The sequence below is a fragment of the Aquabacterium sp. genome, from assembly GCF_014378415.1.
Classification (GTDB): Bacteria; Pseudomonadota; Gammaproteobacteria; order Burkholderiales; family Burkholderiaceae_C; genus Aquabacterium.
The window spans coordinates 1-45871 of sequence record NZ_JACMNS010000119.1; the positions used below are offsets into that span (position 1 = coordinate 1).

Annotated in this window: 32 protein-coding genes, 6 tRNA genes and 2 pseudogenes; 15 read left to right on the forward strand and 25 right to left on the reverse strand. The window is 62.3% G+C overall.

Annotation, left to right across the window (positions count from 1 at the left end; translation table 11 throughout):
- The 5 genes and pseudogenes from H7225_RS11090 to H7225_RS11110 all read left to right on the forward strand — a co-directional run.
- A pseudogene (locus H7225_RS11090) lies at positions 1 to 2110 on the forward strand (heme utilization protein); the annotation flags it as partial.
- Positions 2111 to 2285: 175 nt separating this feature from the next.
- A complete protein-coding gene (locus H7225_RS11095; protein WP_290661801.1) occupies positions 2286 to 3044 on the forward strand; it encodes a DUF5672 family protein in 759 nt (252 codons plus the stop codon).
- The gene (locus H7225_RS11100; protein WP_290661803.1) at positions 3041 to 4246 is read left to right on the forward strand and encodes a hypothetical protein; all 1206 of its coding nucleotides are present in this window, start codon (positions 3041 to 3043) and stop codon (positions 4244 to 4246) included. Before H7225_RS11095 ends, H7225_RS11100 begins: the two co-directional genes overlap by 4 nt.
- A 34-nt stretch (positions 4247 to 4280) precedes the next feature.
- On the forward strand, positions 4281 to 5030 hold the full coding sequence (locus H7225_RS11105; protein ID WP_290661804.1) for a class I SAM-dependent methyltransferase: 750 nt from the start codon (positions 4281 to 4283) through the stop codon (positions 5028 to 5030).
- A 55-nt stretch (positions 5031 to 5085) separates the two neighbouring features.
- Positions 5086 to 5781: a class I SAM-dependent methyltransferase gene (locus tag H7225_RS11110; RefSeq protein ID WP_290661806.1), complete on the forward strand. Its 696-nt coding sequence runs from the start codon at positions 5086 to 5088 to the stop codon at positions 5779 to 5781.
- A 150-nt stretch (positions 5782 to 5931) separates the two neighbouring features.
- Here the strand turns inward: H7225_RS11110 and H7225_RS11115 are convergent, their stop codons facing one another.
- From H7225_RS11115 to H7225_RS11140, 6 genes are all read right to left on the reverse strand, one after another.
- A complete protein-coding gene (locus tag H7225_RS11115; protein WP_290661808.1) occupies positions 5932 to 7986 on the reverse strand; it encodes a glycosyltransferase in 2055 nt (684 codons plus the stop codon).
- A gap of 20 nt (positions 7987 to 8006) precedes the next feature.
- Entirely contained in the window at positions 8007 to 9902 is a 1896-nt protein-coding gene (locus H7225_RS11120) for a tetratricopeptide repeat protein (RefSeq protein ID WP_290661810.1), read from the reverse strand.
- Between the two features lie 172 nt (positions 9903 to 10074).
- Positions 10075 to 11292 carry a beta-propeller fold lactonase family protein gene (locus H7225_RS11125; protein WP_290661812.1) on the reverse strand — a complete coding sequence of 406 codons (1218 nt, stop codon included), beginning with the start codon at positions 11290 to 11292 and terminating at the stop codon, positions 10075 to 10077.
- Between the two features lie 88 nt (positions 11293 to 11380).
- On the reverse strand, positions 11381 to 12787 hold the full coding sequence (locus H7225_RS11130) for a TolC family protein (RefSeq protein WP_290661814.1): 1407 nt from the start codon (positions 12785 to 12787) through the stop codon (positions 11381 to 11383).
- 2 nt (positions 12788 to 12789) lie between these two features.
- Positions 12790 to 14022 carry an HlyD family type I secretion periplasmic adaptor subunit gene (locus tag H7225_RS11135; RefSeq protein ID WP_290661816.1) on the reverse strand — a complete coding sequence of 411 codons (1233 nt, stop codon included), beginning with the start codon at positions 14020 to 14022 and terminating at the stop codon, positions 12790 to 12792.
- Positions 14023 to 14032: 10 nt separating this feature from the next.
- On the reverse strand, positions 14033 to 16336 hold the full coding sequence (locus tag H7225_RS11140) for a type I secretion system permease/ATPase (RefSeq protein ID WP_290661818.1): 2304 nt from the start codon (positions 16334 to 16336) through the stop codon (positions 14033 to 14035).
- Positions 16337 to 16770: 434 nt separating this feature from the next.
- Here H7225_RS11140 and H7225_RS11145 point away from each other — a divergent pair, with 434 nt between their 5' ends.
- The gene (locus tag H7225_RS11145) at positions 16771 to 17457 is read left to right on the forward strand and encodes an START domain-containing protein (protein ID WP_290661820.1); all 687 of its coding nucleotides are present in this window, start codon (positions 16771 to 16773) and stop codon (positions 17455 to 17457) included.
- Between the two features lie 105 nt (positions 17458 to 17562).
- A pseudogene (locus H7225_RS11150) lies at positions 17563 to 17901 on the forward strand (hypothetical protein); the annotation flags it as partial.
- A 290-nt stretch (positions 17902 to 18191) separates the two neighbouring features.
- Here the strand turns inward: H7225_RS11150 and H7225_RS11155 are convergent.
- Positions 18192 to 18265 (reverse strand) — tRNA-Cys (locus tag H7225_RS11155).
- A 90-nt stretch (positions 18266 to 18355) separates the two neighbouring features.
- Positions 18356 to 18431, reverse strand: a tRNA-Gly gene (locus H7225_RS11160).
- A 137-nt stretch (positions 18432 to 18568) separates the two neighbouring features.
- On the opposite strand from H7225_RS11160, the gene H7225_RS11165 reads away from it, so the two are divergent.
- A tRNA-Leu gene (locus H7225_RS11165) sits at positions 18569 to 18658 on the forward strand.
- A gap of 64 nt (positions 18659 to 18722) precedes the next feature.
- Here the strand turns inward: H7225_RS11165 and H7225_RS11170 are convergent.
- From H7225_RS11170 to H7225_RS11215, 10 genes are all read right to left on the reverse strand, one after another.
- Positions 18723 to 18911 carry a hypothetical protein gene (locus H7225_RS11170; RefSeq protein WP_290661822.1) on the reverse strand — a complete coding sequence of 63 codons (189 nt, stop codon included), beginning with the start codon at positions 18909 to 18911 and terminating at the stop codon, positions 18723 to 18725.
- Positions 18911 to 18984, reverse strand: a tRNA-Cys gene (locus tag H7225_RS11175). The genes H7225_RS11170 and H7225_RS11175 overlap by 1 nt, the downstream gene beginning before the upstream one ends.
- A gap of 80 nt (positions 18985 to 19064) precedes the next feature.
- Positions 19065 to 19140, reverse strand: a tRNA-Gly gene (locus tag H7225_RS11180).
- Between the two features lie 95 nt (positions 19141 to 19235).
- A complete protein-coding gene (gene lon / locus H7225_RS11185) occupies positions 19236 to 21668 on the reverse strand; it encodes an endopeptidase La (RefSeq protein ID WP_290661824.1) in 2433 nt (810 codons plus the stop codon).
- Between the two features lie 95 nt (positions 21669 to 21763).
- Positions 21764 to 23044 carry an ATP-dependent Clp protease ATP-binding subunit ClpX gene (clpX, locus tag H7225_RS11190; RefSeq protein WP_290661827.1) on the reverse strand — a complete coding sequence of 427 codons (1281 nt, stop codon included), beginning with the start codon at positions 23042 to 23044 and terminating at the stop codon, positions 21764 to 21766.
- 124 nt (positions 23045 to 23168) lie between these two features.
- Positions 23169 to 23789, reverse strand: coding sequence for an ATP-dependent Clp endopeptidase proteolytic subunit ClpP (gene clpP / locus H7225_RS11195; protein WP_290661829.1), 621 nt, complete (start codon positions 23787 to 23789; stop codon positions 23169 to 23171).
- 212 nt (positions 23790 to 24001) lie between these two features.
- Positions 24002 to 25321, reverse strand: coding sequence for a trigger factor (tig, locus tag H7225_RS11200; RefSeq protein ID WP_290661831.1), 1320 nt, complete (start codon positions 25319 to 25321; stop codon positions 24002 to 24004).
- Positions 25322 to 25359: 38 nt separating this feature from the next.
- A tRNA-Leu gene (locus tag H7225_RS11205) sits at positions 25360 to 25446 on the reverse strand.
- Positions 25447 to 25550: 104 nt separating this feature from the next.
- Entirely contained in the window at positions 25551 to 28694 is a 3144-nt protein-coding gene (locus H7225_RS11210; protein WP_290661833.1) for an efflux RND transporter permease subunit, read from the reverse strand.
- A 16-nt stretch (positions 28695 to 28710) separates the two neighbouring features.
- Positions 28711 to 29865 (reverse strand): efflux RND transporter periplasmic adaptor subunit, encoded by a 1155-nt coding sequence (locus tag H7225_RS11215; RefSeq protein WP_290661835.1) that lies wholly within the window; start codon positions 29863 to 29865, stop codon positions 28711 to 28713.
- 181 nt (positions 29866 to 30046) lie between these two features.
- Here H7225_RS11215 and H7225_RS11220 point away from each other — a divergent pair, with 181 nt between their 5' ends.
- The gene (locus H7225_RS11220) at positions 30047 to 30922 is read left to right on the forward strand and encodes a squalene/phytoene synthase family protein (protein ID WP_290661837.1); all 876 of its coding nucleotides are present in this window, start codon (positions 30047 to 30049) and stop codon (positions 30920 to 30922) included.
- On the opposite strand, the gene H7225_RS11225 is transcribed toward H7225_RS11220, so the two are convergent.
- A complete protein-coding gene (locus tag H7225_RS11225) occupies positions 30905 to 31885 on the reverse strand; it encodes a TIGR03790 family protein (protein WP_290661839.1) in 981 nt (326 codons plus the stop codon). The two genes, H7225_RS11220 and H7225_RS11225, sit on opposite strands and share 18 nt — an antisense overlap.
- 304 nt (positions 31886 to 32189) lie before the next feature.
- On the opposite strand from H7225_RS11225, the gene H7225_RS11230 reads away from it, so the two are divergent.
- Positions 32190 to 32933 carry an IclR family transcriptional regulator gene (locus H7225_RS11230; RefSeq protein ID WP_290661841.1) on the forward strand — a complete coding sequence of 248 codons (744 nt, stop codon included), beginning with the start codon at positions 32190 to 32192 and terminating at the stop codon, positions 32931 to 32933.
- Between the two features lie 81 nt (positions 32934 to 33014).
- Here the strand turns inward: H7225_RS11230 and pbpG are convergent, their stop codons facing one another.
- From pbpG to H7225_RS11255, 5 genes are all read right to left on the reverse strand, one after another.
- Positions 33015 to 34139: a D-alanyl-D-alanine endopeptidase gene (gene pbpG, locus H7225_RS11235; protein ID WP_290661857.1), complete on the reverse strand. Its 1125-nt coding sequence runs from the start codon at positions 34137 to 34139 to the stop codon at positions 33015 to 33017.
- Between the two features lie 158 nt (positions 34140 to 34297).
- Positions 34298 to 35839 (reverse strand): 2-isopropylmalate synthase, encoded by a 1542-nt coding sequence (locus H7225_RS11240; RefSeq protein ID WP_290661843.1) that lies wholly within the window; start codon positions 35837 to 35839, stop codon positions 34298 to 34300.
- Between the two features lie 285 nt (positions 35840 to 36124).
- Positions 36125 to 36985 carry a CDP-diacylglycerol--serine O-phosphatidyltransferase gene (gene pssA / locus H7225_RS11245; RefSeq protein WP_290661844.1) on the reverse strand — a complete coding sequence of 287 codons (861 nt, stop codon included), beginning with the start codon at positions 36983 to 36985 and terminating at the stop codon, positions 36125 to 36127.
- Positions 36960 to 38291 carry a mechanosensitive ion channel domain-containing protein gene (locus tag H7225_RS11250; protein ID WP_290661846.1) on the reverse strand — a complete coding sequence of 444 codons (1332 nt, stop codon included), beginning with the start codon at positions 38289 to 38291 and terminating at the stop codon, positions 36960 to 36962. The genes pssA and H7225_RS11250 overlap by 26 nt, the downstream gene beginning before the upstream one ends.
- An 11-nt stretch (positions 38292 to 38302) precedes the next feature.
- Positions 38303 to 39238, reverse strand: a complete 936-nt coding sequence (locus tag H7225_RS11255) for a histone deacetylase family protein (protein ID WP_290661848.1) — start codon at positions 39236 to 39238, stop codon at positions 38303 to 38305.
- 49 nt (positions 39239 to 39287) lie between these two features.
- On the opposite strand from H7225_RS11255, the gene H7225_RS11260 reads away from it, so the two are divergent.
- From H7225_RS11260 to H7225_RS11280, 5 genes are all read left to right on the forward strand, one after another.
- Positions 39288 to 40256: a MoxR family ATPase gene (locus tag H7225_RS11260; RefSeq protein ID WP_290661850.1), complete on the forward strand. Its 969-nt coding sequence runs from the start codon at positions 39288 to 39290 to the stop codon at positions 40254 to 40256.
- Complete coding sequence (locus H7225_RS11265; protein WP_290661851.1) at positions 40253 to 41344, forward strand: DUF58 domain-containing protein; 1092 nt, start codon at positions 40253 to 40255, stop codon at positions 41342 to 41344. Before H7225_RS11260 ends, H7225_RS11265 begins: the two co-directional genes overlap by 4 nt.
- Positions 41341 to 43467 carry a transglutaminaseTgpA domain-containing protein gene (locus tag H7225_RS11270; RefSeq protein ID WP_290661852.1) on the forward strand — a complete coding sequence of 709 codons (2127 nt, stop codon included), beginning with the start codon at positions 41341 to 41343 and terminating at the stop codon, positions 43465 to 43467. Before H7225_RS11265 ends, H7225_RS11270 begins: the two co-directional genes overlap by 4 nt.
- A gap of 47 nt (positions 43468 to 43514) precedes the next feature.
- Entirely contained in the window at positions 43515 to 44687 is a 1173-nt protein-coding gene (gene mltB / locus H7225_RS11275; RefSeq protein ID WP_290661853.1) for a lytic murein transglycosylase B, read from the forward strand.
- A gap of 149 nt (positions 44688 to 44836) precedes the next feature.
- Positions 44837 to 45175 carry an H-NS histone family protein gene (locus tag H7225_RS11280; RefSeq protein ID WP_290661854.1) on the forward strand — a complete coding sequence of 113 codons (339 nt, stop codon included), beginning with the start codon at positions 44837 to 44839 and terminating at the stop codon, positions 45173 to 45175.
- 86 nt (positions 45176 to 45261) lie between these two features.
- Here the strand turns inward: H7225_RS11280 and H7225_RS11285 are convergent.
- Positions 45262 to 45871: insulinase family protein (locus tag H7225_RS11285; RefSeq protein WP_290661856.1), on the reverse strand; the 610-nt coding region annotated here is incomplete at its 5' end.

Sequence of the window (45871 nt, forward strand, 5' to 3'; positions counted from 1 at the left end):
CGCTGACCTGATCGGCCTGAACACCGCCGACATCCGCGCCCTGGGCACCTCGCAAGTGGCCGCCCTGATCACCGAGCAGATCGTCGCGCTGAACTCCAACCAGCTCTCGGCCCTGACCACCAGCCAGATCGGTGCCTTGACGACCACCCAGATCGTCGCCATCGAGACGGCCGACGTGAAGAACCTGAGCACGGCCCAGATCGCCGCCCTGAGCACCGCCCAGGTCACGGCACTGATCACTGAACAGGTCGCCGCCCTGACGACGGCCGAAGTTCGCGCCCTGACAACGACCAACGTCGCCATCATGAGCACCGTCCAGATCGTCGCGATGGACTCGGCGCAGCTGACGGCCCTGTCCACCAGCCAGATCGCGGTCCTGACCACGGCCCAGGTCGCGGCCATCGAAACCGCCGACCTGGCCGGCCTGAACACCGCCAGCATCCGCGCCCTGACCACGGCCGGTATCGCCGCCCTGACCACCGACCAGGTCGTGGCGATGAACTCCAGCCAGTTGTCGGCCTTGTCCACCAGCCAGATCCAGGTCATGACCACGAGCCAGATCGCCGCCATGGAAACGGCGGACCTGAAGGCCCTGGGCACATCGCAGATCGCGGCCTTCACCACGGCCCAGGTCGTGGCACTGACCACGACCCAGATCGATGCCATGACCACCGCCGAAGTCAGAGCCCTGACCACAGACGGTATCCACGCCATGAGCACGGATCAGATCGCGGCCTTCACGACCAGCGTCATGATCGCCTTGTCGACCAGCCAGATCGCGGCCTTCACCACGGCGCACATCGCGGCCCTGGCGACCGACCAGTTCGTGGCCATGACCACCGCGCAGTTCGCTTCTCTGAGCACCACGCACATCGCGGCCCTGACCACGACCGAGATCAGCGTGATCGAGACCGCCGACCTGCAGGCCCTGAACACCGTGCAGATCGGTGCCCTGACCACGGACGACATCGCGGCCTTCACCACGGCGCACATGGTGGCCCTGACCACGACACAGATCCACGGCCTGACCACCGACCAGATCCACGCCTTCACCACGACCGACCTGGTGGTGATGACCACGGCGCAGTTCCATGAGTTCACCACCACGCAGATCCAGGCGCTGAGCACCGACCAGATATCATCCATCACGACCACCGACATGGCGGCCTTGACGATGACGCAGGCCCTGGCCATCACGTCCACGCAGTTCGCCGCGCTGACCACGGAACAGACCAACGCCCTGTCCTCCGTCTCGCCAATGGTGCTGGACCTGAATGGCGACGGCGTCCACACCCTGTCGGCTGCCCACGGCACCCACTTCGACCTGAACGCCACCGGCCAGCACACCGCCGCGGGCTGGGTGTCCGCCACGGACGGCCTGCTGGTGATGGACCGTAACCACGACGGCATCATCAACAACGGCACCGAGTTGTTCGGCTCCGCCACCATCCTGTCCAACGGACAACGTGCGGGCACCGGCTACAACGCGATGCTGGACCTGGACAGCAACCACGATGGCAAGCTCAGCGCCGCTGACGCCCACTTCAAGGACCTGCGTGTCTGGGTGGACGCCAACAGCGACGGCCTGACCAACGCTGGCGAGCTCAAGACCCTGGCCAGCCTGGGCATCATCGAGCTTGACCTCACGGCCAAGTCCGGTACGGAAATGGACAACGGCAACCTGTTGGGCCTGGTCTCCAGCTACAAGACATCCGATGGCGCCAACCATGCCATGGCCGACGTCTGGTTCGCCAAGGACACCTCCAGCACGACCACCGCTGCCACGACCACCGCCACGGCCGACGACGCCGCGCACCACACCACGGTGCAGCAGGCCGCAGCGGCCACGGCGGGCGACCAGCCGGCCGAGGATGGCAAGGACAAGACCGCGCAGCACACCGCTGCGGCGGGCACAGCGGCCGAGCACCCGCTCGGGGTGAGTGCCCACGATCTGCTGTCCGACCGAGGGCATGACCTGCTCGCGGGCCACGCCGACCCAGCCGCCAGCCAGACGACGCTGACGGCGGCCGATGTCCACCACGAGTACCCGCTGGTGAGTGTCGACCACACCCAGCTGGTCGACGACAAGCAGAACAACCTGCTGATTTAAGGACCTAAGGACCTAAGGACCGAAACCGGGCCGGGAAGGCCCGAAAACCGCCAAAGCGCGAAACTGCGCCAGCCAAACGGGCTTTATCCGGGGCCAAACCAGCCTCGGATAAATGCACCATACGGAAAGGCACGGGAAGCATTCTTTTCCTGGCCCATGTCCAGGAGGGACCCGTATGCGCACCGTGGCCGTCGTCGTGCCGATCTACCAGGCACAGCTCAGCGCGCTGGAGCATTTCTCGCTCACGCACTCGCTGGCGCAGCTGCAGCCTGGGCGCACGGTGGTTTTCATCGGGCCAGAAGGGCTGGATTTCAGCGCCTACGCCGCTGACTTCCCCGGCATTCCTCTCCTGACTTTCGACCCAAGCAGCTTCCAGTCAGTGCAGGGCTACAGCCGCCTGCTCATGTCCAAGGCGTTCTACCAGCGCTTTGACGAACACGAGTTCATGCTGATCCTGCAGACCGACGCCATCCTGCTCAGGGATGAGCTCGGCGCCTGGTGCGCCCGCCCTTATGACTACGTCGGCGCCCCCTGGCCGGACGGGCTGGAGATCCTGGTCAACCTGGGCAAGTTCCAGGGCACCCTGGGCAAAAAGATCCGCACCCACGTCGGCAACGGCGGCCTGAGCCTGCGCCGCATCCGCAAATGCATCGCCCTGCTGGACGAATTCCCCGAGGCTGTCGACTTCTTCGACCGCACTGGCTCCAGCGAGGACCTGTTCTTCGGATTCATGGGCCCGGTCTCCCTGGACTTCGTCATGCCCAACGAGTTCACCGCCGCGACCTTCTCGCTGGAACTCAAGCCCGAGTACTACCACGCGGTCAACCAGCAACGCCCCCCCATGGGCGGCCACGCCTGGTGGAAATACAACCCCGCCTTCTGGCTGGACCTGTTGGGCCCCGATGGCGATGCCGTCCGCCCGCTCTTGCCATGAGCCAGCGCACCGTTTTCATCGAAGAGTCGAAAACGCCGATCTACCGGCGCATCGCCAACGCCCTGGGCGCCGAGCTGGTCCGCCACGGCATGGAGGTGATGGTCGTCAAGCCGGACGGCTTCAACACCGGCACCTTCCATGAATTCGTCGCCAGGCAAGGCGCGGCGGCCTACGTCTCCAACAGCGTGGGCAACGCCATCCAGGCCCGGATCCCTGGCAAGGACGAGTACTTTTTCGAGCGCTTTCCAGGCAAGGTGATCTTCCTGCACCAGGACGCCATCCTGGGCGGCGCCCACCTGCTGCCCGCCATCTCCAAGCTGCAGGCCTGGCAGCGCGTGGCCGAGCGCTCCACCCACCTGTGCATCGAGCCCGACAACGTGGCCGACCTGATCGCCCTGGGCATCAAGGCCAAGCTCGTGCCCCATGCCACCGAGATCGAGCCGGCCGAGCCCAGCACGGATGATTTCGGCTACGGCAGCACCTTCGTCGGCCACGTGGTCCCCAGCATGTACAGCCCCGCCTGCGCCCCCCCCAATGTCCAGAACCTGATCGACGAGGCCATGCGCCTGCGCCAGGCCGACATGGCAGCGCCGCTGGAGCCCCTGGTCAAGGCCTATGCAGAACAGGCGCTGGGTGGCCTGGGCAACCCGGCAGACCAGGCCGTGCTGCGCGTGGCCAGCGCTCAATGGCTGCGCAGCCAGATTACCAACCAGTCCATGCCCATGCGCGGCTGGGTGTTCGAAAACTGCACTGTTCAGCCCGTGGACATCTTCGGCGGCGACCCGGCCTATCTGCACAACGTGGACCGCAAGCTCGAGATCGTGCGCGCCGGCGTCAGCTACCACCCCGCCGTCTACGAACCCGCTGACGTGCAGCGCATCTTCAACAAGAGCCTGGTCAACGTCAACATCTCGTCCCTGCAGTTTGACCACGCCGTGGTCAACCGCTTCCACGATGTCACCATGGCCGGCGGCCTGTGCCTGACCGACACCCGCCAGGGCCTGCCTGAATTGACCCCGCTGCACGCCGAGGTTTCCTACCGGAACCTGGACGAGCTTCGCGACCGGATCGATCATTTTTCCCGTCCAGAAAACTTCCAGCAGCGCGCCCTGTTAGTCAAGGCCCTGCAAAAAGACATTACCCGCAACTCAGGCTATCCCCTGCTGGCGCGGGCCATCATCAGCACACTCGATGAGTTGTGAAAACCGTCCACCTTCAAGAACAACGGAGCCCACCATGGAACCCAAATCGATCGACACCCTGCACCGCACCAAGACCGGCAAGATCAGCGACAAGTGGGCGTCCTATCTGCCTTACTACGACACGCTGTTCGCCCCCCTTCGCGACCAGCCCATCCAGCTGCTGGAAATCGGCGTGCAGAACGGCGGCTCCCAGGAAACCTGGGCCCAGTACTTCCAGTCGGCCGAGCTCTTCGTGGGCTGCGACATCGACCCCAAGTGCGAAGCCCTGCGCTATGACGACCCGCGCATCAAGATCGTGGTGGGCGACGCCAACGGCGCACCGGCCTTCCAGAAGATCACCGCTTTGAGCACCGCCTTTGACATCGTGATCGACGACGGCTCGCACACCTCGCACGACATCATGCGTTCCTTCGTCAACTACTTCCCCCTGCTCAAGCCGGGCGGCGTGTTCGTGGTCGAAGACACCTGCTGCCTGTACATGGACGCCTTTGGCGGCGGCATCCTGAACGAATTCAACGCCTATGCATTCTTCAAGCGCCTGGTCGATGTGGTCAATTTCCAGTTCTGGAAGAACGACCTGAGCATCAGCAACTACCTGCGCAGCTACTTCGACCTGCGCTCGACCCCCGCCTTCATCCTGGACGGCTGGATCGAATCCGTCGAGTTCCGCAACTCCATCATCACCATCAAGAAGTCGCTGACACCCACGCACGAGAAGCTGGGCGAGCGCATCACGGTGGGCAGCGAAGCCCAGGTCCAGAACTGGGGCGGCAAGCTGCCCTGAAGCCTGAAGCCCATCGAACCGAACACCAACCTCATCAAAGAAACCGGATAAGCCCATGCATCCCACCGCACTGCAAAACTGCCAGCAATTCTTCGAAAGCTACGGCGAGGCCATCGCCCAGAAGGCGCCCCACGCCAAAGTGGTCGAGATCGGCTCCCAGGACGTCAATGGCAGCCTGCGCACCTACTGCCCGCCGCAGTTCGAGTACGTCGGCGTGGACTTCGTGGCCGGCAAGGGTGTCGACCTGATTCTGGAGGACCCCTACTCCCTGCCCTTCGAGAACGAATCAGTCGACGTGATGCTCTCCAGCTCCTGCTTCGAGCACTCCGAGATGTTCTGGGTGCTCTACCTGGAGATCATGCGCACCCTCAAGCCGGGCGGCGTGTTCTACCTGAATGTGCCCTCCAATGGCGAATTCCACCGCTGGCCCGTCGACTGCTGGCGCTTCTACCCCGACAGCGGCCGCGCGCTGGTCACCTGGGCCAAGCGCAACGGCATGAAGCCTGAGCTGCTTGAGTCCTACACGAGCACGCAAATTGGCGACCAATGGAATGACTTTGTCGCCGTGTTCGTGAAGGATGAGGCCCATGCGGCCCACTACCCGAACCGCATCCTGCACAAGAAAACCGACTACGCCAACGGACTGGTCTCCGGCCAGGCCGAATTCTCCAAGCTCAGCGCCATGCCCGAGGACAAGAAGAAGATGGCGGTGATCAAGCAGATCATCGACAACACGATCAAGGCGGTCTGATCGGCTGATCGCCCAGCGATCGCCAGCGCCCCGCGGCTTCTGCCCCGGGGCATTTTTTTTGCCTGGCCCATGAAACAAGCGCCCATGAAAAAGCGCCGACCGGGTCGACGCTTATCGGTGTCCTGCCGGACCCTCTCGGGCCCGCCCTGCTTACAGCCCGATCTTCAACTGCGCCCTGACCATGTTGCGGAACAGGTTCTTGTTCTTGCGCAGCATCTGCACCAGGGCCGGCGAAGTCTTCTGCTCGGGACTCAATTTGCGGAACACATAGGGCTTGCCCGCCGGATCTCCATTGCAGTCCTCCAGTTGCAGCCCCACCTCGTTGCCCATCATGGGCAGCAGGCCGCTCATGTCCTCGATCGAGGCCAGGTGCGTGGGCCAGAAGTCCTGCACACCATCGAAGCACTCCGAGATGAACAACAAGCCATCTTCGGCCAGCAGGCTGGACAGGTGGCCCAGGAAGCCCATCGGGTCGCTGACGTGCTCGATCACCTCCAGGCACACGATCACATCGTAGGTCTGGCCGGGGCTGACCTCGTTGATGACCTTGACCTTGCCCACATTCGGGCCGGCCTTGGCGTAATAGCTCTCGAAATTCTTGCGGGCAATCGCCGCGGTCACCGACGAGTCGAAGTCCATGTAGTCGACATCGAAACCCATGCCCGCCAAGCGCAGGGTGTCCGCGCCCATGCCGTCACCGAAAGCCAACGTCCGCAGCGGCCTGCCCGAGGAAGCCGCCTCGTCCTTCATCTTCGACAGGATGAAGGCGGCCATCAGCTGGCGGCCGGTGCTGTAGCACGTCGCGGCCAGCTCGATGGCAAAACCCGTGCCCTTGCGGTACAGGTTGTCCATCTGGCTGGACGGCGCGAAGGGCACCACGTCGTATTTGATGCAGTCGGCCATGACGGCCGCGCCCATGCGCGTGTGGTCCACGGCGATCAGCCGCTTGACCTCGGCCAGGGGCATGTCGGACACAAAGGCGATGTTCTCGGCGATCGTCTCCAGGCTCAGGTCGTCCAGGTTGATGGCACGGAAGAAGCCGCGGCCGTGGAAGAACTCGGCCGGCTTATCGCGGTAGCGTTCCACTGCCGTGTCCAGGGCCGTGGCCATCACCTTGGCCTGGTGGGCCGCGCTGACGCGGGGCAGCAGCTTGCTGTAGTTGTCCAGCGCCAGCGACTTGGCGGCCTGGTAATCGGCCATCACGCCCTCGATGGTGCGCACGCAGCGGTCGATGTCATCCACATCGAACAGGCAGCTGTCGGGCAGCATGCACTGCGGGCCGCCGCTGCGGCTTGCCACGACCGGGATGCCGCGTTCCAGCGCCTCGGTGATGGTCAGCCCGAAAGGCTCGGACGTGGCGCACACCAGGTTGATCGTCTTGCCTTCGACCACGTCGAAAGGACGGGGCGTGTGCCCATGCAACTTCACATGGTTACCCAGACCTCGGTACTGGATAGCAGCCTGCAGGCGCGGCGTCTGCGGCCCTTGGGTGCCGATGCAGTGCAGTACCACATGGTGGCCGCGCAGACGCAGGGCCTGCGTCACGGCCAGCGCCATCACCGGGTTCTTGCGGTTGCTTTGTACGCCCACGAACAGCAGCTGGAAAGGGTCCGCATCGCCCTGGCTCACCGGCTGGGCCGCTGCAAGCACTGGACGGGATTCGCCCGCGGAATAGGGGTACAGCACGCCGCAAGGCGTGTCGACAACCAACTCCTTGAACTGGTCCTGAACCGCCTCGGAGCAGCACAGCAGGTAGTCCGACGAGCGCGCCACCAGGCGCAGGTACGAGTTCGAGGGCATGCCGCTGGGCTGCATCTCGGAAGAGTCGACCATCAACTCGTGCACGAACATCACGTGCGGCTTTTTCATCACCGACGCCAGGACCGATCCATGCAGCACAACCGCCGTGTTGGTGAACACCAGGTCGATTTTGTACTTTTGCAGCTGGGTGGCCAGGTGCTTGAAGTCCTGCTGCGAGATCTGATAGAAGCTGGCCGGCGTGACATTAGGGCAAGAGGTCTGCATGGGCATGACCAGGCATTCGATCCTGTTGTCGCTGCACCATGTCACGAACTCGCCATTGCGGTCGGGCAACAGGACGGTGACGCCGTGACCCAGTTGCTGGATCAAGCGGATCGAATTCTTCAGTGCGGCTTCGGCGCCGCCAAGCGCCGTGCTGTGTGCCAGAACCAGGACGTTGAGCATGTCTATCCCCTTGTATTGAATCAGTTGGCGGCCATGCCGCCGAGTTCATCCTGCGCGCCGCCCAGCTCGCTCTGGCGCCACATGGACACATAGATGGCTTCCAGGTTGCGGCAGAAGCGCTCGGTATCGAAGAGCGCGTGGGTGGCCTGGTTGGCTCTGATCTTGGCGCGCGTGGCGGCCAGCAGCGCCGGGTCGGTGGCCAGCTTGAAAGCCAGGTCTTCGTAGCCCTGGGTCGAATCGGCCACCAGCTCCGGCATGCCGATGGCATGCAGCAGGCTGGCCGCCACGCGGGCTGGGAAGGCGCCCCCCATGAAGGTCACCACCGGCAGGCCGGCCATCAGGGCGTCGGCCGCGGTCGTGTGGGCGTTATAAGGGTGGGTATCCAGGAAGATGTCGGCCTGGCGATAGCGCGCCAGGTGGTCTTCCACCAGGGGCACACGGCCAGCGAACACCAGGCGCTCAGGGTCCACGCCACGCGCCTGGGCTTCCTTGCGCAGTTTGGCCTGCGAGGCCTGGCTCCGCGACATCAGCCACAGCACGCTGCCGGGCACCTTGCTCAACAAGCGCATCCACATGTCGAACAGCGGCGGGTTGATCTTGTAGTCGTGGCTGAAGGAGCAGAACACTACGCCGGTTTCGGGCAGGCCGCATTCCTGGCGCGTGGGCGTGCGCTCCGATATCTTCAGGCCCGCGTCGGTGGGCAGGTAGGCATCGGGCAAGTAGACCACCTTCTCGTTGTAGAAAGCCTGGTGCGCGGCCGGGATCACATGCTGGTCGGCAATGATGTAGTCGATGTAATTGGTGCCCAGCGTGCCCGGGTAGCCCAGGTAGTTCACCTGCGCCGGCACGGGCCGGTTGGCGAACACATCGGTGCGCGAATCGGAGGTGTAGCCAGCCAGGTCGACGGCCACGTCAATCTCCATCTCGCGCATCAGCTCGGCGATCTGGCGCGAGGTCATGAAGCGGGCGTCCACGAACTTGTCGAAGCAGGCCAGCATGCGCGAACGCAGGCGGCTCTTGTCGTCGATGCCCAGCGAGATCGCCACGGTTTCGAAGCGCGACTTGTCGTGGTGCTCGAAGATGCCGCACATCAGGTGGCCCACGGGGTGCTCGCGCAGGTCGGGCGACACATAGGCCAGGCGGATTTTTTTATGGCGATAACGCTCGCCGGTCCACAAGGGCTTTTTGGATTCAGGAAAGCGCGTGGCGAAGATCTGCGCACTGATCTGGTGGTCGCGGCTGTCGTCCGAGATCGCCATGAAAGGCAGGGATTTGCAACTGCGCTTGTGGGCCTTGATGCCCTCGATGATCTTGGCCGCGTTGGTGTCGAAATCGGTCCAGTCGCAGGCGTGCAGGCGCTCGTAGGCCAGCAGGCCCAGGCCGTAGTCATAGTCTGGGTTGACCTTGAGCAGGCGCTGGAACATGGCGATGGCCTCGTCGCTGCGCTTGAATTCGGTCAGGATGATGCCGCAGTTGCCCAAGGCCGCTTCGTAGTCCGGCTTGATGGTCAGCAGGCGCTGAAAGCGTTCCAGCGCCTCCAGGTGGCGCTGCTGGTCACGCAGCAACACACCGCTGTTGAGCAGCACTTCGGTGTATTCAGGGTTGAGCGCCAGGGCCTTGTCGTAGCTGCCCAGGGCCTCGGCCACGCGGCCGGTCGACTGCAGGGCATTGGCATAGGCCATCCACAAAGGGGCAAAGCCAGGGCAGCCCACCACGCCGGGTGCCAGCAACTCGATCGCCTGCGCATGGTCGCCGCGTTGCAGCAGGATCACCGCCAGCGAGTACAAAGCCGCGCCGTCGAAGGGGTGGCTGAGCAGGTAACCGCGGAACAGGGTTTCCGCCTCGGCGATCTGGCCCTTGTTCTGCAGCTCGATCCCACGGATCAAGGCCGAGGGGTCGCTGGTGAGGACCGGCACGGCTGCTACGGTCGGTGGCGCGCGGTGCGATGGCACTGCGGCATGAGTCTGATTTCCCATCATGTGGCCCTTTGACACGGCGCTATCGCCGCGACATCCAGCTTAGATGAGGCAGAAGTTCACGACTCCAGACAACAAAGCGGTGAAAACCGATCAAATCCAGACTGGATCGTCATTTGGTGATCAGGATGAAATCCGATGTACTGGTACCGGAAAGAAGCGGATCTGCGGGGAACGGCGACCCTGACATCGCAGTCAAAGCCCCCGTGCCACCGATGGTATAGCCCGCCACCCCGCCACCGTTCAGCAGGCTGGCATAGACAAACTTGCCGGCAGGGTCGGCGGCCACATAGGTGGGACCGGCCGCCAGGGGCGCCGGGATGGACGCGTTGGAGATGAGTGTGAGGCGCCCGAGGCCCGCACCGCCCGACCCTATCGAGTAGGCGCCCAAGTTGTTGGTGGACCGCTGAGACACATAGGCATAGCGACCATTGGGCTCGACCGCTACCCCTGTCGGAGTGGACCCAGAGGCACTAGACGACTGGACGAAGGCCAGCATCCCAGTGGAGCTGATCGAAAAGACCCGGACGCTGTCTCCGGTTTCGTTCGACACGTAAGCATATGAGCCGGACGGCGCCACAGCAATGCTGTTCGGATGGGCATCCGACAGCACCGACCCCAACAAGGTCAAGGCGCCAGGCGTCAGGCTCGGACTGGACGCGCTGTCGATGGAAAACATGGTGACCGTGCTGGACGTGGCATTGGCCACATAGACGAATTTGCCCGACGGATCGACCGTGACCGACTGCGGCTTGATATCGCCGGGCGAAAGGGCGAACGGCGAGCCGGTCACTGCAACCAGGGCGCCCGTGGTCGTGTTGCGCACATACGCGGACACTGTGTTGCTGCCTGCATTGGCCACGTACACATAGCGTCCGCCGGGCTCGATGGCCACCGAGATCGGCTGGACACCAGCAGGTATCGGCGTGAACGCAGCTGTCAAGGCCCCTGTGGTGTTGTCGATGGTGAAAATAGAAATGCTGTTGTTTGCCAAGCCCACGCCGGTATTACCCGAATTGGTCACATAGGCAAACTTCACCAGGGGATCGACCGCGATCGAAGAAGGCGTGGACCCGGTGGCCCAGGTCCAGATCGTGTCCATGGGCGTCAAAGCGCCTGTCGTGGCATCGACTTTGTAGCCTGACACCCTGTCGGCATTGGCGTGCACCACATACGCAAACCTGGGCGGCGCAATACCCGCCACCGGGATGAAGCCTGGGTCTTGGGCGGCGGCTGGGCCGCCATAGGGTGTGTCACCGCCACTGCAGGCAGCCAACACCAGGGAAGCCAATCCGACCAACAGCAAGCTGCCCAGCGAATGTCTTTTCATATTGCCAATGCCATGGTTTGCAGACCTTTGACGCTTTGATTATGCGACGTCCTGCTCTTTATCGGGTGTTGGCACCCCAGCTTGATACTCATGGCCGTTGTAGTTGTTGTTCTGGCAACAGCCAGGCCGACAGGCCAGTGCCCATGGACCGCATCTGGGCGCTGGCGGCAAAGCCATCGTGCAGTGCGTTGACATAGGCGATGCGCAGACCGAAGTGGTCGGCCTCGGCGGACATCACGTCGAACAGCGAGCGCTTGCCCAGCTGCGACCATTGCTGAAACGTGAAATTGCGCACACGTTCGCTGTCTCGCAGCACGTCCACATAGCGCTTGGCCCGCTCCATCGAGGTGGTCGCGATGTCGTAGATCTCGGCGGTGCGGGCAAACTTCGAGGCCAGCAGCTCGGCCAGTTGCTGGCGCGCCGATTCCGCGCGCTTGGACGCGGCAGACGAGGCCGCCTTGTCCGAGAAGCCATTGAACAGGCTGTAGGACACGCTGACCCCGGCCTGCCACGACGACACCTTGTTGGACAGGCCCTGCACGCCCTCGGTCTTGCTCAGGGCCCAGTTGACCTGGGGCTTCTGCCCGGCCACGACAGCTTTGGCATAACTGTCCAAGGCATCGGCCTGGGTGCGCAGCTGCTGCGCATCATTGCCGAACTCGATCTGGCGGTTGATCTCCCCGATCTCGGGTATGGCGGCCAGGGGCACGGTGATGCCATCGCCCAGCGACAGCTTGTCGCCGATGAGCTTGCGCAGTCGGAACTCGATCTGGCGGCTTTGGGCCAGGGCCGCATCGCGCGACAACTCGGTCTGAGACTGCGTCTTGCGCGCCTGGACCAGTTCGCTGGCGCGGCCCTTGTCCTCCGACACGATGCCTTCCAGCGCCTCGACCAAGCAGCTCATCTTGCGCACATACTGTTGATAGACCTGTGCCTGCAGGCGGAAGCGGTTGCGCTCCAGTGCCGTGCTGACGGCCTCCAGCACCACCTGCTCCTGCGTCACGGCCGCGCCGTACTTGGCCGAGCCGGCCAGCTGGCTGCGCCATTCGGTCAACTTGTTCTGGCGACCAAAGTCATACAGATTCGACGACACGTTCAGCGACAGGCTGTGCTGCGTGCCCTTCGCGGCCGTCACGCCATCCACCGTGGTGTGGGTCGGGCCGGCCGAGCCGCTGACGCTGACCTGCGGATAGCGTGCGCCCTTGGTTTCGTCCAGGTCGAAAGCGGCGGCCTCGGCCAGCAGGCGCGCCGCGCCCACTTCGGCACTGCGCTTGGCCGCCTCCTTGGCAATCAGCTGCAACTGGGTCATGGGGTCCAGGGGCGCTTCCACCTCGAACTTGGGCGCAGGGGCCGCCCTGGCGCTTGCCTTGGAGTGGTCGACGCCCACATCGTCCGTGCAACGGGCCAGCGCGGCATCGCTCCACATCAGACCGGTGAGCGCGGATGCCAGCAGGGACACCTTCAAGGTTTGAAAGGCAACAACTGTCTTCTTCATGGCTAACGTTCCCGGAAGGCTTCCTGTGACTTGATCATCGGCATGAGCATGTACTCCAGCACCGAGCGCTCGCCGGTGCGCACCTCGATCGATGCCGTCATGCCGGGCATCACCATCAGGGGCTTTTTACCCTGATGCAAGGTGGATTGGTCCGACCGGATCAAGGCCCGGTAGTAGGTGGTGTCCTGGGAGACCGCCTTGGCCTCTTCGCCCAGGGCGTCCGGACTGATGTAGTCGATCGTGCCCTTTAGCCCGCCATAGACGTAGTAGTCATAGGCCGACAGCTTGACAGTGACTGGCAGGCCCACGCGCACGAAGCCGATGTCGGACGGCTTGATGCGGGCCTCGATCAGCACGCGCGGCCCGATCGGCAGGATCTCCATGATCGGACCACCGGCCGGCACCACGCCGCCCACCGTGCCGATGCGGATGTTCTTGACCAGGCCATGCACCGGCGATTTCAGCGTGGTGCGGGTCAGCACGTCCTGCTTGACCACCATCTGCTCTTCCAGCTGCGCCAGTTCGGTGCGGGACTTGACCAGCTCGGTGCTGGCTTCTTGCCGGAAGCGGTTGATGCGCTCCTGGATCTGCAGGGTCAGGTCATTGCCCTGCCGCTGCAGGCGCATGACCTCGACCTCGGACATCAGGCCCTTGGCCGACATGCGCTGGGCCATGGCCAGCTCCCTGTTCAGCAGGGCTAGGCTGCGGCGGTTCACGGTCACGCCCTCCTCCAGCGCCTGGCGGCGCGCGGCATACGATTCGGTCTCGCCCTGCACGATATTGGGCTGGGCCAGCACCTCGGGCGGAAACAGCAGGCGCCGACCTGTGGACTCGGCCACCAGGCGGGCCAAAGTGGCCTTGACCGACAGCAGCTTGGCTTCGCCTTCGTTCTGTTGCGCCTCGAAGCGCGTGGGGTCCATCTGGAGCAGGTCCTGCCCCTTCTCGACCATCATGCCTTCGCGCACCAGCATCTTGCGCAGGATGCCGCCTTCCAGGCTGGCGATCACCTGCTCGCGGCCATCGGCCACCACGCGGCCCTCGGCCTTGGTGACCTGGTCGACCCGGGCCACGGTGGCCCAGACGATGGCCGTGATGACCGCCGTCAGCATCAGGTACAAAGACCATGAAGCACGCGGTGTGGCCTCATTGAGCTGCGCTTCCTTGACGCCCGACAGGAATCGTTCGTCACCGGGAAAGTAGTTGCCCTGGACCTGTTTGTCGGCGTGTGACGACATCTGCCCTCCCCTACATCCCGCCAGCAGCGGACAGCTCACGCCGCGCTTGGGGAGCCTCCGCCGTGACAGACTGGGGTGAAGCGGCGGGCACAGGTCGACCGGCCAACAGGGCGAGCACGTGGGCCTTCGGGCCATCGGCCAGGATCTTGCCGGAATCGACCACGATCACGCGGTCGACCACGTCCAGCAAGGCTGGGCGGTGGGTCACCACCACGAGGGTCTGGCCATCCACGGCCGTGCGCAGGTGGTTGATGAAGCTGGACTCGGCTTGTGCGTCCATCGAGCTGGTGGGTTCGTCCATCAGCAAAATCTGCGAGCGGGTCACCAGGCAACGCGCCAGGGCCACGAGCTGACGCTGGCCGCCCGAGAGCAGCGCACCCATCTCGCCCACCGGCAGGTCATAGCCCATCGGGTGGCCGGCGGCCAGCTTGTCCAGGCCGGTCAGGCGCGCCACGTGGATGAAGTGGTTCATGTCCGCGTTGGCGCGGCCCAGCATCACATTGTCTTTCAAGGTGCCGTGGAACAGCCTGGGCTCTTGCGAGACAAAGCCCACGTGCGTGCGGAAGTCGGTGGGAACAATCTGGCGCAGGTCGATGCCGTCCACGTCCACGAAGCCTTCGGTGGGCTGGTACAGGCCACCCAGCAGGCGCAAGATGGTGGACTTGCCGCTGCCGATCTTGCCCAGGATGGCCACACGCTCGCCCGGCATGATCTGCAGGCTCACACCCTTGAGCACCTTGGGCGCATGCTCGTTCTTGCCCTTGGGGTAGGAAAAGCTCACATCGTGCAGGCCCACCTGGCCGGTCAGCGAAGGCCGCGACAGATAGCGCTTGCCAGGCTCGCGCTCGGTCGGCAGGGCCATCAGCTGGTTCAGCGACATCAAGGCGGCCTTGGCCCCCTGATAGCGCCCTGCCAAGGCCACCACCGAGGTCAGCGGCGCGATGGCGCGACCCGCGAACATCACCGCCCCGATCAACGCGCCACCGGAAATCTTGTTCTCCTCGATCAACAGCACACCCCAGATCAGCATGATCACCGTCACCAGTGGCTGAATGACCATGGTGAAATTGCTGACCCAGCTGGCCACGGCGCGCGACTGCAAAGAGGTTTGCGCCGCAGCGGCGTTGGCTTCCTCGTAGCGGGTCGAAAAATAGCCTTGCGCGCCAGCGGCACGCACGTCCTCCATGCCCTCGACGGCCTCCACCAGCACACCCTGCAAATTGGCATGCTGGCTCATATTGGCCGTCATCATGCGGCGCAGGTATTTCTGGATGCCCCATGACAGGCCGAACACCAGCGGCACGGCCACCAGCAGCACGGTCACCAGCGGGCCGGCGATCACATAGGTCATCGCCACGAACAGAATGATGAACGGCATGTCGGTCAGCACCGAGATGCTGGCCGAGGCCGTGAACTCCCGCACCACCTCGATCTGCCCCAGGCGGTGGGCAAACGATCCCGCCGACTCAGGCCGGTGCTCCAGCCGGATGGCCAGCGCCTGGTTGAACAGCATGTTGCCCAGCTTCAGGTCGGCTTTCTTGCCGGCCATGTCGATCAGGTAGCTGCGCAACTGGCGCGCCACCAGGTCAAAGGCGATGCCCAGCAAGGTGCCCGCGCCCAGCGACCACAGGGTGACGAGCGCTTTGTTGGGGATGACTTTGTCGTACACCACCGAGGTGAAGAACCCCGTCACCAGCATCAGCACATTGCTGAGCAAGGCGGCCAGCATGGCCGAGCGGTAGTACGGCACATAGTTCTTGAGCGTGGACCACAGCCAGTGGGAATCAGAATCCGACTCGACTTCGGGCGTGCCATGGCGCATGCCGGCACGCAGGGCAGCTACCAGCGTGTAACCGGAGTACTCGGGCAGCAGCTCCTCTTCGGTGGCGGTGCAGATTTCGTTGTCCGCGCCGGGCATGATCACTTCAAAGCGAACACCACCAGCGCGTTTGGAGCGTTCGCCCACACGACGCGTCACAATGCAGGCATCGCCGTTTTTCAGCAGCAGCACCACCGGCATCAGCAAGGTCAGGATTTTGCTGGGCGGGCGCCGCACCAAGGTGGCACTGAAGCCCGCCTGGCGCATCAACTGCACCGCCTGAACGGCCGTCATGGGCCCGTTCAGTTGCATGCCATTGAGCAGGGACGCGGTGGTGCGGTCCACGCCATGGTGGCGGCACAGCCAAAGCAGCGCCTCCAGCACGGGATCAGTGGGCGTGGGCCCGTAGGAAGAAGGCGCACCCTCGCCTTCCGTCTGAGACTGCTCTAGCAGCTCATTCGGATCGGCCAAACCAGGGTCAACTGCGTCTTCCACCTAGGAAACTCCTTCATGTCGTACCTCTGAATGCTAGAGATCGACCGTCAGGACTTAAAGCGCAATAAAACCCCGTTGACCCGTCATTTCTGAGACTGACTCAGGACAAGAGACTCATCTCGGCCTGGTTTTCGGCCACCGCTGCCGATTCGGGCCGGCGCGCCTCGCATCTTTTACGCCCCGGCGCTGGCCGACGACGGCCCTCACCGGCAGGGCAATTGCATGAAGGCACCGCGCATATTGCCCATAGACTTCGGACACGCCGGCAGTTAACACCTGTCGCAGTCACTTACAGGGAGAGCACCAATGCGAGGGTCATCTTGCTGACCAAAACTTGCGCATTTGAGCCTTGAAGCTCAAACGTAAGTCACTCAACTGGGCCACTCCTGCTCACTCAGCCAAGCGATGTTCGCCCCACGCGGAAAGGAAATTTAATGCGCATTTTCACCACCACACTGATTGCGCTCGCAGTCGCCTCGGTCTCGACATTTGGCCGCGCAGCGGATTGGCAGCCCACGAAAGAAATCGACGGTGTGCAGCTTTACGCCAAGAACGATCCGAACGAAGGGCTTAAATCCTTCAAAGGCGTGATCAGGATCAAGGCCACCATGAAGCAGGCCTTTGCGGCTGTACTCGTGCGTGAGTCCTTCCACGAATGGGTCTTCAACATGCTCGAAGACAGGACACTGCCTACAGACAACGCCGACCAGTCCTACTGCTATATCTGGATCAAAGGCGTATGGCCGACGAGCGATCGGGATACCGTTGCCCGAGTAACCGTGGAGCAAGATCCCAAGACCCTTGCGGTGGCTGTCGTGGCCAAAAGCACCGAACAAAACCGCGTTTCGCTACAGAAGGACCGCGTGCGCATGACGAACATGTATTCGGGGTTCACGGTCATTCCCATTTCCGCCACGGAAACAGAGGTTCAACTTGAAGGTGTCGCCGATCCCGCTGGCAACATCCCGAACTTCGTCACGAACATGGTCGCTGGCGATCTTCCGGCCAAAACACTGACCGCACTCAAGGCCAGGCTTGAAGCGGGGAAAGTCAATGTCAGCGTGTTAGAGACAGTGCCTTTTGCGCAGCTGTCCATGCAGAAGATCAAGCTCCCTCAGTGAGGCTGGAATGCCCCCCAGGGCGTGTTAACGCCGACCGAAAACTGAGCCTAGTATTTTACCTACCCTGCTGTTTTTTTCAGCAAGGGAATGAAGAACGTGATCACCATGGACATGATTGGCAAGGTACGGCGCATGCACCGCCGTGACAAGAAGACGAAGCGTGAAATATCGAGGGCCACAGGCCTGTCGAGGAACACGGTGGCCAAGTGGCTGAGCGAGGCTCAGCCGATCGAGCCCTAGTACCGCCGCGAGTCGGCCAATGCCACGAAGCTGTCGGCGCATGAAACCAAACTCAAGCTGGTGGTCTATCCCAGCCAAGGGCACGAGATGCTGTTTGATGCCCACGCGCGCAGCTTCGCGGCGCTGGGCGGGGTGGCACGCCGAGGCATCGACGACAACATGAAGGCGGCGGTCGACAAAGTCAAGAATGGCAAGGGGCGCGTGGAGAAGGAGTTGCCTTGGAGACCACGCTGCAACGACACGGCACGCTACGACAGCCTGCGCGCGGCCAGCCATGTGCAGGAGGCCGACCATGCGTGAACTGGACCAGCGTATCAAACCAAAACCGCGTTCTCACAGCCAGATTTGTGCGGATCCTTGCAGCCGCCAACAGTTGGGGGAATTTGAAGTGACCATCGGGGTGGAGCACCCCCTCACCCCCATGCCACCGTGAGGTCCTGAAATGGGACAGCCCACCGCGCTTTCAGCGCTGATGGGCTCGTTCAACCACTGTTTGGAGGCGCGACCCGGAGTCGAACCGGGCTAACCGGATTTGCAATCCGGGGCATAACCGCTTTGCTATCGCGCCATGAATTTGCAGGATTTTTTACAAAAAAAGGAAGCCTGTGGTGTCACGAGGCTTCCTTTTTGAGGATCCGCCTGAAGGCGAATCGAATACTGGAGCGGGAAACGAGACTCGAACTCGCGACCTCAACCTTGGCAAGGTTGCGCTCTACCAACTGAGCTATTCCCGCATCGCTGTCAACTGCACTGCAGTCATCAACCAAGACCGCTAATATACACTTTTTTTGGCCCTCTTAACAAACAGGTCGCATCAAAGTCACACAAAGGCAGCCTGCACTCACGACCGCGAGGATTACACTCACCCCGTGCCCCGGTGGTGAAATTGGTAGACACTGCAGACTTAAAATCTGCCGCTCGCGCAAGCAGCGTACCGGTTCAAGTCCGGTCCGGGGCACCACCAAGGCTGGATCGATACGAAGACACCCAGGCGCCAAACAGTTTGATCCTGCGGCTGTACACCGTCAAGCGATCACTCCCCCCACAAACACCTTGCCATTGGCCACCACAGGCCTGTTGAACTTGACGAAGCTTCCCATCGCGCCCTCGACAACCTGATCACTTGAATCGCAAAAGGGAGAGAACGATGTGCGGCGGCATGCTTTACGCGTGCGCTCTACCGGAAATCTACCGGGATGATTGATGGATTTCATGGAGGCGCGACCCGGAGTCGAACCGGGCTAACCGGATTTGCAATCCGGGGCATAACCGCTTTGCTATCGCGCCTCAGGACAAACAATCGCCAATCACCATGGCTGATGCAAAAAAGGGAAGCCTTCGTTAAAACGTGGCTTCCCTCTGCATTCTGGAGCGGGAAACGAGACTCGAACTCGCGACCTCAACCTTGGCAAGGTTGCGCTCTACCAACTGAGCTATTCCCGCATCGACCAACTGCATTGTAAGCAATCAGCGAAGACCTGAACTATACACCTTTTTTAAGGGCTTCATCAAGCTTCGCTGATTTTTGGCACCACAGTTCAGTGCTTCACGGCCTCTGTTGAAATCGGGGGAACGGCCGCCGTTGCGGGTGCAGCATCCGGCTTGACTTCAACCTTGGCCTCTTCTTCAGGCAAAGGCATGGGCATGCGCTCCAAAGCGATTTCCAGCACCTTGTCGATCCACTTGACAGGCACGATCTCGATGGCGCTCTTGACGTTCTCTGGGATCTCCTGAAGGTCCTTCACATTCTCTTCAGGGATGAGCACCGTCTTGATGCCACCGCGGTGCGCGGCCAACAGCTTCTCTTTCAAGCCGCCGATGGCCGTGATCTCACCTCGCAGCGTGATCTCGCCCGTCATGGCCACAGAGGCCCTGACCGGGATGCCCGTGAGCACCGACACCAGGGCTGTCGCCATGGCTGCACCGGCGCTGGGGCCGTCCTTGGGCGTGGCGCCGTCGGGCACGTGGATGTGGATGTCGCGTTTCTCGAACATCTCATCCTTGATGCCCAGGCGGGCAGCCCGGCTGCGCACCACCGTGCGGGCAGCCTCAACCGACTCCTTCATCACATCGCCCAGCGAACCGGTGCGGGTGATGACACCCTTGCCCGGCATGCTGGCCGCTTCGATGGTGAGCAGATCGCCGCCCACTTCCGTCCATGCCAAGCCAACCACCTGACCGACCTGGTTGTCCTTCGTCGCCTGACCGTAGTCGTAGCGGCGCACGCCCAGGAAGTCGTTCAGGTTCTCTTCCGAGACCACGACCTTGCCGGTGTATTGCTTCAGCGTCAGGCCCTTGACCACCTTGCGGCAGATCTTGGAGACCTCGCGCTCAAGCGAACGCACACCAGCTTCGCGGGTGTAGTACCGGATCACGCCACGGATGGCGGACTCGGCCACTTCCAACTCTTCATCTTTCACGCCGTTGTTCTTGCGCTGCTTGGGCAGCAAGTACGTCTGCGCGATCGACACCTTCTCGTCCTCGGTATAACCCGCCAGGCGGATCACTTCCATGCGGTCAAGCAAAGCAGGCGGGATGTTCAGCGAGTTGGACGTGGCCACAAACATCACGTCAGACAAGTCGAAATCGACCTCGATGTAATGGTCGCCGAAGGTGTGGTTTTGCTCAGGGTCGAGCACTTCCAGCAGGGCCGACGAGGGGTCGCCCCGGAAGTCCATGCCCAGCTTGTCGATCTCGTCCAGCAGGAACAGCGGATTGCGCGTGCCGACCTTGGACAGCGATTGCAGGACCTTGCCCGGCATCGAGCCAATGTAAGTGCGGCGGTGCCCACGGATCTCGGCCTCGTCACGCACGCCACCCAGGGCCATGCGAACGAACTTGCGACCAGTGGCGCGAGCAATCGACTGCCCCAGCGAGGTCTTGCCGACACCCGGAGGACCAACCAGGCACAGGATGGGCGCCTTGAGCTTGTCCACGCGTTGTTGCACAGCAAGATACTCAAGGATGCGTTCCTTAACTTTATCGAGGCCGTAGTGATCTTGGTTCAGCACGTCCTCGGCATTGGCCAGGTTGTGCTTGATCTTGGTCTTTTTGGACCAGGGCAGCGCCACGATCGTGTCGATGAAGTTGCGCACCACGGTGGCCTCAGCCGACATGGGCGACATCAGACGCAGTTTCTTGAGCTCGGCATCAGCCTTCTTGCGTGCCTCTTTGGGCATGCGCGCGGCTTCGATCTTCTTGGCAAGCTCTTCGAGGTCAGCGCCCTCTTCGCCCTCACCCAGCTCTTTCTGGATGGCCTTGACCTGTTCGTTCAGGTAGTACTCGCGCTGCGATTTTTCCATTTGGCGCTTGACGCGGCCACGGATGCGCTTTTCAACCTGCAGGATGTCGACTTCGTGCTCAAGCTGCTCCAGGAGCTTCTCGAGGCGTTGCGAGACCGAAAACAAGTCCAGCACCGATTGCTTGGCTTCCAGCTTCAAAGGCAGGTGAGCGGCAATGGTGTCGGCCAGGCGGCCAGCGTCGTCGATGCCGGAGATCGAGGTGAGGATCTCGGGCGGGATCTTTTTGTTGAGCTTGACGTATTGGTCGAACTGTTGCGTCACGGCGCGGCGCAGGGCTTCGACTTCAGGCGTGACGTTGGCTTCAGGCTGCACGGGCACGACCACGGAGGTGAAGAACTCACCTGAATCGTCGATCGACGACGTGTTGGCGCGCTGCACACCTTCAACCAGCACCTTGACGGTGCCATCGGGCAATTTCAGCATCTGCAAGATGCTGGAAACGCAGCCGATTTCAAACATGTCCTCGGCCTTGGGTTCGTCCTTGCCTGCCGCTTTTTGAGCAACTAGCATGATCTGACGACCGGCTTCCATGGCAGCTTCTAGGGCCTTGATGGACTTGGGGCGACCCACAAAAAGCGGAATCACCATGTGGGGAAAGACGACCACATCGCGCAACGGCAGAAGCGGCAGGCTGATGGGATCAGAGGGAAGGATGGGATGTCCTGACATGATGGCCTTTCTTTGTCAGAGTCCGAGATTGGGCTCCAAAACCAAAACACAAGGGCGTCGGGTGAGCGACACCCATCAGAGCAGGATGTTCAGAATCAAGCGCTGGCCTTGACCTGTTCCCGGTACACCAACAGGGGCTTGGCGTTTTCATCAATGGTGGGTTGATCCAGCACCACCTTTTGCACTCCTTCCTGGGTTGGCAATTCAAACATCGTGTCCAACAAGGATTGCTCCAGGATGGACCTCAAACCACGGGCGCCGGTCTTGCGGTTCAAAGCCTTGCGGGCAATGGCGACCAAAGCGGCTGGGCGGATTTCCAGCTCGACACCGTCCATGCCCAGCAGCTGTTGATACTGCTTGATCAGCGCGTTCTTGGGTTCGGTCAAGATGCGCACCAAGGCGTCTTCCGTCAACTCGCCCAACGTGGCAACCACGGGCATGCGGCCGATCAGTTCGGGGATGATGCCGAACTTGATCAGGTCTTCGGGCTCCACTTCTCGGAACACCTCGGACAGCTTGCGGTCTTCCTTGCTCTTGACCGAGGCGCCAAATCCGATGCCGGACTTGACCGAGCGGTTCTGGATGATTTTTTCCAGGCCGTCGAAGGCGCCACCACAGATGAACAGGATGTTGGTCGTGTCGATCTGCAGGAAATCTTGGTTGGGGTGCTTGCGGCCGCCTTGCGGGGGCACCGAAGCCATGGTGCCTTCGATCAGCTTGAGCAAAGCCTGCTGCACGCCCTCACCAGACACATCACGGGTGATGGAGGGGTTGTCGGACTTGCGCGAAATCTTGTCGATTTCGTCGATGTAGACGATGCCGCGCTGGGCCTTGTCCACTTCGTAATTGCAGTTTTGCAGCAGCTTCTGAATGATGTTTTCGACGTCTTCGCCCACGTAGCCGGCTTCGGTCAGCGTGGTGGCGTCAGCGATCACAAAAGGCACGTTGAGCAAGCGGGCCAGCGTCTGGGCCAGCAAGGTCTTGCCGGAGCCCGTGGGGCCGATCAGCAGGATGTTGCTCTTGGACAGCTCGATGTCGGGCTTCTTGCCATCGCCCGTGCCCATGTGGCGCAAGCGCTTGTAATGGTTGTACACCGCCACCGACAGCGTGCGCTTGGCAGTGTCCTGCCCGATCACATACTGGTCAAGCTGGGCCTTGATCTCGCCCGGGGTGGGCAAGTCGCTCTTGGCGGGACGAGTGGTGTGCTCGGACTCGGCGGCGACCTCATCACGGATGATGTCGTTGCACAGGTCGATGCACTCGTCGCAAATGAAGACCGACGGGCCGGCGATGAGCTTCTTGACCTCGTGCTGGCTCTTACCGCAGAAGGAGCAGTACAGGATCTTTTCGCTGGAAGAGCCTTTTTTTTCGGACATGGGGCAGGCCTGTCAGTGAGTCAGCAAATGTTGGTGATGATGATAAGTCAAACGCCTAAAGAGGCGGCCGGTCGAAGAAGAAGCCTTTGCTGGGGCTTTACCTCGGATCCAGCCTGCCCAAGCGTCAGGAAGCTGAGGCTTGGCGCTTTTCCAGCACTTTGTCGATCAAACCGTAGGCGGCAGACTCCGAAGCGGACATGTAGTAGTCGCGCTCGGTGTCCAGCTGGATTTTTTCCAAGGTCTGACCGGTGCGCTCGGCCAGGAGGCGGTTGAGTTGCTCGCGGGTTTTAAGGATTTCGCGGGCGTGGATTTCGATGTCCGTGGCCTGACCTTGCGTGCCACCCAAGGGCTGGTGGATCATGATCTTGGAGTTGGGCAGGGCAAAACGCTTTTCCTTGGCGCCTGCGGCCAGCAGGAAAGCGCCCATGCTGGCGGCCATGCCCATGCACAGCGTGGACACGTCAGGCTTGATGAACTGCATGGTGTCGAAAATCGACATGCCCGCACTCACGCTGCCGCCCGGCGAGTTGATGTACAGCGAGATGTCCTTGTCGGGGTTTTCGCTTTCAAGGAACAGCAACTGCGCCACGACCAGGTTGGCCGATTGATCGTTGACCGGCCCCACCAGGAAAACCACCCGCTCGCGCAGCAAACGGCTGTAGATGTCGTAGGCGCGTTCGCCGCGGCCTGATGTCTCGATGACCATGGGCACCAAGCCCAGATTTTGTGTGTCCAGAGCGCTCATGTGCTTCCTTGTGGAAAATTCAATGCGTGATTTGATTATGGCGCCTCGGAAGGCCCGCTAGAACGCCGGAAAAAGCAGGAGAGTGTCCTTGACGTCTTTCCGTTGCTAGGACGCACATGGGGACGTTCCCACAAAATAAAAGGCACCTGCCTCCACTGGGGATTGGCAGGTGCCCATGTCGGGGTCGAAACCCCAACGGGTTGGCGCAAAAATCAGCCTTGCTGACCCATCAATTCCTCAAAGCCCAGGCCCTTGTCGGTGACTTTGGCCTTCGTGAGGATGAAGTCAACCACATTGGCCTCGATCACCACGGCTTCGACTTCGGCCATGCGCTGACGATCGCTCATGTACCAGGCCACCACTTGCTGGGGCTGCTCGTAGCTTTGCGACAGCTCGGCAATGTGCTCTTGCAATTGCTCGGGCTTGGCGTGCAAGTTGTTGTTGCGCACCAACTCGCCCACGATCAGGCCCAGGCGCACGCGGCGCTCGGCCTGAGGCTGGAACATTTCGACGGGGATCGGGGCCTTCTCGGCATCCTTGACACCACGCGACTTGAGGTCGGCGCGGGCGCCCTCCACCAAGCGATCGGTTTCGGCAGCAACCAAGGAGTTGGGCACGTCGAACTCGGCAATCTTGAGCAGCGCATCCATGGTGGCAGCCTTGTTGCGGCCAGCCACGCGGAACTTCACTTCACGCTCAAGGTTCTTCTTGATGTCGGCGCGCAGCGCTTCGATGGTGGACTCGGGAAGACCCAGGCTGGCGACGAACTCTTCGTTCACTTCAGGCAGGTTTTGCGCTTCCAGTTTCTTCAGGGTCACCATGAAGTCGGCTTCCTTGCCAGCCACGTCTTTGCCGTGGTAGTCGTCAGGGAACTTCAGGGGGAAAGTCTTGGACTCGCCCGTCTTCATGCCGCGAACGGCCTTCTCGAAAGCTTCGAGCATCTGGCCTTCGCCCAGCAGGAACTGGTAGCCCTCGGCCTTGCCGCCGTCAAAGGGCACGCCGTCGATCTTGCCTTCGAAATCGATGGAGACGCGGTCACCGTCGACCGCCGCCTCGGTTTGAGGGCGTTGCTCGAATGTGCGGCGTTGCTTGCGCAGGATCTCGACGGTGCGGTCGATGGCGGCGTCGTTGACTTCAGCGGTAACGCGCTCGACTTCGGCAGTCGCCAGATCGCCGATGACGACTTGGGGATAGACCTCGAAGGTGGCGTCGAACAGCAACTTGCCTTCTTCAGCGGCAGAGCCTTCTTTTTCAGCAATGCGGGGCTGGCCAGCGACGCGCAGTTGCGCTTCGGCAGCGGCCTTGGAGAAGGCTTGGCCGACTTGGTCGTTGACGACTTCGTACTGCACGGAATAGCCGTAGCGCTGAGCGACCACGGTCATGGGCACTTTGCCAGGACGGAAGCCGTCAACCTTGACGGTGCGGGCCAGCTTCTTCAAGCGGGCGTCGACTTCGGTCCTGAGCACGTCGGCTGGCAGCGACAGCGTGATGCGTCGTTCCAGCTTGTCGAGGGTCTCCACGGTGACAGCCATTTTATGTACTCTCAAAATTAGGTGATTGATAAAAGGCCTGGTGCGCGGGGGGGGACTCGAACCCCCACACCATTGCTGGCGTCAGGACCTAAACCTGGTGCGTCTACCAATTTCGCCACCCGCGCATCGACTTTGACAACCAGACTGCAGTGATGCAGCCAAGTAGGCTATTTAGTCGTAACCACCGATTCTACCGTGCCCTGAGCACAGTTTTCATCGGCGGCGACCCTCATGCCGGTCTGCGCACCCGGAACCAAGCCGCGTACATGGCTGGCAGGGCCAACAAGGTCAAGGCGGTGGCCACGATCAGGCCGCCCATGATGGCGACAGCCATCGGGCCCCAGAACACGCTGCGTGTCAGGGGGATCATGGCCAGCACGGCGGCGGCGGCGGTCAGCACGATGGGGCGGAAACGGCGCACGGCCGCCCCGACGATGGCGTCCCAGTCGGCCACGCCTTGGGCGCGGTCTTGCTCGATCTGGTCAATCAGGATGACCGAATTGCGCATGATCATGCCCATCAGGGCCACCACACCCAGCAAGGCGACGAAGCCGAATGGCCGATTCAGAAGCAGCAATGCGGCGGCAACACCCGCGATGCCCATGGGTCCGGTCAGGAACACCAACAAGGCACGCGAGAAGCTTTGCAGTTGCAACATCAGCAGGGTGAAGATGATGAACAGCATGGCGGGCATGTTGGCGAAGATCGAACCTTGCCCCTTGCTGCTTTCTTCGGCCGTGCCGGCCAGCTCGAAGTGAAAGCCCGCGGGCATCTTTTGCTGCAGGGCCATCATCTGCGGCCACAAGGCCGTGCTGACGGTGGGCCCCTGCGTGCCTTCGGTGACATCGCCCTGCACCGTGATGGCGAAATGGCGGCCTTCACGCCACATCACGCCGGGCTCCCACACCAGTTGTGGCTTGCCGACCTGCAGCACGGGGACCATGCGACCAGACGCGGTGGGAATGTAGGAGTTGTCCAGCGCGCTCAAGGTGGCGCGCTCTGACAACGGCGTGCGCATGACGATGTCGATGAGGCGGTCCTGATCGCGGTATTGGCCGACGGTCGAGCCCGAGGTGGAGACGCGGATGGCCTGCGCGATCGACTGGGTGGTCACGCCCAGGGCCCTCGCCTTGGACTGGTCCACGACCAGGCGGATGGCCTTGATCGACTCGTTCCAGTTGTCGTTGACGCCCGTCATGTTGGGGTGGGCGCGCATCAAGGTCTTGGCTTCTTCAGCCCAGTGGCGCAGTTGGGCGGGGTCTTCTCCCACGATGCGGAACTGCACCGGGTATGGCACGGGGGGGCCATTGGGCAACAGGCGCAGGCGGGCGCGAACCTCGGGGAACTCGGTGGCCAACAACTCGGGCAAGCGGGCGCGCAAGGTTTCGCGCATCTGTGGATCGATCGGCATCACGATCGCCTGACTGACGTTGCTCTGCGGGAAGATCTGGTCCATGGGCAGGTAGAAGCGCGGCACGCCGGCGCCAATCCAGGTGCTGACGGACTTGACGCCGTCTTCCTTCATGACGCGCGCCTCGAAGCGCTTGGCCACGGCCTCGGTGGCGTCAAAGCTGGTGCCTTCGGGCATCCACAGGTCCACCAACAGCTCGGGGCGGCTGGAGTCGGGGAAGAACTGTTGCTGCACCTTGCCCATGCCGAGCACACCCAGTACCAGGGCCAGGATGGTCAAGCCAATGGTGATCCAGCGGTGTTCCACGCACCAGTTCACCAGGGCCTTCAAACGGCGGTAGAACGGGGTGTCGTGCAGATCGACCTTGGGGCCGCCATTGGCAGACTGGAACTTGGGCCGGGTCTTGAGCAGGTGCTGTCCCAAGTAAGGCACGAAGTAAACCGAGACCACCCAGGACACGATCAAGGCGGCGGCCGTGACGGCAAAGATGGCGAAGGTGTACTCCCCCACCGCCGATTGCGCCAGGCCGATGGGCAGGAAGCCTGCGGCGGTGATCAGCGTACCGGTCAACATGGGCATGGCGGTGATGTCGTAGGCGGCGGTGGCCGCGGCCACCTTGTCGTAGCCTTCCTCCAGCTTGTGCACCATCATTTCGACCGCGATGATGGCGTCATCCACCAGCAGGCCCAGGGCAATGATCAGCGCCCCCAGCGAGATCTTGTGCAAGCCCACGTTCCAGAAATACATGATCAGAAAGGTGACGGCCAGCACCAGTGGGATGGTGATGGCCACCACCAGGCCAGGCCAGATGTCCAGGCGCAAGGGCTTGGTGTGCAGGCCCAGGCTGATGAAGCTGACGGCCAGCACCACGGCCACTGCCTCGACCAGCACGTGGACGAACTCGCCCACTGAGTTGGACACCGACTTGGGCTGGTCCTGGATCTGGTCGAGCTCGATGCCCACGGGCAGGTCGGCGTGCACCTTGTCAGCGGCAGCTGTCAGGCTCTTGCCCAACTGGATGATGTCGCCGCCCTTGGCCATCGAGATGCCGACCGCGATGATGTCCTTGCCGTTGTGGCGCACCTTGGTGGTCGCGGGCGAATCGTAGGCCCGGCGGATGGTGGCGACATCGCCGAGTCGCGCGGTTCGGGCTTGCCCTGTGGCCGGATTGACGGCCCGGATGGGCATTTGGCGCAGTTGATTGACGGAGGTGAATGCGCCGGTGACGCGCATCTGGATGCTGTCGTTCGCGCCGGAGTACACGCCCGCGCCCTCGATGCCGTTCTGGGCATTGAGCTGCTGGATGAACTGGCCCATGTCCAGGCCCATCTGCGCCAGCTTTTGCTGGGGTACTTCCATGAAAATCTTCTCGGGCTGCACGCCGAACAGCTCGACCTTGGCCACGCCGGGCACCTGCAGGAACTGCGATCTGACCTTTTCAGCGAACTGACGCAATTCTTCCGGGGTGAAGCCATCGGCCGACAAGGCGTAGATGGAGCCGTACACGTCGCCGAACTCGTCATTGAAGAACGGGCCGACCACACCCGGCGGCAAGGTGTGCCTGATGTCGCCGACCTTCTTGCGCACTTGGTACCAGAGGTTGGGGATCTCTTTGGGCGGCGACGAGTCCTTGACCTGCATGAGGGTGAACGACTCACCTGGCTTGGTGTAGGAGCGGATCTTGTCGGCGTAGGGCACCTCCTGAAGCGTGCGCTCGATTTTGTCGGTGACCTGTTCGGCCACTTCTTGCGCCGTGGCCCCAGGCCAATATGCCCGCACGACCATGACCCGGAAGGCAAAAGGCGGGTCTTCATCCTGACCCAGCTGGAAGTAGGCGGCCAGGCCCAGCAGCATCAACACGATCATCAGGTAGCGCGTGAGCGCCTGATGCTCCAGCGCCCAACGGGACAGGTTGAAATGACGGGCCGAAGGATCGGCCACTTTCTTGACGATGTCGGTCACAGTGGGCTCCTGGGGATCACTGCGAAACGGCAGACTGGCTGGCCGCCGGTGGCGCGCCAGCGGCCGCCAAATCCAAGGCGGTTTGATAGCGCTTGACCTTCTGACCCGGCTTGAGCACGTGCACCCCGGCCGTCACGATCTCCTGCCCAGCCTTGAGCCCATTGGCCACGATCACGATGTTGCCGGTGACATCTGCCGTGATCACCGGCTGGGCCTTGACGGTCATGCTGGTGCCATCGAGCACCCACACCGCCGACCGGCCATTCAACTCGACCAGGGCTTGCAATGGCACCCGCAAACCGGCGGCATAGCGCACAGGGGTGCTCAGGGCCACGGTCGCGGTTTGACCTAACTCGTAGGCGCCCTGCCCCACGTCGGCTTTGACCAGGAAAGTGCGGGTCACGCTGTCGGTGGCGGCCGAGACTTCGCGGATCTTGGCGGGCAACCATTCTTGCGTGCCCCAACGGCGCACCTTGATGGCACCGGGCTTGTTCAGCAAGGCGCGCATGGTGGGCGCCATGTCTTCCGGCACCGAGAACAGCGCATCGCGCGGGCCATCCTGGGCCAAGGTCAGCACGGGCGTGCCGGCGTTCACCACTTGTCCGGGCTCGGCGTCCACGGCGGTGATGACGCCGGAGGCGTTCGCCGTCAAGGTGGCGTAAGTGGCCTGGTTGCCCTGCACGCCGGCTTGGGCGCGCGCTTGGCGCAAGCTGGCCTCGGCTGACTTCAAGGTGGTGCTGTGGCGGTCCAGCTCGGCCACGCTGATGAAGCCCTGGCCCTTGAGCTCACTGAAGCGCTTGAAGTCAGCCGCCGCCTGCGCGGCATTGGCCTCGGCCGCGGCCAGGCCGGCACGGGCCGACTCCTGGGTCAGGCTCAGATCCTGGGGATCGAGCTGCGCCAGCATCTGGCCCGGCTTGATGGCCTGACCCAACTCGACCTGGCGGCGCAACACCTTGCCGGGCACCCTGAAGCTCAAGCGAGATTCAATGCGCGCGCGGATTTCGGCCGAGAATTCCCGGTCGACCACGCCACCGGTTTCACTCAATACCAACGTGCGCACAGCCCGGATCGGCTCAGGGGCCGGGGGCGTTTTGCCGCAACCCACGGTGGCCAGCAACAAGGGGGTCGCCAGGACAAACGCGAAAAGCCGGGTGCGAGGGGGCATGCTCATGAGTTCGCTCAATTGATGGAGGGCCATGGCAGCGGCACATGGTTCATCCCTGTCATGGTGTTAATCCGCTGACTTTCATCTAAGGGCATGATCGTAACTGACCAGCGGGTCAGTAATGTGATTTTTTCTGAATGCGCCGCGACAATTGAGACAATGTGGCGTCTTTGTCCACACCCCACCCATGCCCCAAACGCCAAATGCCCCCCCGCCCCTGATCAGGCCGGGCAGCAGTCTCTACTATGCAATGCAATCCGCCCCCATGGCACTGCGCCCGGCACTGCAAGTCTGGGTTCATTGGTGGCATGAGGTCAGCGCCATCCCCTTGACCGTGAATGACCCGGGTGTGGCCCAGACAAAACTGGCGTGGTGGCACCAAGAGGTGCTCAACAGCTTTGACGGCAAACCTGCTCATCCGCTGACCAAGCCATTAGCAAAGTCCGCGCCTGCCCCGGGACAATGGCCGCCCAAGGACCTGTGGTTGGCGCAGGTCGATGGCATGCAAGCCCTGCTGCAACAGACGCGCTGGCTGGACGAAGTCAGCCAGAAGAAGCACGCCCTGGCCAGCACCGGTGCCGCCTGCGAAGCGGCAGCCCACCTGCTTGGGGCCCGGTCTCCCGCAGCACTGTCGGCCGCCCGAGAACTGGGCTTGGGACTTCGGCAAGCCCATCACCTGAGCCGGTTAGGGCAGGATGCTCGGCTGGGCTGGCTGCACACCCCGGTCAGCATCCTGCAGCAGCATGACGTTAAAGCCCATGAACTTCTGCGTCCTTCACCAGGTCAAGCGCCAGCACATTGGCCCGCCCTGTTGACCTATTTGCATGCACAGGCCCGGCAAAACTTGACGGCGTCGTGGAAGGCCATCGCCCAACTGCCACGCGCCGAACGACAAGCGCTGCGGCCGCTGGCCGTGTTGGCGGCATTGCAGATCGCCTTGATTGACGAGATTGCCGCACAAGGCGAGCGCGTGCTGCACGAACGCATCATGCTGACACCGCTGCGCAAGTGGTGGATCGCCACCCAGGTGCGCTGGGGGTGGTTTTCAGCGGCCGAACGGTGACGCCAGGGGCTCGCCCACGAACAGGCCTTGCTGGGGCCAGGCCACGCTTTTCCAGTAGGCCTCCAGGGCAGTGGCCCCTTGCAAGTAAAATCCGATTAAAGCCTGCGGATGTGGAAACTTCTGCAGGTGGGCGCAAGGCTCGCTGGTGGTGCCGTAGCTGGCCGTGACGCCAGCGTCAATCCAGGACAGCACGGTCATCTGCCCGTGCGGTTTGTCCAGGATGCCGCCGAACGACGTCAAGTGATCCCCCAAGGCCCCCGGCACGAACTCATTGGTGTCCAGAAAATCAACCTGCGCACGCCCCGTTTGGTACAGCATGACCCGGTCGGCATTTTTCAAGGCGTCGGTTTGGTCCAGGTGGACATCCACGCCGAATGGTGGGTTGCTGCCCGCCGGCGGAAACAGCTGTTGGCGCACGCTGCGAACGTTGTCCGAGGTGGTGACAAAATGGGCATTCACCGCGGGTGCACCACGCAACCCCAAGGTGCCATCAGAGCGCACGCCCCGATCGATCAAGGCCTTGGCTGAATCGGCATCCTTGGCCGCCAACAACATGCTCAAACGCATGCGGTGATCGGTGTAGGGCTTGGTCGAACTGGAGCCGAAATAGGTGGACGATTTCGTCGGCGCAGCACAAGTGTTGGTGCACAGCTTGGCGTCGTAGCCCATGGCCAGCGCCCCCGTGATGGAGTTGCAATTCACCCCGTAAGGAAGCCGCCAGGTCAAGGCCAGGGCCTGCACCTTGGGGCCAAAAAAATCATCAACCTGCTTTTTGAAGGCTTCGAACTCGTCGGGCGCCAAGGTGGACTTCATGGGCAGGCTGACCCGGAGCACCCGGCTGGCAGGAATGGCGCGGGCCTTGGCGTAGTACTCGCCGATCTGAACGGAATAAGGATCGTCAGTGTTGATGACGACACCCAGGTCTTTGGCCGTGAGGTGCCCAAAAACACGAGGCATGGTCATCCATCGGCGGCTTGATGCAGCCGATGCCGCGCCAGACGCTGCAGCTGCATCGCTGTACTCGGCCGCGAGGGATGGCACCGCAGCATTCAAGGTAGGGGCGGCGGCCAGTAGCAGGAGCCCAGATGCCAATCCGCCGGCCCAACCCGCCCGAACCAAGACTTCACGGAAGATATTTTTCATAAGACGTTATCAAATCCCGGAAAGTGGGCTGATGTGACCCTATATGGGCCTCAAGCCACTGATTATTTCGCCGAATGACGAGGGATCCCACCTTTCAAAATGGTTTGCCACAAAGGAAAACCCGATGAGTGAACCCACTTCGCCCTCCACTTCGATCCAGGTCATGGCCAGAATGTTCAGTCTTTTAGACACCCTGGCCCACGAAGGAGACTCCGTTTCGCTGAAAATCGTGAGCGAACGCACGGGCTTGCACCCATCTACTGCCCACCGCATCCTCAACGATCTGGCCGTTGGCGGTTTTGTCGAACGATCCGGTCCCGGCACCTACCGGCTGGGCCTGCGCTTGTTGCAGCTGGGCAACCTGGTCAAATCGCGACTGGATGTGCGCGCCCTGGCAATGCGCCCCATGCAGGAACTGCACCGCCTGACCGGTCAGACCGTTGCTTTGCACATCCGGCAGGACGACGACTCGGTTTGCGTGGAACGCACCAGCAGTGAACGCAATGGCATCCAGGTCAACCGGGTGCTGGGCGCCCGCACGCCGCTGGTCGCCAGTGCATCAGGCAAGGTGTTGATCAGCCAGTGGACGGCCGCGCAGTTGCACACCCTGGCCCAAGCCAACGGCATCCGCGCTGACACACTGCACACCGAACTGCAAAATGTTCGGGCAAATGGTCTGGCGGTGGACGGTGATTCGGTGGAGGCCCCACAGCAACAGGCTGCAGCGCCCGTCATTGATGACAATGGCCAGATCGTGGCCAGCCTGGCCTTGAACACCTCCAGCCTGCGTTTGAGCGCCGAATGGCGCGAGGCACTGAAGGGTGCTGCTGGTCGGATTTCCACATCGATGGGCTGGTCGGGGCGCTGAGCAACTGAACCTCCGCAAGACATGACAAAGGCCCCGAGGGGCCTTTGTCATGTCTTGCGGATCAAGCCAGCAGGTGATCCATCAGGAAGTGACCTTGGGAATGGCCACCAGATCGGCCGAGCCACGCGGCGTCTGAGGTGCGGTTTCAATCCAGCGGCGAACACGTTCGGCGTCTGCCTGGCGCGAGTACTTGCCCGTGGAATCCAGAAAAACCATGATCAGCTTGCGACCTGCCATGCGGGCCTGCAAGACCAGGCAGCGGCCTGCTTCAACGATGTAACCGGTCTTTTGCAGACCGATGTCCCAGTTGGGGTTGCGCACCAGGCTGTTGGTGGTGTGAAACTGAAGCTGGCGCGCCCCCAGGTGGACAGCGTACTCGCGCGAGGTGGACAGCTCGCGGATCAAAGGCTGCTGGTAAGCGGCCTTGACCAGCGTGGCCAGGTCGCGCGCGCTGGATTGGTTCTGGCTGCTCAGCCCGGTCGGCTCAACGTACTTGGTGTCGGCCATGCTCAAGAGCTGCGCCTTGCGGTTCATCGCCACCACAAAGGCCTGCATGCCCCCCGGGTAGATGCGGCCCAAGGCATGCGCTGCGCGGTTTTCAGAAGACATCAAGGCCAGGTGCAACAATTCGCCCCGGGTCAGTGTGGCACCCACGGCCAAGCGTGAGCTGCTGTTCTTTTCGGTGTCCACATCGTCTGAAGTGATGGTGATGGACTCGTCGAGCGACAACTTGGCCTCAACCACCACCATGGCGGTCATCAGCTTGGTCAGTGAGGCAATGGGCAGCACCGCTTCGGAATTCTTGGACAGCAAAACCTCATTGGTGTCTTGGTCCATCACGAACGCCACGCTGGATTTGAGGTACAGCGGATCAGGCGTGTGGTGCAGACCATAAAGCTGGCCAAAGGATGCGCCCGAAGCGGCAGACATGCCCGCTGCAGCGGCGGCCGTGGTCTTGATGACAGCGCCACCCGCTGATCTGGACAGGGAGGCCGCCAAAGGCATGGGCGGTTCTTCAAGCGAAATTCTGGCGGGGCCACGGGCACGAACTGCGCGTGACTTGCGCACCACGGAGGCCTTGACCTTGGTGCTTTGCACCGTGCTCGTGGACTTCTGGGCAGCGGCCGTGCGTGTTTTCGCCTTGGTTTTGGCTTTGGCCTCTGCCAAGCCTGGCGTGCTCAAGGCCAGGCAGGCCACCGACAGCATCACCAACAACGTCAAACAACTTTTTTTGAACTTCTCGAGCACGACCATCACAGCCCTTTCGTCACAGTGCGAAGTGTAATTAAAAAGGCGCGCCGGATCAATGACTTACGCGCCTTTTGTAAAGTGACCTCGCCATTCAGGCCATCAGAATAAAGGGTTTACCCCTGGGCGGCCACCCTTTCGGCCTTGCTGTGCAGCTTGTTCAAGGCTGACAGGTAGGCTTTGGCGGATGCCACCACGATGTCCGGATCGGCTCCGACCCCATTGACCACGCGCCCACCGTGTTGCAAACGAACGGTCACCTCTCCTTGTGATTCTGTGCTTCCGGAGGTAATCGCATTGACCGAGTAGAGGACCATTTCTGCGCCACTTTTCACGACAGCCTCAATTGCCTTGAGACTGGCGTCCACCGGGCCATTGCCATCGCTTTCGGATTGGTGCTCAACATCACCGCCTGCGAACACAACGCTGGCGTGCGGGCGCTCGCCCATTTCCGAGTGCTGGGACAGCGCCACCAGTCGGTAGTGGTCCTGTTCGGCGGTCAGGCTTTCGTCGCCGACCAGGGCGATGATGTCCTCGTCGAAGATTTCGCTTTTGCGGTCGGCCAGTTCCTTGAACTTGGCGAAGGCGGCGTTGATGTCGGCCTCGGACTCGATGGTGATGCCGAGTTCGGTCAGGCGTTGCTTGAAGGCATTGCGGCCCGACAGCTTGCCCAGCACGATTTTGTTGGCGGCCCAGCCCACATCTTCCGCGCGCATGATTTCATAGGTGTCACGCGCTTTCAGCACGCCATCCTGGTGGATGCCCGAGGCGTGCGCGAACGCATTGGCGCCGACCACGGCCTTGTTGGGCTGCACCACAAAACCGGTGGTTTGGGACACCAGCCGCGAGGCCGGCATGATTTGCGTGGTGTCGATGCCCACGTCAAGATTGAAGTAATCGCGGCGGGTGCGCACGGCCATGACTATTTCTTCGAGCGCGGCATTGCCGGCCCGTTCGCCCAGGCCGTTGATGGTGCATTCCACCTGGCGAGCGCCACCAATCTGGACGCCGGCGAGCGAGTTGGCCACGGCCATTCCCAGGTCGTTGTGGCAATGCACCGACCAGATCGCCTTGTCGGAGTTGGGCACGCGCTCGCGCAAGGTTTTGAGGAAATTGCCGTACAGATCGGGGATGCCGTAACCCACCGTGTCGGGGATGTTGATGGTGGTGGCCCCCTCGTTGATGACGGCCTCGATCACGCGACTGAGGTAGTCCATGTCCGAGCGGTAGCCGTCTTCGGCCGAGAACTCAACATCGTTGGTGAGGTTGCGGGCAAAACGCACCGACAGCTTGGCCTGCTCGAGCACCTGCTCGGGCGACATGCGCAGCTTCTTCTCCATGTGCAGTGCGCTGGTGGCGATGAAGGTGTGGATGCGCCAGGAATTGGCGCCCTTCAAGGCTTCGGCGGCACGGGCGATGTCGCGATCGTTGGCACGGGCCAGCGAGCACACGGTGCAATCCTTGATCGCGGCGGCAATCGCCTTCACTGCTTCAAAGTCACCATTGGATGAGGCGGCAAAACCAGCCTCGATCACGTCCACCTTGAGGCGTTCCAGCTGGCGGGCGATGCGCAGCTTTTCTTCGCGGGTCATGGAGGCACCGGGCGATTGCTCGCCATCGCGCAAGGTGGTGTCGAAAATGATGAGTTTGTCGGTCATGGTGGTCTCCGTGGGACGAGTCAAAGGGTCTGGCCAAACCTCGGCCACTTGGGATGTTGGGTTTGGCGACACTTGAAATGACTGCTACCAAACAAAACGGCCCGCGGGCAATGCTGGCGGGCCGTTTTGCGAAAGTTCGGATGTGTACGTTGGTACAAACGAAAGCGATCAACGCGCCCGGGGCACTCCTAGAAGTAGTAGCAGGTTGGCGTTGAAGGTCGTCATGAAGATAAATATAGCACGAGGCTCAGGGCGCCGTACCGGGCAAAAGCCCCAAAAAAGCTATCAGCGGTGTAGGCCTTCTTCATCGGGCTCATCGGTCGAGGTGGAGATCACGCTCACCGGTTTGCCCTTCATGCGCTTCCAGACATAAACACCGTAACCCGACACGCCGTAGATCACGAAGATCGAGAACAACACGCCCGCCGGGTGGATGTTGATCACCGCGATGCCCAGGGCGATGGCCACGATCACGATGAAAGGCACCGTGCGCTTGAAGCTGATGTCCTTGAAGCTGTAAAACGGGACGTTGGTGACCATGGTCAGGCCGGAATACAAGGTCAAGCCAAAGGCCAACCACACCAACCAGGGTTGTGTGCGGGCCGATTCACCCAGGTCGGTCACGACCCAGATCAGGCCCATGACCAGCGCGGCGGCGGCGGGACTGGGCAGGCCCTGGAAGAAACGCTTGTCGACCACGCCGATGTTGGCGTTGAACCGCGCCAATCGAAGAGCAGCGCAGGAGCAATATACAAAGGCGGCAATCCAGCCCCATTTGCCCAGGCCTTTCAGCGCCCATTCGTAGACGATGAGCGCCGGAGCGGCACCAAACGAGACCATGTCCGACAGGCTGTCCATCTGCTCGCCAAACGCGCTCTGCGTGTTGGTCATGCGCGCCACCCGGCCATCCAGGCTGTCCAACACCATGGCGCAGAACACGCCAATGGCCGACTGCTCGAACTGCCCATTCATGGCCATCACGATGGCGTAAAAGCCGCCAAACAACGCCGCCAGCGTGAACAGGTTGGGCAAGATGAAAATGCCCTTGCGGCGCCGGCGCGTGCTGGGAGAGTCTTCCGTGTCGTCCAGGGGCAAATCGACCGCACGGGTCGAGGCTGGGTCAGGTTGCGTCGTGGGTAATGTCATGTTCGGCGGAGGATACCTCAAGCGGTGGACGGTGATGAACCACCCTTTGAGGATAGGGAATATCGACTTTCAGTTGATTCAGCGTGGCCAAAATGGCCAGATTGACCTCGGAGCGCGCTGCCAGTTGGCCATTTTCAGGGTCGGCGATCCAGAAGGCCACGGTCAGGCCCAAGCCATCGGAGGCAAAGGCCGTCAAGTGAACCGCCGGCGCAGGACTGGGCAGGATGCGGGGGACTTTGGCCACGGCCTCGGCCAGCAAGGGGCGCAGCCAATCCAGGTCGGTGCCATAGGCGACTTGCACCTCGGTCATGAGCAGCAACTTGTTGTCGGCCAGTGAGGCGTTTTCAACCCGCTGGGTGATCAGCATTTCATTGGGGACGATGGCTTCGCGCCCGGCCGACGAGCGCAGCACGGTGTAGCGGGTGTTGATGTCGGTGATGCGGCCTTCGAAGTTGTCCACCTTGACCAGATCGCCAATGCGCAGGCTGCGTTCGGCCAGAATGACGAAACCGCTGACGTAGTTGGCGGCCAGTTTTTGCAGGCCAAAGCCCACGCCCACGCCAATGGCGCCGCCCAGCACCGACAGCGCGGTCAGGTCGATGCCCACGGCCGACAAGGCCATCATCAAGCCCACGGTCAGCAGCAAGGCCCTGGACAGGTTGGCCATGATCTTGCGCAGCGACATGTTGTCGGTGGCGCCTTTGAGCAGGCGGTTTTCAATCGCCGAAGACAGCGACAACGACAGGATCAGCACCAGCACCGCGCTGAACGCCCCTTCGATCAGGTTGCGCAGGCTGACCTGGCTGGAGCCGATCTTCCAGCTGATGTCGTCCAGCTCGTCCAGGATCAAAGGCATCACGCCCATGATCCACAGCACGCTACCTGCCCAGGCCATCCAGGACACCGTGCGTTCGATGACGCGCATGGCGGGGGCATTTGGAAACACCACGCCGAGCACCTTGACGGTCAACCGGATGACGGCCAGGGACACCAGCACCGGGATGGCCACGCGGAACACGGCCAAGGGGATTTCGACACCCGCCAGAAAGCGTCGCGCGCCCAGCGCGAGGATGAGCGCGAGGATGGGAAACAGCACCCCGTCCACCACATGCTGGCCAAACCAGATGGACTTGGGATCGGCCTGCCGGCCACGCGTCAGGCGCACCATCAGCCAGGCACCGCCCAGGCAAGCGAGCAAGAGGCCCAGTTCGGCCAGAGCCGTGGGCTGCTGCAGTTGGGTCCAGAGTTTGGTGAGTTCTTCGGCCGTCAAGGGCTGGGCGGTGTGCAGAGAGGGCGTTGTCGGCATGGGGGTGAAGCTTACTCGTCGATCAACACGCGCAAATGAGCCGCGACACTGCGGCCCAAGGCGTCCAGGTTGTAGCCGCCTTCCAGGCAGGACACGATCCTGCCCTTGGCAAAGCGTTTGGCCACGTCCATGATTTTTCGGGTGATCCAGGCGTAGTCGGCTTCGACCAAACCCAGACCGCCCAGGTCATCCTCGCGGTGAGCGTCAAAGCCGGCGGAAATGAAGATCATCTCGGGCTTGAAAAACTCCAGGCGGTGCATCCAGTAGGTTTCCACGATTTCGCGGATCACCTTGCCGTTACTTCGGGCCGGCACGGGCACGTTGACCATGTTGGCGGCGTGACAGTCCTCGCCACTGTAAGGGTAGAAGGGGTGTTGGTAAAAGCTGACCATCAAAACTCGGTCATCGTTGGCCAGGATGTCTTGGGTGCCGTTGCCGTGGTGCACGTCGAAATCCACGATCGCCACGCGCTTGAGGCCCCGCACATCCAGCGCGTGCCGGGCTGCGACAGCCACGTTGTTGAACAGGCAAAAACCCATGGTTTGTCGGCGCGTGGCGTGGTGGCCGGGCGGGCGCACCGCGCAAAAGGCATTGTCCAGCTGACCATCGATGACAGCGTCGGTGGCGGCCACGGCGGCACCGGCCGCTCGCCATGCGGCCGAGCGGGTGCCCGGGCTCGCCATGGTGTCGGGATCGAGCGCCCGGGTGTCACCGGTGGACTCCAGCTGGTGCAGGAAATCATCCAGCGTCGCCACGTAGTTGCTCTCGTGGGCCAAGCTCAGATCGGACACCTTGGCCAGCGGCGCTTCGTGCTGCGACATCAAGGCATCCAGGCCTTGGGCACGCAGGTGGTCGGCGATGGCGAGCAGGCGCTGGGGGCACTCGGGGTGGCCGGGGCCCATGTCGTGGGCCAGGCAATCTGGATGGGTGAAATAACCGGTCGACATGGGTCAGTCCCGTGCGGTGTGGCCCGCCGGTTTGGGTTAAGGTAATGCCATGCTTCTTCGCACCGAACCGCTCCCTGCTGCAGCGTCAAGCGCCGCCGCCTTGAAGACCTCGCAGATCACACAGCTCGTTGATCAGATTAGCACGATCATCGTGGGCAAGCGAGACCAGGTCACCCTCAGCGTGATCTGCCTGCTGGCCGGCGGTCACCTGCTGATCGAAGACATACCAGGCGTGGGCAAGACCACCTTGTCGCAAGCCCTGGCACGTTGCTTGGGCCTGAGTTTTTCGCGCATCCAGTTCACGGCAGATTTGCTGCCCTCCGACCTGATCGGGGTGAGCGTGTATGAACGCCAGCGCGAAGAATTCGTCTTTCACCCTGGGCCTGTTTTTGCACAGGTGTTGCTGGCCGATGAAATCAACCGCGCCGGCCCCCGCACCCAGAGTGCCTTGCTGGAAGCGATGGAAGAACGCCAGGTGTCGGTGGAAGGCGAAACACGCCCCCTGCCCTCGCCGTTTTTCGTCATCGCCACGCAGAACCCTTCCGAACAACTGGGCACGCACCCGCTGCCTGAATCTCAGTTGGACCGGTTTGCCATGCGCCTTTCATTGGGCTACCCCGACCCGGCGGCAGAACGCGCGCTGCTGATGGGCGAAGACCGCCGTCAGGCCATTCAACACCTGCAGCCTTTGCTGTCGCCCAGCGAATGGGCCGCTTGGCAAGCCAAGGTCAACACCATCCACGTCGCCGATGCCTTGCTGGACTACCTGCAAGCCTTGCTGACCGCTACGCGCGATGGCCGCTGGTTTGCGCAGGGCCTCAGCCCTCGCGCGGGCCTGTCTTTGCTCAAACTGGCCAGGGCTCGCGCCTTGTTCCTGGGGCGCGGCCATGTGTCGCCCGAAGACATCCAGACGCTGTGGGTGCCCACCGTGGCGCACCGGCTGGTGTCTTTGCCGCAATCAGGCCGCAGCGCCACCGCCCAGGCCCGCGCGCTGCTGGAGGCCACCCAAGTGCCATGAGGACCGGTTGGCGTCCCGGTCGTCTGTTGGGTCCCTTCAAGTGGCTGGTGCGGCGGCCGCAGGTTTGGTGGCGCCAGTGGTGGGAGTCGCGCTTGCAACCGCGCGAGCAGGTCACCTTCACCCAGCGCAACCTGTACATTCTGCCCACGCCGGCTGGCTGGGGCTTTGCCGTGGTGATCATGGTGATGCTGCTGGCCTCCATCAACGAGCAGATCAACCTGGGCTATGCGCTGACCTTCATGGTCAGCGGCGCCGCCTTGATGACGATGCACATCACCCACGCCAATGTGCGTGGCCTGAGCATGCGCCTGCTGCCATTGCGCAGCCTGCACGCGGGCGATGTACTGCGGATGGGCGTGGTCCTGGCCCACACCGGCACGCGCCGTGGGCGTTTTGGCCTGGAGTTGAAAGTGACCCGCCCGATCGCTGCCGGCATCGCTTCGCACGACGAGGCCAAGGTGGAGTGCGAAGTGGCGCCCGCCAGTGAAACGACGGTGGAGATGGACGTGCCCGCCGCATTGCGTGGCTGGCTGGACCTGCCACGGTTGACGCTGCAAAGCCGATATCCAATGGGTTTGTTCCGGGCCTGGGGCTACTGGCGCCCACAAGGCCGCGTGCTGGTCTGGCCAGCGCTGGATCTCTTTGCGCCGCCTTTGCCCGACAGCGCCAGCGAGGTGCCTGATGCGCGCACAGTGCGCCCCGTCGGCCCCTCGACCGAGATGCCGGAAGGTTTGAGGGCCTACCGACGAGGTGACCCACTGCGCTGGATTGCCTGGAAAAAATCAAGCCACGCCCTGGCCTCGGGCACAGGCCTGGTCAGCCGTGAACCGGCGGCCGGCCGCACGCCTGATCTTTGGCTGGACTGGGACCACAGCCATGGCCTGCAAGGGCTGGATGCGGAAGCACGCGTGAGCCGCCTGACCAGTTGGGTCATCCTGGCCGACCAACACGCGGGCATGGCCTATGGGCTGAAATTGCCAGGTCAGGCCATTGACTGCGGCCAGGGCAGCGCCCACCTCAGGGCCTGCCTGGATGCATTGGCCTTGTGGGGCCTTGTCGAACCACCGGCCCGAAAGGTTCGGCGATGAAGCGCCCTCAACTGGCCATCAGCCGCGAAGGCCGCGACACACTGTGGCTGCTGGCCATGCTGGCCGTGATCATGGCCCCCCACGCCGCCCGCTTGCCGCTGTGGTGCGCCGTGGGCGCCACCCTGGCCATGCTGTGGCGAGCGCACATGGCCTGGCGCGACAGCCGCCTGCCACCGCGCTGGGTATTGCTGCTGGCTCTGGCGGGCTGCGTCGGCTTGACCTTGTTGACCCACCGAGCGCTGTTTGGCCGCGAAGCGGGCGTGACCCTGGTGGTGGTGCTGACCGGCCTGAAGACGCTGGAACTGCGCGCCCGCCGCGATGCCTTCGTCGTGACCTCGCTGGGATTTTTCCTGATCCTGACGCAGTTTCTGTACTCGCAAAGCATCTTGCTGGCTGCCTTGATGGCGGTGGCCGTTTGGGGGTTGATGACCTCGCTGGTGCTGGCACAGCGGCCCTTGGGCCGCCCGCCCTTGCTGACCGTGGCCCGCGAGGCTGGGCGCACGCTGGTCTGGGGTGCGCCCTTGATGCTGGTGCTCTTTTTGCTGTTCCCCCGCATTGGCCCGCTGTGGGCACTGCCTTCGGATGCACAAGCTCGCACGGGCTTGTCCGACAGTTTGACGCTGGGCAACGTGGCCGAACTGGCCCTGGACGACAGCATTGCCATGCACCTGCGTTTTGAAGGCCCCCCGCCCGCCCCCTCGGAGATGTATTTCCGAGGGCCGGTGCTGGACGACTTTGATGGCCAAACCTGGCGAACCCGCCGCGCGCCCCGCGACGACATCGAAGGTACAACGCAGGAGCCCGTCGAAACCCGCGGCCCCACCATCCGCTACCAACTCACGATGGAGGCCACCCACGCCAGGATCTTGCCCTTGCTGGAAGCCACGCTGAAAGTTCAGACACCGCCACAACAGGCTGCGTTGAGGTTGGAGCGCCAAGGTCTGGCCTGGACCATGGGCAACGCCCTCCATGAGCGCGTTCAACTTGAAGCGCAAGCCTGGACCCAATTCCGACACGGCGTGAGCCACACCCCACAAGAACTGGCCACCTGGGTGCAACTCCCACGTGGCTTCAACCCCCGCACCATCGCCTGGGCCCAGGCTTTCCGACGCGATCCTGCCTTGGCTCAAGCCAAGCCACGTCAAGTGGTGCAGGCCGTGCTGGCCCACATCCGCCGAGAGAACTACAGCTACACCCTGGCGCCCGGCGATGAAGCGACCTCGCCAGACCAGGCGCAGCACCAAGTCGATCGATTCTGGCTGGACCGGCGCGCCGGTTTTTGCGAGCACTTTGCCTCGTCGTTTGTGGTGGTGATGAGGGCCATGGGCGTGCCCAGCCGCGTGGTGAGCGGCTACCAGGGCGCCGAGCTCAACGCCGTCAATGGCCTGTACGTCGTCAGGAACAGCCACGCCCACGCCTGGGCCGAGTATTGGCAAGCCGGCGAAGGCTGGGTTCGCGCCGATCCCACCGCCGCAGTCGCGCCCGAGCGGATTGACCGCAGCCGCCCCTTGGCCGCACCTCGCAGCGGGCTGGCCGGCACCCTGCCCCAGTTTGACTCGCCCATCTGGCGCCAAGGCAAAGCATTCTGGGAAGCCACCAACTACCGCTGGAACGTCTGGGTCTTGCAATACTCCCGAGGCCGCCAACAACAACTGCTGGGCAAGCTGGGTTGGGACGCCAATGACTGGACGGACGTTGCCCGGGCCTTGACCATCGCCTTGTCGGGCATTGCCCTGGCCGGCGTGGGCTGGCTGTGGCTGACCCGCGAACGCCTCCACCAATCACCCTGGTTGGGCCCCATGGGTCGCGTCCACCGCGCCCTGGTCAAGGCGGGCATTCCCCCCTCCGACGGCCTGGCCCCGGCCTCGGCGCTGAACTGGGCCCGGGCCTTGCAAAACCTGGCGCCCGCTGCCGACGAACGCCAGGCGCACCTGGTCAGCCAGATGGTGTCCGCCCTGCAAGCGCTGGATGCCCTGCGCTATGGCCCGAACCTGGATGCCGCAGGCCAAGCCATCAAACCACGCCAGCAGTTGGCCCAAGCCAAGCCGCTGATCAGGTCCATCGAAGAAGGGGCCCGCCAGTGGCGCACCCTGCGGGCCAAAGGGCGGCATCGGGCACACTGAGGTCCGAGGTGCCCAAATCGGGGCGCCACCAAACATCACGCGCGCCCATGACGACCTTGCCAGACCTGTTTTTGCGACTCCGCCTCACCGTGCCGTGCGCCGTGGTCATGGGCTTGAGCGGGTGTGCCAGCACCCCCACGCCAGCGCCTCAAGCCGTCATCACGGCCTCTTCGTCTGACACGGGCCTGGCATCGGCAGAGGCGTCCGATGGGCAGGCCGTTGCAGCGCCCATGCTGGTTCAGACCGAGGTGCCCGCCCCCGAACCTGGCAACTATGCCCAAAGAGACGATGCGCGCCTGCTGGCCGATCGCCTGGCGCAAGACTTTCAGCTGGACCCAAGCTGGGTATTCTCAATGCTGTCCCAAGCCCGCTTCAAGGAAAGCATCACCAAGTTGATCATGCCCGCGCCCAGTGGCACCGCCAAGAACTGGGCGGTCTACCGCAGCCGCTTCGTTGAACCGATCCGCCTCAAGGCGGGGGTGAGCTTCTGGCGCACCTACGAACTGGACCTTCGACGTGCCGAAGCGCGCTGGGGCGTGCCCGCCAGCATCATTGCCGGGGTCATTGGTGTGGAATCGATCTACGGCCGCAACACTGGTAACCACCGCGTGCTGGATGCCTTGGCCACCCTGGGTTTGGATTTCCCAAAAGGCCGCAGCGACCGCAGTGCTTTTTTTCAAAAAGAATTAGGCCATTTCCTGAAGCTGTGCGAGGAACAAAACATGGACCCGACCACGGTGTTGGGCTCCTACGCGGGGGCCTTGGGTTTACCGCAATTCATGCCCAGCTCGGTTCGAAACTTTGCCATTGATTTTGATGGCGATGGCCGCATTGACCTGCTTCGCAGCCCGGTGGATGCCATTGGCAGCGTGGCCAAATACCTGGCTGAGCATGGCTGGCGAAAAGACATGCCCACATACTATGAAATATCACCGCCCACCGACGCCGATGCACTGGCCCAATTGCTGGCCCCGGACATCGTGCCCAGCTTCAGCGTGGCCCAGATGCAAAGCCTGGGCGCGGTCCTGCCCGATGTGGCTCAAACCCACACGGGTTTGCTCGCTTTGGTGAAACTCCAAAATGGCGAGGCGGCACCCACTTATGTGGCAGGAACTGACAATTTTTACGCGGTCACGCGTTACAACCAGTCCAGCTATTACGCCTTGGCGGTGATTCAACTGGGACAGGCCGTGTCCCGAGCCGCCAGCAATTCACCCTGAATTCCAGACAGCCATTTATAGAAATATTCTGGGCTGATTTGCAAACTGAATATATTTGTGTTTAGAATTCGGCCGTGGAGTTTAGCGCTCGGCTCTGATTCCCTCAATAACTATTCAACGCCCCTGACATCGGGCCACAAGGACTCTTCATGAGCAACTACCAAGATCTTCTGGCAAAAAAGGCCGCCCTCGAAAAGCAATCGGCCGAACTCGACAAACAATTGCATGATGCTCGCCGCGCTGAACGTGCTGGCGTGATCTCCCAAGTCAAATCCCTGATGGCTGAACACGGCCTGACCCTGGCAGACCTGGGTGCCGGCAAAGCTGGTGGCACAGGCAAGGCCCCATCGGCCAGCGCCGGCCGCAAAGTCGCCCCCAAGTACCGCAACACCGCCACCGGCGAAACCTGGACCGGCCGTGGCCTGCAACCCAAGTGGGTTCAAGCCGCTGTGGCATCGGGCAAGAAACTCGAAGATTTCGCGATCTGAATTTGAATTGACCTTCGGTTGATTCTGCAAAAAGCCGGCGTTCATGCGCCGGCTTTTTTATTGACTTTACGCTTGGATTCAAGCCTTCACTGAACCTTGTCCTTGAAATCACCCGCCAGCCCAAACACAAATTGATCCGGCTTGAGATAACGCCTCAAGGCCTGATTGACCTGATCCAGGGTCAAAGCCTCCAAAGCCGCATCTACTTTGGCCGACACCTCGAATGTTCGGTCCAGGTACAGGTTGCTGACCCAGGCACCGGCCAAGCGCGCATCTTGCGCTCGCGACAATTGTCTGAAATTCAAGAGCCCCCGTTTGCCTGACTCAAACTCGGCTTGCATAAACCCCTGGGCCAGCACCTTGGCCACTTCTTCGCGGAAGGCCGACTCCACCTTGCCCCGATTTTGCGGCGCAAAAATGGCCGAGGCCCCCCACTGTGAATTGGGCTCGATCGAATTCCATTGCACGGTGCTGTAAACGCTGTAAGACAAACCTTCCTTTTCACGGATGCGGTTCCAGAGTCTGGAATCACCCCCGGAGCCCAGCAAATGATTGGCCAGCATGAAGGCCGGGTAGTCAGGGTGCAAATCATTCAAAGGCAAATCTTGCAGCACCTGCATGGCCGCATTTTGTTTGTCGGGCGTGAGCAGCACCAGGCGCGCTGGCGCCACGGGTATCAAAGGCGATGGCACGCGC

What these genes read in the sequence shown, in the direction of transcription:
- H7225_RS11095 (WP_290661801.1), top strand. Translation starts at nt 2,286, where the DNA reads ATGCGCACCGTGGCCGTCGTCGTGCCGATCTACCAGGCACAGCTCAGC.
- H7225_RS11100 (WP_290661803.1), top strand. Translation starts at nt 3,041, where the DNA reads ATGAGCCAGCGCACCGTTTTCATCGAAGAGTCGAAAACGCCGATCTAC.
- H7225_RS11105 (WP_290661804.1), top strand. Translation starts at nt 4,281, where the DNA reads ATGGAACCCAAATCGATCGACACCCTGCACCGCACCAAGACCGGCAAG.
- H7225_RS11110 (WP_290661806.1), top strand. Translation starts at nt 5,086, where the DNA reads ATGCATCCCACCGCACTGCAAAACTGCCAGCAATTCTTCGAAAGCTAC.
- H7225_RS11115 (WP_290661808.1), bottom strand. Translation starts at nt 7,986, where the DNA reads ATGCTCAACGTCCTGGTTCTGGCACACAGCACGGCGCTTGGCGGCGCC.
- H7225_RS11125 (WP_290661812.1), bottom strand. Translation starts at nt 11,292, where the DNA reads ATGAAAAGACATTCGCTGGGCAGCTTGCTGTTGGTCGGATTGGCTTCC.
- H7225_RS11130 (WP_290661814.1), bottom strand. Translation starts at nt 12,787, where the DNA reads ATGAAGAAGACAGTTGTTGCCTTTCAAACCTTGAAGGTGTCCCTGCTG.
- H7225_RS11135 (WP_290661816.1), bottom strand. Translation starts at nt 14,022, where the DNA reads ATGTCGTCACACGCCGACAAACAGGTCCAGGGCAACTACTTTCCCGGT.
- H7225_RS11145 (WP_290661820.1), top strand. Translation starts at nt 16,771, where the DNA reads ATGCGCATTTTCACCACCACACTGATTGCGCTCGCAGTCGCCTCGGTC.
- H7225_RS11170 (WP_290661822.1), bottom strand. Translation starts at nt 18,911, where the DNA reads ATGAAATCCATCAATCATCCCGGTAGATTTCCGGTAGAGCGCACGCGT.
- lon (WP_290661824.1), bottom strand. Translation starts at nt 21,668, where the DNA reads ATGTCAGGACATCCCATCCTTCCCTCTGATCCCATCAGCCTGCCGCTT.
- clpX (WP_290661827.1), bottom strand. Translation starts at nt 23,044, where the DNA reads ATGTCCGAAAAAAAAGGCTCTTCCAGCGAAAAGATCCTGTACTGCTCC.
- clpP (WP_290661829.1), bottom strand. Translation starts at nt 23,789, where the DNA reads ATGAGCGCTCTGGACACACAAAATCTGGGCTTGGTGCCCATGGTCATC.
- tig (WP_290661831.1), bottom strand. Translation starts at nt 25,321, where the DNA reads ATGGCTGTCACCGTGGAGACCCTCGACAAGCTGGAACGACGCATCACG.
- H7225_RS11215 (WP_290661835.1), bottom strand. Translation starts at nt 29,865, where the DNA reads ATGAGCATGCCCCCTCGCACCCGGCTTTTCGCGTTTGTCCTGGCGACC.
- H7225_RS11220 (WP_290661837.1), top strand. Translation starts at nt 30,047, where the DNA reads ATGCCCCAAACGCCAAATGCCCCCCCGCCCCTGATCAGGCCGGGCAGC.
- H7225_RS11225 (WP_290661839.1), bottom strand. Translation starts at nt 31,885, where the DNA reads ATGACCATGCCTCGTGTTTTTGGGCACCTCACGGCCAAAGACCTGGGT.
- H7225_RS11230 (WP_290661841.1), top strand. Translation starts at nt 32,190, where the DNA reads ATGAGTGAACCCACTTCGCCCTCCACTTCGATCCAGGTCATGGCCAGA.
- pbpG (WP_290661857.1), bottom strand. Translation starts at nt 34,139, where the DNA reads ATGCTGTCGGTGGCCTGCCTGGCCTTGAGCACGCCAGGCTTGGCAGAG.
- H7225_RS11240 (WP_290661843.1), bottom strand. Translation starts at nt 35,839, where the DNA reads ATGACCGACAAACTCATCATTTTCGACACCACCTTGCGCGATGGCGAG.
- pssA (WP_290661844.1), bottom strand. Translation starts at nt 36,985, where the DNA reads ATGACATTACCCACGACGCAACCTGACCCAGCCTCGACCCGTGCGGTC.
- H7225_RS11250 (WP_290661846.1), bottom strand. Translation starts at nt 38,291, where the DNA reads ATGCCGACAACGCCCTCTCTGCACACCGCCCAGCCCTTGACGGCCGAA.
- H7225_RS11255 (WP_290661848.1), bottom strand. Translation starts at nt 39,238, where the DNA reads ATGTCGACCGGTTATTTCACCCATCCAGATTGCCTGGCCCACGACATG.
- H7225_RS11260 (WP_290661850.1), top strand. Translation starts at nt 39,288, where the DNA reads ATGCTTCTTCGCACCGAACCGCTCCCTGCTGCAGCGTCAAGCGCCGCC.
- H7225_RS11265 (WP_290661851.1), top strand. Translation starts at nt 40,253, where the DNA reads ATGAGGACCGGTTGGCGTCCCGGTCGTCTGTTGGGTCCCTTCAAGTGG.
- H7225_RS11270 (WP_290661852.1), top strand. Translation starts at nt 41,341, where the DNA reads ATGAAGCGCCCTCAACTGGCCATCAGCCGCGAAGGCCGCGACACACTG.
- mltB (WP_290661853.1), top strand. Translation starts at nt 43,515, where the DNA reads ATGACGACCTTGCCAGACCTGTTTTTGCGACTCCGCCTCACCGTGCCG.
- H7225_RS11280 (WP_290661854.1), top strand. Translation starts at nt 44,837, where the DNA reads ATGAGCAACTACCAAGATCTTCTGGCAAAAAAGGCCGCCCTCGAAAAG.